This window comes from Alkalihalobacillus sp. MEB130 (assembly GCF_032335535.1).
GTDB lineage: Bacteria > Bacillota > Bacilli > Bacillales > Bacillaceae_D > Halalkalibacter.
This window is the reverse complement of sequence record NZ_JAOANA010000010.1, coordinates 115,343-164,034: the sequence shown is the minus strand read 5'-3', so window position 1 is coordinate 164,034 and position 48,692 is coordinate 115,343. Positions and strand designations below refer to the sequence as shown.

The 48,692-nt window shown below is 39.3% G+C and carries 55 protein-coding genes (1 of these 55 cut by a window edge); 25 read left to right on the top strand and 30 right to left on the bottom strand.

What is annotated here, in order from left to right; translation table 11 throughout:
* Nucleotides 1-177: 177 nt before the first annotated feature.
* Entirely contained in the window at nucleotides 178-354 is a 177-nt protein-coding gene (locus N0O92_RS12150) for a gamma-type small acid-soluble spore protein (RefSeq protein WP_315614926.1), read from the bottom strand.
* 356 nt (nucleotides 355-710) lie between these two features.
* A complete protein-coding gene (gene fabL, locus N0O92_RS12145) occupies nucleotides 711-1,460 on the bottom strand; it encodes an enoyl-[acyl-carrier-protein] reductase FabL (RefSeq protein WP_315614925.1) in 750 nt (249 codons plus the stop codon).
* A 104-nt stretch (nucleotides 1,461-1,564) separates the two neighbouring features.
* On the opposite strand from fabL, the gene N0O92_RS12140 reads away from it, so the two are divergent.
* From N0O92_RS12140 to N0O92_RS12130, 3 genes are all read left to right on the top strand, one after another.
* Nucleotides 1,565-1,786: a hypothetical protein gene (locus tag N0O92_RS12140; RefSeq protein WP_034626141.1), complete on the top strand. Its 222-nt coding sequence runs from the start codon at nucleotides 1,565-1,567 to the stop codon at nucleotides 1,784-1,786.
* 120 nt (nucleotides 1,787-1,906) lie between these two features.
* Nucleotides 1,907-2,875 (top strand): NADPH:quinone reductase, encoded by a 969-nt coding sequence (locus tag N0O92_RS12135; RefSeq protein ID WP_315614924.1) that lies wholly within the window; start codon nucleotides 1,907-1,909, stop codon nucleotides 2,873-2,875.
* A 261-nt stretch (nucleotides 2,876-3,136) separates the two neighbouring features.
* Complete coding sequence (locus N0O92_RS12130) at nucleotides 3,137-3,472, top strand: hypothetical protein (protein ID WP_315614923.1); 336 nt, start codon at nucleotides 3,137-3,139, stop codon at nucleotides 3,470-3,472.
* Nucleotides 3,473-3,584: 112 nt separating this feature from the next.
* On the opposite strand, the gene N0O92_RS12125 is transcribed toward N0O92_RS12130, so the two are convergent.
* From N0O92_RS12125 to N0O92_RS12115, 3 genes are read right to left on the bottom strand one after another with little or no spacing between them, the layout of a single operon-like run.
* Nucleotides 3,585-4,346 (bottom strand): SDR family NAD(P)-dependent oxidoreductase, encoded by a 762-nt coding sequence (locus N0O92_RS12125; protein WP_315614922.1) that lies wholly within the window; start codon nucleotides 4,344-4,346, stop codon nucleotides 3,585-3,587.
* 15 nt (nucleotides 4,347-4,361) lie between these two features.
* A complete protein-coding gene (mutY, locus tag N0O92_RS12120) occupies nucleotides 4,362-5,438 on the bottom strand; it encodes an A/G-specific adenine glycosylase (RefSeq protein WP_315614931.1) in 1,077 nt (358 codons plus the stop codon).
* Nucleotides 5,439-5,445: 7 nt separating this feature from the next.
* A complete protein-coding gene (locus tag N0O92_RS12115) occupies nucleotides 5,446-5,757 on the bottom strand; it encodes a hypothetical protein (protein WP_315614921.1) in 312 nt (103 codons plus the stop codon).
* Between the two features lie 91 nt (nucleotides 5,758-5,848).
* Here N0O92_RS12115 and N0O92_RS12110 point away from each other — a divergent pair, with 91 nt between their 5' ends.
* Nucleotides 5,849-6,835: a metal-dependent hydrolase gene (locus tag N0O92_RS12110; protein WP_315614920.1), complete on the top strand. Its 987-nt coding sequence runs from the start codon at nucleotides 5,849-5,851 to the stop codon at nucleotides 6,833-6,835.
* Between the two features lie 83 nt (nucleotides 6,836-6,918).
* Here the strand turns inward: N0O92_RS12110 and N0O92_RS12105 are convergent, their stop codons facing one another.
* Complete coding sequence (locus N0O92_RS12105; protein WP_315614919.1) at nucleotides 6,919-7,185, bottom strand: YfhJ family protein; 267 nt, start codon at nucleotides 7,183-7,185, stop codon at nucleotides 6,919-6,921.
* Nucleotides 7,186-7,277: 92 nt separating this feature from the next.
* Here N0O92_RS12105 and sspK point away from each other — a divergent pair, with 92 nt between their 5' ends.
* Both sspK and N0O92_RS12095 read left to right on the top strand, forming a co-directional pair.
* Nucleotides 7,278-7,436 carry a small acid-soluble spore protein K gene (gene sspK / locus N0O92_RS12100; protein WP_315614918.1) on the top strand — a complete coding sequence of 53 codons (159 nt, stop codon included), beginning with the start codon at nucleotides 7,278-7,280 and terminating at the stop codon, nucleotides 7,434-7,436.
* Between the two features lie 64 nt (nucleotides 7,437-7,500).
* Complete coding sequence (locus N0O92_RS12095; protein WP_084138610.1) at nucleotides 7,501-7,665, top strand: YpzG family protein; 165 nt, start codon at nucleotides 7,501-7,503, stop codon at nucleotides 7,663-7,665.
* Nucleotides 7,666-7,694: 29 nt separating this feature from the next.
* Here the strand turns inward: N0O92_RS12095 and N0O92_RS12090 are convergent, their stop codons facing one another.
* The 3 genes from N0O92_RS12090 to recX all read right to left on the bottom strand — a co-directional run bounded on the left by N0O92_RS12090 (nucleotide 7,695) and on the right by recX (nucleotide 11,110).
* On the bottom strand, nucleotides 7,695-8,015 hold the full coding sequence (locus tag N0O92_RS12090; protein WP_315614915.1) for a YfhH family protein: 321 nt from the start codon (nucleotides 8,013-8,015) through the stop codon (nucleotides 7,695-7,697).
* A 69-nt stretch (nucleotides 8,016-8,084) separates the two neighbouring features.
* Complete coding sequence (locus tag N0O92_RS12085) at nucleotides 8,085-9,752, bottom strand: L-lactate permease (RefSeq protein WP_315614914.1); 1,668 nt, start codon at nucleotides 9,750-9,752, stop codon at nucleotides 8,085-8,087.
* Nucleotides 9,753-10,297: 545 nt separating this feature from the next.
* Complete coding sequence (recX, locus tag N0O92_RS12080) at nucleotides 10,298-11,110, bottom strand: recombination regulator RecX (RefSeq protein ID WP_315614913.1); 813 nt, start codon at nucleotides 11,108-11,110, stop codon at nucleotides 10,298-10,300.
* A 205-nt stretch (nucleotides 11,111-11,315) separates the two neighbouring features.
* Between recX and N0O92_RS12075 the strand changes: the two genes are divergently transcribed.
* From N0O92_RS12075 to N0O92_RS12045, 7 genes are all read left to right on the top strand, one after another.
* Entirely contained in the window at nucleotides 11,316-12,236 is a 921-nt protein-coding gene (locus tag N0O92_RS12075; RefSeq protein WP_315614912.1) for a TIGR01777 family oxidoreductase, read from the top strand.
* Nucleotides 12,237-12,551: 315 nt separating this feature from the next.
* The gene (locus tag N0O92_RS12070) at nucleotides 12,552-13,103 is read left to right on the top strand and encodes a GNAT family N-acetyltransferase (RefSeq protein WP_315614930.1); all 552 of its coding nucleotides are present in this window, start codon (nucleotides 12,552-12,554) and stop codon (nucleotides 13,101-13,103) included.
* 64 nt (nucleotides 13,104-13,167) lie between these two features.
* Complete coding sequence (locus N0O92_RS12065) at nucleotides 13,168-13,287, top strand: YfhE family protein (protein ID WP_084138611.1); 120 nt, start codon at nucleotides 13,168-13,170, stop codon at nucleotides 13,285-13,287.
* 332 nt (nucleotides 13,288-13,619) lie between these two features.
* Nucleotides 13,620-14,126, top strand: coding sequence for a diaminobutyrate acetyltransferase (gene ectA, locus N0O92_RS12060; RefSeq protein WP_315614911.1), 507 nt, complete (start codon nucleotides 13,620-13,622; stop codon nucleotides 14,124-14,126).
* A gap of 80 nt (nucleotides 14,127-14,206) precedes the next feature.
* Entirely contained in the window at nucleotides 14,207-15,490 is a 1,284-nt protein-coding gene (gene ectB / locus N0O92_RS12055) for a diaminobutyrate--2-oxoglutarate transaminase (RefSeq protein ID WP_315614910.1), read from the top strand.
* A gap of 263 nt (nucleotides 15,491-15,753) precedes the next feature.
* The gene (locus tag N0O92_RS12050; protein ID WP_034626156.1) at nucleotides 15,754-16,146 is read left to right on the top strand and encodes an ectoine synthase; all 393 of its coding nucleotides are present in this window, start codon (nucleotides 15,754-15,756) and stop codon (nucleotides 16,144-16,146) included.
* A 174-nt stretch (nucleotides 16,147-16,320) separates the two neighbouring features.
* A complete protein-coding gene (locus N0O92_RS12045; RefSeq protein WP_315614909.1) occupies nucleotides 16,321-17,619 on the top strand; it encodes an ATP-binding protein in 1,299 nt (432 codons plus the stop codon).
* Between the two features lie 31 nt (nucleotides 17,620-17,650).
* On the opposite strand, the gene N0O92_RS12040 is transcribed toward N0O92_RS12045, so the two are convergent.
* Entirely contained in the window at nucleotides 17,651-18,607 is a 957-nt protein-coding gene (locus N0O92_RS12040; protein WP_315614908.1) for a 2-hydroxyacid dehydrogenase, read from the bottom strand.
* Nucleotides 18,608-18,826: 219 nt separating this feature from the next.
* Entirely contained in the window at nucleotides 18,827-19,123 is a 297-nt protein-coding gene (locus N0O92_RS12035; protein WP_315614907.1) for a hypothetical protein, read from the bottom strand.
* A 108-nt stretch (nucleotides 19,124-19,231) separates the two neighbouring features.
* Between N0O92_RS12035 and N0O92_RS12030 the strand changes: the two genes are divergently transcribed.
* Complete coding sequence (locus N0O92_RS12030) at nucleotides 19,232-19,990, top strand: (S)-benzoin forming benzil reductase (RefSeq protein ID WP_315614906.1); 759 nt, start codon at nucleotides 19,232-19,234, stop codon at nucleotides 19,988-19,990.
* A gap of 376 nt (nucleotides 19,991-20,366) precedes the next feature.
* Nucleotides 20,367-20,618: a hypothetical protein gene (locus N0O92_RS12025; RefSeq protein ID WP_315614905.1), complete on the top strand. Its 252-nt coding sequence runs from the start codon at nucleotides 20,367-20,369 to the stop codon at nucleotides 20,616-20,618.
* A 26-nt stretch (nucleotides 20,619-20,644) separates the two neighbouring features.
* Here N0O92_RS12025 and N0O92_RS12020 read toward each other — a convergent pair whose 3' ends face one another.
* Together N0O92_RS12020 and rlmD are read right to left on the bottom strand one after the other, a co-directional pair.
* Nucleotides 20,645-21,562 carry an alpha/beta hydrolase gene (locus N0O92_RS12020; protein WP_315614904.1) on the bottom strand — a complete coding sequence of 306 codons (918 nt, stop codon included), beginning with the start codon at nucleotides 21,560-21,562 and terminating at the stop codon, nucleotides 20,645-20,647.
* Nucleotides 21,559-22,953 carry a 23S rRNA (uracil(1939)-C(5))-methyltransferase RlmD gene (gene rlmD / locus N0O92_RS12015; protein ID WP_315614903.1) on the bottom strand — a complete coding sequence of 465 codons (1,395 nt, stop codon included), beginning with the start codon at nucleotides 22,951-22,953 and terminating at the stop codon, nucleotides 21,559-21,561. The genes N0O92_RS12020 and rlmD overlap by 4 nt, the downstream gene beginning before the upstream one ends.
* Before the next feature lie 132 nt (nucleotides 22,954-23,085).
* On the opposite strand from rlmD, the gene N0O92_RS12010 reads away from it, so the two are divergent.
* Complete coding sequence (locus N0O92_RS12010; RefSeq protein ID WP_315614902.1) at nucleotides 23,086-23,448, top strand: GAF domain-containing protein; 363 nt, start codon at nucleotides 23,086-23,088, stop codon at nucleotides 23,446-23,448.
* A 69-nt stretch (nucleotides 23,449-23,517) separates the two neighbouring features.
* Here N0O92_RS12010 and pdaA read toward each other — a convergent pair whose 3' ends face one another.
* The 4 genes from pdaA to N0O92_RS11990 form a co-directional block, all read right to left on the bottom strand.
* A complete protein-coding gene (pdaA, locus tag N0O92_RS12005) occupies nucleotides 23,518-24,321 on the bottom strand; it encodes a delta-lactam-biosynthetic de-N-acetylase (RefSeq protein ID WP_315614901.1) in 804 nt (267 codons plus the stop codon).
* 379 nt (nucleotides 24,322-24,700) lie between these two features.
* Nucleotides 24,701-26,245 carry a fumarate hydratase gene (locus N0O92_RS12000; protein WP_315614900.1) on the bottom strand — a complete coding sequence of 515 codons (1,545 nt, stop codon included), beginning with the start codon at nucleotides 26,243-26,245 and terminating at the stop codon, nucleotides 24,701-24,703.
* 165 nt (nucleotides 26,246-26,410) lie between these two features.
* Nucleotides 26,411-27,052, bottom strand: coding sequence for a histidine phosphatase family protein (locus tag N0O92_RS11995; RefSeq protein WP_315614899.1), 642 nt, complete (start codon nucleotides 27,050-27,052; stop codon nucleotides 26,411-26,413).
* A 12-nt stretch (nucleotides 27,053-27,064) separates the two neighbouring features.
* Nucleotides 27,065-27,253: an SE1561 family protein gene (locus N0O92_RS11990; protein ID WP_315614898.1), complete on the bottom strand. Its 189-nt coding sequence runs from the start codon at nucleotides 27,251-27,253 to the stop codon at nucleotides 27,065-27,067.
* 168 nt (nucleotides 27,254-27,421) lie between these two features.
* Here N0O92_RS11990 and yfkAB point away from each other — a divergent pair, with 168 nt between their 5' ends.
* Nucleotides 27,422-28,534, top strand: coding sequence for a radical SAM/CxCxxxxC motif protein YfkAB (gene yfkAB / locus N0O92_RS11985; protein ID WP_315614897.1), 1,113 nt, complete (start codon nucleotides 27,422-27,424; stop codon nucleotides 28,532-28,534).
* 53 nt (nucleotides 28,535-28,587) lie between these two features.
* On the opposite strand, the gene N0O92_RS11980 is transcribed toward yfkAB, so the two are convergent.
* Nucleotides 28,588-29,394, bottom strand: a complete 807-nt coding sequence (locus tag N0O92_RS11980) for a YfkD famly protein (protein ID WP_315614896.1) — start codon at nucleotides 29,392-29,394, stop codon at nucleotides 28,588-28,590.
* A 174-nt stretch (nucleotides 29,395-29,568) separates the two neighbouring features.
* Here N0O92_RS11980 and proC point away from each other — a divergent pair, with 174 nt between their 5' ends.
* A complete protein-coding gene (proC, locus tag N0O92_RS11975) occupies nucleotides 29,569-30,375 on the top strand; it encodes a pyrroline-5-carboxylate reductase (RefSeq protein WP_315614895.1) in 807 nt (268 codons plus the stop codon).
* A 248-nt stretch (nucleotides 30,376-30,623) separates the two neighbouring features.
* Here proC and N0O92_RS11970 read toward each other — a convergent pair whose 3' ends face one another.
* The 3 genes from N0O92_RS11970 to N0O92_RS11960 form a co-directional block, all read right to left on the bottom strand.
* Nucleotides 30,624-31,238: a YczE/YyaS/YitT family protein gene (locus N0O92_RS11970; RefSeq protein WP_315614894.1), complete on the bottom strand. Its 615-nt coding sequence runs from the start codon at nucleotides 31,236-31,238 to the stop codon at nucleotides 30,624-30,626.
* Nucleotides 31,239-31,265: 27 nt separating this feature from the next.
* Complete coding sequence (locus N0O92_RS11965) at nucleotides 31,266-32,645, bottom strand: MATE family efflux transporter (protein ID WP_315614893.1); 1,380 nt, start codon at nucleotides 32,643-32,645, stop codon at nucleotides 31,266-31,268.
* A gap of 406 nt (nucleotides 32,646-33,051) precedes the next feature.
* Nucleotides 33,052-33,447 (bottom strand): OsmC family protein, encoded by a 396-nt coding sequence (locus N0O92_RS11960; protein WP_315614892.1) that lies wholly within the window; start codon nucleotides 33,445-33,447, stop codon nucleotides 33,052-33,054.
* Nucleotides 33,448-33,619: 172 nt separating this feature from the next.
* On the opposite strand from N0O92_RS11960, the gene N0O92_RS11955 reads away from it, so the two are divergent.
* The gene (locus N0O92_RS11955) at nucleotides 33,620-34,771 is read left to right on the top strand and encodes an MFS transporter (protein WP_315614891.1); all 1,152 of its coding nucleotides are present in this window, start codon (nucleotides 33,620-33,622) and stop codon (nucleotides 34,769-34,771) included.
* A 102-nt stretch (nucleotides 34,772-34,873) separates the two neighbouring features.
* Here the strand turns inward: N0O92_RS11955 and N0O92_RS11950 are convergent, their stop codons facing one another.
* The 3 genes from N0O92_RS11950 to N0O92_RS11940 all read right to left on the bottom strand — a co-directional run bounded on the left by N0O92_RS11950 (nucleotide 34,874) and on the right by N0O92_RS11940 (nucleotide 36,505).
* Nucleotides 34,874-35,212 (bottom strand): hypothetical protein, encoded by a 339-nt coding sequence (locus N0O92_RS11950; protein ID WP_315614890.1) that lies wholly within the window; start codon nucleotides 35,210-35,212, stop codon nucleotides 34,874-34,876.
* 99 nt (nucleotides 35,213-35,311) lie between these two features.
* Nucleotides 35,312-36,271: an MBL fold metallo-hydrolase gene (locus N0O92_RS11945; protein WP_315614889.1), complete on the bottom strand. Its 960-nt coding sequence runs from the start codon at nucleotides 36,269-36,271 to the stop codon at nucleotides 35,312-35,314.
* Nucleotides 36,272-36,358: 87 nt separating this feature from the next.
* The gene (locus tag N0O92_RS11940) at nucleotides 36,359-36,505 is read right to left on the bottom strand and encodes a hypothetical protein (protein WP_315614888.1); all 147 of its coding nucleotides are present in this window, start codon (nucleotides 36,503-36,505) and stop codon (nucleotides 36,359-36,361) included.
* A 383-nt stretch (nucleotides 36,506-36,888) separates the two neighbouring features.
* Between N0O92_RS11940 and N0O92_RS11935 the strand changes: the two genes are divergently transcribed.
* The 3 genes from N0O92_RS11935 (at nucleotide 36,889) to N0O92_RS11925 (ending at nucleotide 39,811) form a co-directional block, all read left to right on the top strand.
* On the top strand, nucleotides 36,889-37,035 hold the full coding sequence (locus N0O92_RS11935) for an FbpB family small basic protein (protein WP_315614887.1): 147 nt from the start codon (nucleotides 36,889-36,891) through the stop codon (nucleotides 37,033-37,035).
* A gap of 392 nt (nucleotides 37,036-37,427) precedes the next feature.
* On the top strand, nucleotides 37,428-38,762 hold the full coding sequence (locus N0O92_RS11930; RefSeq protein WP_315614886.1) for a cytochrome ubiquinol oxidase subunit I: 1,335 nt from the start codon (nucleotides 37,428-37,430) through the stop codon (nucleotides 38,760-38,762).
* 14 nt (nucleotides 38,763-38,776) lie between these two features.
* Nucleotides 38,777-39,811: a cytochrome d ubiquinol oxidase subunit II gene (locus tag N0O92_RS11925; protein WP_315614885.1), complete on the top strand. Its 1,035-nt coding sequence runs from the start codon at nucleotides 38,777-38,779 to the stop codon at nucleotides 39,809-39,811.
* 53 nt (nucleotides 39,812-39,864) lie between these two features.
* Here N0O92_RS11925 and N0O92_RS11920 read toward each other — a convergent pair whose 3' ends face one another.
* Nucleotides 39,865-41,637: a M3 family oligoendopeptidase gene (locus N0O92_RS11920; RefSeq protein WP_315614884.1), complete on the bottom strand. Its 1,773-nt coding sequence runs from the start codon at nucleotides 41,635-41,637 to the stop codon at nucleotides 39,865-39,867.
* A 151-nt stretch (nucleotides 41,638-41,788) separates the two neighbouring features.
* On the opposite strand from N0O92_RS11920, the gene N0O92_RS11915 reads away from it, so the two are divergent.
* Complete coding sequence (locus tag N0O92_RS11915) at nucleotides 41,789-42,238, top strand: Lrp/AsnC family transcriptional regulator (RefSeq protein WP_315614883.1); 450 nt, start codon at nucleotides 41,789-41,791, stop codon at nucleotides 42,236-42,238.
* Between the two features lie 63 nt (nucleotides 42,239-42,301).
* Here the strand turns inward: N0O92_RS11915 and ggt are convergent, their stop codons facing one another.
* From ggt to rnhA, 3 genes are all read right to left on the bottom strand, one after another.
* A complete protein-coding gene (gene ggt, locus N0O92_RS11910) occupies nucleotides 42,302-43,915 on the bottom strand; it encodes a gamma-glutamyltransferase (protein ID WP_315614882.1) in 1,614 nt (537 codons plus the stop codon).
* Between the two features lie 174 nt (nucleotides 43,916-44,089).
* Nucleotides 44,090-45,544 carry a catalase gene (locus N0O92_RS11905; RefSeq protein ID WP_315614881.1) on the bottom strand — a complete coding sequence of 485 codons (1,455 nt, stop codon included), beginning with the start codon at nucleotides 45,542-45,544 and terminating at the stop codon, nucleotides 44,090-44,092.
* Nucleotides 45,545-46,165: 621 nt separating this feature from the next.
* Nucleotides 46,166-46,783 (bottom strand): ribonuclease H, encoded by a 618-nt coding sequence (gene rnhA, locus N0O92_RS11900; protein ID WP_315614880.1) that lies wholly within the window; start codon nucleotides 46,781-46,783, stop codon nucleotides 46,166-46,168.
* A gap of 85 nt (nucleotides 46,784-46,868) precedes the next feature.
* Between rnhA and N0O92_RS11895 the strand changes: the two genes are divergently transcribed.
* Nucleotides 46,869-47,003, top strand: a complete 135-nt coding sequence (locus N0O92_RS11895; protein ID WP_268870561.1) for a hypothetical protein — start codon at nucleotides 46,869-46,871, stop codon at nucleotides 47,001-47,003.
* Between the two features lie 71 nt (nucleotides 47,004-47,074).
* A complete protein-coding gene (locus tag N0O92_RS11890; RefSeq protein ID WP_315614879.1) occupies nucleotides 47,075-47,326 on the top strand; it encodes a hypothetical protein in 252 nt (83 codons plus the stop codon).
* Between the two features lie 175 nt (nucleotides 47,327-47,501).
* Here the strand turns inward: N0O92_RS11890 and N0O92_RS11885 are convergent, their stop codons facing one another.
* Together N0O92_RS11885 and N0O92_RS11880 are read right to left on the bottom strand one after the other, a co-directional pair.
* A complete protein-coding gene (locus N0O92_RS11885; RefSeq protein WP_315614878.1) occupies nucleotides 47,502-48,401 on the bottom strand; it encodes a polysaccharide deacetylase family protein in 900 nt (299 codons plus the stop codon).
* A gap of 62 nt (nucleotides 48,402-48,463) precedes the next feature.
* On the bottom strand, nucleotides 48,464-48,692 hold the 3' portion of the coding sequence (locus N0O92_RS11880) for a hypothetical protein (protein WP_315614877.1). It continues 107 nt past the right edge of the window; the window shows 229 of its 336 coding nt (coding positions 108-336); its start codon lies off the right edge, out of view; its stop codon occupies nucleotides 48,464-48,466.

Below are 48,692 nucleotides of genomic sequence, written 5' to 3'. Positions count from 1 at the left end.
TGGTGAGATGAAGTGGTCGGGAAACCAACTTTATCCTATCATGAAGTGAGGTTTTTTTTTACTACCACGCTATAAGCTCTTTTGAACCCCCGGCATAGCCAGGGGTTTTCTAAACCATTAAAAAGAAGCACCCTTTGGACGATATGCCAAAGGGTGCTTGCCTTTTAAGTATTGCAATTATTGTTGGTTTGAAGAATTTTGTTGCTTACGAGCTTCTGATTGAGCGTTTTGCTGACGAACTTCTTGAGCATTTGTTTCGCTAGCAAATTCAGTGTCTTGACCTTGAGCAGAAGCTTGGTTTTGACGACGTACTTCTTGAGCATTTGTTTTAGATGCTTGTTGTTGTCTATCCATGAGTATCACCTCCACGACTATTAAGATGTCCGGGGGTGAAATGCTTTATGCAATTAAAATTTTTTATTTTTTATGTTTATCTGTTTTCGTATACTCTGAGGCCTCTGAAAAAGGTACGTTTTTCACCTTTTTTAGTGGCCATTAAGCAATGAGCGGAGCCGTTGCCTTCTTTTAAGCCTGCTATGAGTGGGTTTCTCATAGCAGGCGCGCAACGTGTGAAGCCATTGCACTTCCCCGAATCTGCTAAAAAGATCTTTTTCAGCGACCTCCTTTTCATCCCGCAGGTTCAAGTGACTTCCGCTCCATTTCACTATGAGAAAAACGTTTCTTCACAGCAACCATCTTCCGAAACATCCTTATGTTAAAAGAGAGATTCCTCCATCAACGATTAACGTCTGACCGCGAATCATCTGAGCTTCTTTTGATAATAAAAATAATACCGTATTTGCTAAGTCTTCCGCTTCTACAATTCGACCAGCCGGTGTTCTTGCCGCAGCATCAGCCAATAATTCCTCCCGATTTGGAAAGTGAGTTAACGCATCTGTATCAACCGCTCCTCCTGAAACAGCATTAACGACAATGCCCTTTTCAGCGAGTTCGACTGCTAAATAACGAGTTAAGGCTTCTACCGCTGCTTTTGATACCCCAACGGTCGTATAATTTTTCAAATAACGAATAGAGCCTAATGAGCTTAAACTAACGATGTGCCCTCCTCCATTTTTCTCCATCCGTTTTGCCGCTTCTTGCGCACAAAATAGTAGCGCTTTGCTATTAATATCCATTGTCCAGTCCCAGTGGCTTTCCTCTAGTTCCATTAGTGGCCTTAGCACACCAGAAGCTGCATTGTTTACTAAAATATCTAATCTTCCAAATTCCTCATCAATTGTTTTAAACAGTTCTTTAATTTTTTCCGGCTTCCCTACATTGGCTTTTACAACAATTGCTCTTTGTCCTAAGCTTTCAATTTCCTTTGCAACCTCTAACGCAGCTTGTTTACTTCTTGCGTAATTGACAACAATGTCATAGCCACGTTCGGCTAACTTTAACGCAATCAACCTTCCAATTCCGCGACTACTCCCTGTTACGAGTGCTACTTTTTGCTCCATATTCTATTCAATCCTCCAATAGTTTCATCTGTTCCTCATTATATCGTATAGCTCCTTCCTCGAACAGGAACACTATGAGAAACAAAAGAAGGAGGAACACATCTATGTATGTCGGACGAGATATGACCGAACTTTCCATGATGTCTATCGACCAGTGGACAGACAAAGAATTAGCTTATTTTCACCACGGATTACAGCAAATGACTCCGTACTTAAATGCAGAAGGTGCTAGTATTCATAGAGAAATCATTCGAGAAATCGAGGCTCGTGGTGGGCTTCATCAAGAAGCAACATGGACCCAAGGCACAAAACCACATTATGATTAATTTTTGTTGAGGCTGAGGCTTGGACCCAGCCTTCTTCTTTTGTTTTAATGGATTAAGATAGGCATTTTTCCTTTTTTGTTTTACACTATAATGGACAAAAGCAAAAAAGGAGAGGTTAATATGAAAGCGGTTGTATACGAAGCCTATGGAGATCCAAACGTCCTTACAGTATCCGAGGTGGATAAACCTTCTATCCAATCAAATGAAGTTCTTATTAATGTCAAAGCAAGTGGCGTAAATCCCGTTGATACATATTTCAGAAAAGGAATTCGACAAGTAGATTCCTTTCCTCATATTCCCCACTTTGATTTAGCAGGTGAAGTTGTAGCTGTTGGAGAAGATGTGAAAGAAGTTCAAGTAGGAGACCGTGTTTGGGCTACGAATGCCAAAGGAGCTTCGGCTGAATTCGTAGCTTTAGACGCTAATTTTGTTTTCCCTCTTCCTACAGATACATCGTTTGAAGAAGGGGCAGCGATTGCGATGCCATTTATGACTGCCTACCTTTCACTATTTAACCGCGGACAATTAAAAGCAGGCGAAACTGTTCTTATATACGGAGGAGCTGGTGCTGTCGGTCATGCTGCTATTCAATTAGCCAAACAAGCAGGCGCTTCTGTCATTGCCACAGCTTCTAATAGTGAAAAAGCAACTATTGCAACAAACGCAGGTGCAGATGACGTTATCATTTACACGAAAGAAGAAGTACCCTCTCGCGTAAAAGATCTGACACAAGGAGTTGGGGTCTCTCTCATTTTAGACATGTCCTTTAGCGAGAATATGGAAACCGATTTAGAGGTGATTAAGTTAGGTGGACGAATTATTACGATTGGATCGCCTGTTAATAACACGCCTCCACTTCTTTGGCGTCAATTGAACATGAAGCACGCTTCTATTATTGGAGTTCTCCTCTTTACTGCTCCAAAAGAAGAACTCATTCATGCCGGTCAATTTATCTCTAAAGGTTTAGAAAATGGGGAATTACGATCACATATTGGAAGAGTGTTTTCTTATCAAGAAGCAGCCAGCGCTCATACTTCACTAGAGAAAAAAGAATACGATGGGCGTATTATTTTAAATCATCAACTTTAATTAAAAGAGGAATCTGAGAAGGTGAAAATTATCCTTTTCAGATTCCTCTTTTTTATTAAGGTTGTTTTCGCAAAGTTTGTTGCTATTTATATTTGATTACAACTAAGTGGAGCGCAATGGAACGAACTTAAGAAGAACACATCCCCAATTAAGAAAACAAAGGATGCAAATACAGCCTTAGTAAAGAAGTTTCTATTTATGGATGTAGAATGTTCATTATTGGGGAAAATAAGATGAGTTTAATTAGAAAGGAGCTTTTAAATGGAGAAGCAATTGTTCTATGTTAACCTCAACCCTATAAGTATGGACACGATTAGTCCAACAAAAGTCGACGATGGCCAACTAATCGAATACGAAATCGAAGCAACCCCAGCTGAGAAAAAGGATTTAGAGGATTTACTTCACGAAGTACAATCCCATGACCTTGAACTAGGTAACTTAGTTACCTTCCGTCATTTCGACGACGAGGTCGTTGATGAAGATCGAAATGAATATCAACGAGGTTTAAATGATGTGTACGAAGAACTCTACCGACTCGGAACAGCTGAAACAAAACAAAAAATCAAAGAAATCCACATGATCAATGATGATCAATAAACAAGCGGGGTCAGACCCCGCTTTATTACTGCAAAGACCTACACAGGGGTCAGACCCCGCTTTATCACTGCAAAGACCTACAGAAGGGTCTGACCCCTAAAAAACGGTCGCTCTAAAAATTAGACCTTGATTGGCCGCCGTCTACGTTTAGGGTGGCACCTACGACCCAACTTGCTTTGTCTGAAGCAAGAAACGTCACTACATTGGCTACCTCTTCTGCCGTTCCAAATCGACCTGCTGGAATCTCATCTTTCACAAATTGATTTATTTTCTCTGGGTTTTCATTTAATCTTCGTTGCCAATTACCTGATGGGTGCAAAATGGAACCTGGTGCGACACCATTAACACGGACACCATCCTTAATAGCCTCATCCGCTAATGATTTTGTAAAACTGATCATCGCTGCTTTTGCGCTATTATATGTCACTTTCCCGCCTGATTCGCGGCCAAAAATCGATGAGATATTAATAATGCTACCGGACCTTTTTTCTTGTAAGTAAGGCAAAACAAGTTTACTAAAGTGAACAGCCGAAAAGTAATTAAGTTCAAAGGCTTCATAAAATAAATCAAGATCCGTTTCAGCAGTCGTTGAACCATTGCTTCCGCCTACGTTATTTACAAGGATGTCAATCGTTCCAAACGTTTCAATTACGCGTTCAACCACTTGTTCCCTTTCTTTTTCGTTCGTTAGATCTGCTTGTATCGCCATAACCTGCCCACCTAGGTTCTCAGTCGCCTCATCTAACGCTTCTTTTCCTCTGGCTGCAATGGCTACTTTGGCTCCTTCTTGAAGAAAAGATGATGCAATCGCATAGCCAATCCCTTTTGAGCCGCCAGAAATAAGTACAACTTTATTCTTTAACTGTAAATCCATTTCATAACTCCTCCATTACAGCAATGATTGCTTAATAATCTTTTGATGCGAAACCGGAAAGGCATATTTTTCAATATCTTTTACACCAATCCACTTCTGATCAATCTCTTCACTCCCCGGTTGCCCTTTTACTTGTGCCTCATAAACGGTTATGTTCCAAATGAGATGAGAAAATACATGTTCCACCTTTTGGACCTGATCGCCTATTTCTAAGTCAAAATGATAAGTAGATAAAAACTTATCTTTTAGAGACGCTTGATTATTATTGTTAAGGTCTATTTCCATATTAGGAAATTGCCAAAGCCTCGCTAACAACCCTGTTTCAGGTCGCTTCTCGATTAGCACCTCACCACGTTCATTTCGAATGATGAAGGCTGCCATTTGCTTGGACGTTTGTTTTTTCTTTTTCGACTTAACAGGCAGCTCTGCTTGTCTACCTTTATCATACGCACGGCAATGTTCTCTTACCGGACAAAGCAAGCAGCCAGGTGATGTTGGTGTACAAATGAGTGCCCCAAGCTCCATCAATCCTTGATTAAATGACGATGGATCTTCTTTTGAGACAAGTTCATATAAAATGTTTTCAAATAATTTCCTCGTAGACACCTTCGCAATATCATCTTCTACAAGCAGAACACGCGAAAGTACGCGCATAACATTTCCATCAACAGCTGGCTCTGGTTTCCCATAAGCAATACTTAATACCGCACCTGCTGTATAAGGGCCTACCCCTTTTAACGAGGAAATTTCCTCACGCGTCTGTGGTACAATCCCTCCATAATGTTCAACGACTTCTCTAACAGCTGTTTGTAAATTACGGACTCTAGAATAATACCCAAGTCCTTCCCAGGCTTTTAAAATACGGTCTTCTTCAGCCTCTGCCAATGCTTCTAACGTTGGAAATTCACGCATAAAGGCGTTGTAATACGGTATCACGGTCTCCACTCTTGTTTGTTGTAACATGATTTCAGACACCCACACACGATAAGGGTCTTTTGACATTCTCCACGGCAGATCACGTTGATTCTCTTTAAACCAATTCACTAAATCATTCTGAAAGTCGTTGATGTGAAATTCTTCTAGTTGCTTCATTTCCAATTTACGAGTCCTTTCTTTGGAAAGCCCAACAATGTATTTTCTCTACCCCACCTTCAATGAAAGGGACCATTTTGCTAAATGTCGCATGTTCAGTTGATTGACGAAGTTGTTTTAACACTTGATAATGTGAAGGTGTTGGGACTTCAAACATTTCTACATAAAGGTGAGGTTGATCGTCAGCTACATACCACTGAATGTTCGTTGCTTCATAATCCGGCAACACATTCATAATCTCTTTCATAACCTCTTCATATTCCTTTACGAGTTCTTTCTTTATTTTATATTCCATAAAAATTTGTAATCGTTTTGTCATTTCTTCCATTCTCCTCTTTTTAAACCGTCTCATTTCGGGTATAAATAAACTATATCATGTTTTTATGAGCAATAAGGAGGTATCTCACACGATGGACACAGGTACTCATGTCGTAATGGGCGTTGCACTCGGCGGGTTGGCGACATTAGATCCAACGATTGCCAATGATCCATTACTTCCCACATCGGTTATGATTGCGACAATCATCGGCTCTCAAGCACCTGACTTTGATACAGTCTTAAAATTGCGCAACAATGCTGTATACATACGTAACCATCGTGGAATTACACATTCTCTACCGGCAATATTCATTTGGCCACTTTTGATTACAAGTGGTATTATTATGCTCACTCCAGAAACCAATTGGTCTACCGTATTGTTATGGTCCTTTATTGCTGTGTTTTTACATGTGTTTGTCGACATTTTTAATGCTTACGGAACACAAGCATTAAGACCAATCTCAAACAAATGGATCGCACTGGGAATCATTAACATATTTGATCCATTTATTTTCTTTAGTCATCTAGTTGCCTTTGGAATTTGGGGTCTAGGGCTAGCCGCTCCGGGACCAACCATCTTACTTTTGTATATCCTTTTAATCGGTTATTACTTGTGGCGAGCATGGGAGAAAAAACGTGTTGTTGATCATGCGAAGAAGCTTCATCCTGATGCGAGTCATGTCTTCGTCTCACCAACCATTAGATGGAATCAGTGGCATGTGGTTATTCGTACACCTGACGTGATGTTTGTAACAGAATCACGCAATCATGAAATTGAATACTTTGAGCAATATGCATTTGATCCAATCCCAGATATCCCGGTGATCAATGCGGCAAGAAAAGACTCTAATTTATCAGCTTTCCTATCCTTTTCCCCTTCTTATCGGTGGGAAATTGAGGATAAGGAAAACGATGTAATTGAAGTCCGCTTTGTTGATTTGCGTTACCGCAGTAAAGGTCATTATCCTTTTGTTGCGATCGTTCAACTTGATAAAGATCTTTCTATATTAAGTTCCTATACAGGCTGGGTCTTTAGTGAAGAAACGCTTCAGAAAAAATTAAATATCGTTACCGAATAAACAAGTTGGAGGTTGTCTCAAAAACTGTCCCCTTGAAGAACATGAATGTTCCTATAGGGGACTAATCAATGGAGACAACCTCCTTAATGTTTCATTTCATCATCTTTGTTAAGATGGGAAAATTTCTCTTTGCTTGGCGTGTATTTGTGCAAGGAAGGTCCATATTGCACAATCCATTTAGCAACGATGCTTTCTGTTTGATCTTGCCCTTTATACGACCAACCTCCTTTGGCACGCGTTGTTTCAAAATCCTCCCATAAACTTTCAACCCAGGTTCTTGCTTGCGATGCTGTTATTTCTGAATTGACTGCTAACAATTGATCCGTTAGTCGTTGAAACCTATCTTCCATACCGTTTTCCTCCTTTGACAATGTTTACGTCTCATAACTTAGATCTGTATGTTCATAATAGTACTGAACACGTTGGAAAGGGGGGTCCACCAATGCGAAACAAAGCAAAAGGCTTTCCAAACCATATTAAGTTCGAGGGGAATTCACCACAAAACATCAGAAATAAAAATGAATCCAAACGTGCTGATTTAAGCACGAATACGCGACCAAGAGAGCGTATGAGAAATTCTGATGGTGATACGAGCAACTAATATTTGTAATTATGAAATAGCAAAAAGTAATAATTACACCAACGTCTTCTGGAGGTGCCACACTATGGGTAAGAGGAGTATGAATTTCCAAGCTGGACAAGAATACAAAAGTCCATTTGATTCACCTCGTGCTAATCCAAAGCACGCTTCCAAACAAATTGGCGGAGAAACACAGATGAGTCAAACCGATATTAAGGTGAGACTGCACAGAAAAGCTGAGCAAAGATAAGACTTTTTAGAAGGAGAAGAGATTACTCATTACTCTTCTCCTTCCTTTTCTAATAAAGAGATTGGCACACCTTCAAGTGTCGTTTGATTATCACGATATCCCCAAGCAAAGTAGCCATTTAAATAAGATACTTGGAATGAAGAGCCATCTGTTATTTTATATGTTTGACCTGGTTTGTAATCTTCAGGACTAAGCAAATATGCTTTTGCTAACAGAACACGTCTTTCGTACACAGCAAATTCACTCGACATCCCTAATTGTTCTGCTTTTTTAGCCTTTTCATTTAAACGTGCTATCTCGTTACGTAGTTCATATTCTGTCATTTGACTAAATCTTTTTTGTTGTTCCATCCAAAAAACCTCCCGTTTCATCCTGTTCTAATTATAGAGGAAACGAGCAGGACAAACAAAGGAATTACACTACAGTAAAAATGCCAAAATCAGACCGATGATTCCAGAAAATCCGGCATAGTAAAGCATAGGAAGTAATGTCATACGAATGATGGCCCCTTCTTTTCCTACAAGTCCCACTACAGAAGCAGCTGCTACAACATTTACAACACAAATCATGTTACCCGCATTCGCCCCAAGAACTTGTAATCCTAATACAAGCATAGGATCGAGACCTGATTGATCGGCAACATTAAATTGAAAGAGCGAAAACATCATATTGCTAAATGTAGCACTTCCAGAAATAAACGACCCCAATGCCCCTATAAAAGGTGCGACAAATGGCCATCCATCTCCTAAATACGTAGAGGCTTGAAAAGCGAGTTCAACCGGCATGCTCTCAAGTCCGGCAAAGTTCACCCCTGAGTTGATAAAAATTCGTACCATCGGAACAGCTGTAAATAACGTAATAGACGTTCCAATTAATGCTTTTCCTGAAACTGAAAACGCCATTTTAAATGCTTGAAACTTCATGCGGTGCAAGAAGTATGTTATTGCCACTACCACTAAGAAGACAGATCCTGGTAAATACAATGGTTGAAAGTTCGCACTTATTTCTGTCCCTAATATATTTTCCCAACCAACCACAAAGCTTAACAACCAGCTCTTTAGTGGCAACACATCAAGACGTGTTAACACTAAAATCACCCCAAGTAAAACATAAGGGATCCAAGCAAGAGCAAGATGCATTTTTAGTGGTTTTTCACTTTTTTCTACTGTAATTGCACCGAACCATTCTTTACTCCATGTTGATTCAGCTCCAAAATCCCACGTATCTTCAGGCAAAAACCAACGTCTTTTTAATGCAAATAACACCAGTACTAATCCTGATAACCCTCCAATAATCGCTGGAAATTCAGGGCCGATAAAAGTTGCCACTAGTAAAGCCGGCACGGTAAAGCTAAGTCCTGCAAATATGGCAAATTTCCACATTACTAATCCTTCTTTCCACGAGCGGTTCTCACCAAAAAAGCGCGTTAATAGAAGAATAAGAATAAGTGGCATTAACGTTCCAACGATAACATCAATTTGCATCACTTGAGCTGATAACAGTCTGAGAAAATCGGTAATAGCAATGTCTTGTAAATAAAGTGCTGCAACAGGAGCCAAATCTGCTCCTTCTTGTAACCCTTGTTGAACACCAACAATGACTGGAGTCCCTACTGCTCCAAACGATACAGGGCTACTATCTGCAACAAGAGCTAAAACAACTGCTGCAAGTGGCGGAAACCCTAACGCCACAAGTAATGGAGCCGCAATCGCAGCCGGCGTACCAAAACCAGCCGCCCCTTCAATAAAAGCACCAAATAACCAAGCGATAAGAATAACTTGGATACGACGATCATTACTAATTCCTAAAAAGCTATTGCGGATCGTATCAATAGCTCCACTCGCCTGTAGGGTATTTAACAAAAGAATGGCACCAAAAACGATATACAAAATGGATAATCCAATTAATACCCCTTCTATTGAGGCAGCCGCAAGTTGGACAATCGGCACTTGCCAAAAGAAATACGCGATCACCCCAGTTACTAGTAAACTAATGGGCATAGCTTTCATAGCCGGCATCCGTAAAACAACAAGAAAAACAACCACCGAAATAATGGGCGTTAACGCAATTAATGTAACCATATTCATTCCCCATTTCCTACCTCTTATAAATTAGTATAAGTCTTCCTCACATGATTATTATACACAAAGTTTGCTCAATATTTCACAAACTTTGTGTATAAAAAATGAAGAGTGAAAGGAAAAAGGTGGGTTTCCTTTTTCCTTTCACTCTAAGCAATGAGCGGAGCCGGTGCTTTCTTTTAAGCCCGCTATGAGTGGGGTTCTCTTAGCGGGCGCGCAACGTGTGGAGCCATTGCAAACCCTAACGGACGGAAAAAGACGGGTTTCCTTTTTCCTTTCACTCGAAGCAATGAGCGGAGCCGGTGCTTTCTTTTAAGCCCGCTATGAGTGGGGTTCTCTTAGCGGGCGCGCAACGTGTGGAGCCATTGCAAACCTAAGGAAAGGAAAAAGACGGGTTTCCTTTTTCCTTTCACTCGAAGCAATGAGCGAAACCGGTGCCTTCTTTTAAACCCCGCTATGAGTGGGGTTCTCTTAGCGGGCGCGCAACGTGTGGAGCCATTGCAAACCTAAGGGATGGAAAAAAGGTGGGGTTTCCTTTTTCCTTTCACTCGCTAGCTCTCCCCTTCTTCTATGTATTGATCAATTAACTCCAACGGAAATCCTTTTCGGTATAATTGCTGTTTCAACCGTTGTTCATATTCCCATCCTGTATATTTGCCTTCAAGCTTCTTTCTTACCTTGTCCCCTTGAAAGCAGATGGCATCCCATTCTTCTGTATCTTCTTCTTCAAAATCAAGCTTTGAAAAAGCCTCTATAATGACTCTTTGCGAATAACCTTTTGATAAAAGTTGGTTTGAGAGCTTATCTTTAAATGCTTTGCTACTGATTTTGCTGCTTCGTCTAGATTGTTGTTTTTCTAACCACGTGAGGACTTTCTTCTTTTGTTCTTCTTCTGAAAATAAAGCGATTGCTGCTTCAATTGTCTCGTCGGCTATTCCCTTTTGCTTTAATTCTTGCTTTAACTTAAGTGGTCCCTTCATTAAAGTTAATTGTTTCGATCTAATAAAGGCTTTTGCAAATTCCTCATCATTCAATAACCCTTGCTTTAGTAATTCATCCAACACTTCACGAATATGTCTAGGTTCTTTTTCTTTTTTCTCTAGATACTGTTTCATTTCTTGAACGGAGCGTATTCGATACGACAAATAATTAATAGCAAGATGGTACGCTTTCTTTTTTTCATCTTCATCAATAAGTTGAATGAGTGTCTCTTCATTTATTTCTAGTCCTTTTGTTAAACGATGCTTGATTAACAAATCTTCATCAACACTAAGGGCATATTCAACGGATTGACCAGTACTTAAGAAAATGTTATATCGACTTTTGTTTCTTTTTTGAACTTCAATTTTGGCGATCACTGCCATGTAACGCCCTCCTTTCTTAAGCTACAAATTTTTGCAAAAACTCTATCAATGAACGTACACTATTTAGGAAAGGCTACTTTCGCATACTAAGTTGTTTTTTGGGGTACGTGTTCTTCACTGAGAAAATGTTTATTACAGCAACCATCCTCGAAAACAACCTTAAGACAACAATAGCTGTTCAACTAAAAAGCAGGAGGAAATAAAAATGAAAATTGCGATTGCAGGTGGCACAGGTTTTCTCGGCAGCAAGCTAACAAATTTATTACTAGACCATGGACATGTTGTTATCATTTTAACAAGAGATGCTACCAATAAACCAGAAAAACCAAATGTACAGTATATAGAATGGCTCCACCCTGACTCTCGTCCAGAGGAAAAGATGCAAGACGTCGATGCCATTATTAATCTGGCAGGAGAGTCCATTGGGGCAAGCAGATGGACACCCAAACGCAAACAGCAAATCCTCCAAAGTCGAATTAACTCAACTAAGTCAATTGTTCAACTTATTGAAAAGCTGCCTAGCAAACCTAACGTGCTTGTTAACGCTTCTGCTATTGGCTTTTACGGAAATTCAGAAACAGATACCTTCACCGAACAATCCACACCTACAGATGATAGCTTTCTTTCACATGTCGTACAAGAGTGGGAGAAAGAAGCAGAAAAGGCCACTGCTTTTGGGGTGAGAGTGGTGTATTGCCGCCTCGGCGTTGTATTAGACCCGAAGGAAGGCGCCCTGAAACAGATGCTGCTCCCCTATCGACTTTTTATTGGTGGGCCACTTGGTACCGGCAAACAGTGGTTAAGTTGGATTCATATAGATGATGCCATTCACATGTTCAAATTTGTAATTGAAAAGGATACGATTCATGGAGCTTTTAACGTGACCGCTCCTCATCCTTGCCAAATGAATGAATTCGGAACTGAATTAGCGAAGGTGTTGCATCGACCTCATTACTTGCCTACACCTGGATTTGCTTTGAAAATACTCTTAGGAGAAATGAGTACGCTTGTATTAGACGGGCAAAAAGTCATACCTGAAAAAGCTATTTCACAAAACTATCCATACTTATTTCCTACCTTGCCCCTGTCCCTAGAAAACTTATTTGAAAAAGGAAGAAAACATTAAGAAATTGGGAGATTTTTTCACGAAAAATTTATAAAAAATAGGTATCTTTTTTCGTGAAAAACATTTAATATATAAAAGGATTCAAGAGTAAAACGATGTATTTCAATCATAACGTTATGTTCATTTAACATAAACACGCTAGAATCCCCTATATCGCTTAATAAACGAATATATAAGCATTGGGAAGGCAATTGGTGCGCCACCAGCTCGGCTGGTTCTAGTGGGTTCGATTCCCACCCCGAATTTGATACGCAACATTATTAAATTCGAGGGTGGACCTTTTTCTGCCCTCATCAAAAAGGAGGGCTTTTTGTGATTTTAAAAAAACGAGACGTCGCTGATTGTCATGCTTTGTTCGAATTGTTAGTGGACCCGGCCGTGTTTCCATTTGTTCGTCAAAAGGCAAATTCATATGATGAGTTTGTATTCTTAACAAAACAGACAATTGAAGCAGAAGAACGCGGCGAACTCATCTCCCGTACCATTCTCGATGAGTGGGGCGCACCAATAGGCACCATTAATTTATTTGACATCACAAACCAAAGTGGATTTTTAGGAACGTGGATTGGCAAACCGTACTTTGGCAAAGGGTATAACAAAGTAGCTAAAGATGCATTTTTTGATGAACTCTTTTTCTCATGTGACATCCAGACCGTTTTTATGAGAATTCGTAAAGAGAATATTAGATCTTATAAAGCTGCAGATAAACTACCTTACTGTACGCTTGCGAATGAGTTTAGACGTGATATTTATGATCAGATCAACGCGAAGGAAGACGTATATAATCTTTTTCAAATCGAAAAAGACCAGTATCACCTTCATTTGATGAGAACACAACAAGACGAACTAGAAATAAAAGAAGCATAATATCGATTAACATTTATGAAACTGTCCATACTGTTACTAACCTTACAAGAAAGTGGTGGTCAGTATGGAAAGTAGAAAACGCAGAGCTCAAGAAGAACGCAGTACGTTACGAAAAGCGCAAGAAGTTCGTTATGGATCCGAGTTTAGAGCAGCTGATCGCGCTGCAAACAGAAGCAAATCGTAGGTAACCTAAGCTAAAAAAAGAGGAAAAACCGCCTGTAAATGAGGCTGTTTTTCCTCTTTTTTATTTTCTGCCAAATCTATACAGCGCCAAAACCCTTATAAAACAAGGGTTTTGGAGTTATCCATTCAGTCTGTCTATTTCAATTAGTTAGAAAACTTAACCATTTAGAAGCATTTAAAGCAATGAATGCTCTTAGTTATCTTAATCCCATCTTATCGTTGCTCACGCTAATTAATCCTTAATAAGCTAAGTTGCGTCCTTTCCAGACTCCCCGTATGATTAAACAGTAAACAAAATTTGGATGTAAGGGGGATACCAACATTAAAAGTCAAATGGCTCCTGCTCCCATACAAACAGGATCGGTTCAATTTTTAAGACCAACTGTTGAGGACGGGGCAGCGATGTGGGAATTAGTTAATGAATCAACGCTCGACCAAAATTCAGCTTATAAATACATTATGATGTGTGAGTTTTTTGCTGAAACTTGTGTTGTCGCAAAAGAAGACGATCAAGTCGTTGGATTCGTCACTGCTTTTATTCCTCCAGAACGACAAGATGTTGTATTTGTTTGGCAGATTGGTGTTCATTCTTCTCAAAGAGGAAAAGGATTGGCTTCAAAATTACTACATGCCTTAATACAACGTGAAGGTTGTAGTGAAGTAAATTATGTTGAAGCAACTGTTACACCGTCAAATGAAGCATCACAGGCGTTATTTCGCCGCTTAGCTCGTAGTTTTGAAACTACATGTGAAGTAAGTGAATGTTTTGCAGAAGATTTATTCCCTGAAGAGGGGCATGAAGAAGAACTTACTTTTCGTGTAGGTCCACTAAAAAACTAAGTAACACCTTATTAGCTAGGTTTAATGAAAAAACAAAAATACATTACCCAGTATAGGTATTATTAGGAGGAAAAAAGACGATGAGTCAAACAGATATGACGATTTTTGAAAAGCTTGAATCAGAGGTACGTAGTTATTGCCGTAGTTTCCCAACTGTCTTTACGAAGGCAAAAGGGTATAAAATGTGGGATGAAAAAGGAACAGAATACATCGATTTCTTTTCAGGTGCAGGTGCATTAAATTACGGTCACAATGATCCAACGATGAAGGCAAAGTTAGTCGATTATATCTTAAGTGATGGCATCACACATTCGCTTGATATGGCGACAGCTCCAAAAGCTGAATTTTTAACCACTTTTAATAACGTGATTTTAAAACCAAGAAATCTCGATTATAAAGTGATGTTCCCTGGACCAACAGGAACAAATACAGTAGAAAGTGCATTAAAATTAGCACGTAAAGTAACAGGACGTACGGATATTATTAGTTTCACTAATGGCTTCCATGGTATGACAATTGGTGCCCTATCCGTTACAGGTAATGCGTTCAAACGTAAAGGTGCTGGAATTCCATTACAAAATGTCGTAACAATGCCTTATGATAGCTTTGTTAATGACAACCTCGACACTCTGGAGTATCTCGAGCGTTTCCTAGAGGATGGAGGTAGCGGAGTTGAAATCCCTGCTGCAATGATCCTCGAGACAGTCCAAGGTGAAGGCGGTATTAATGCTGCAAGCTTCGAGTGGTTACAACGCGTAGAACAAATTTGTAAGCGTTGGGGCATTCTGCTAATCGTTGATGACGTTCAAGCAGGTGTTGGTCGTACTGGAACATTCTTTAGTTTCGAAAAAGCTGGTATTAAACCAGATATCGTTTGTATGTCTAAATCCATCGGTGGCTACGGATTGCCACTTGCCATTACTCTTATTCGCCCAGAGTTAGACATTTGGGAACCAGGTGAGCACAATGGTACATTCCGTGGAAACAACCATGCCTTTGTGACAGCAACTGCTGCTCTCTCTTATTGGGAAGATGCCAACTTCGAAAAAGGCATCCAAGAAAAATCAGAACGCATTTTTACCTTCTTAGAAAGAATCGTTGCTGATTATCCGGAATTAAAAGGAGAAGCCAAAGGACGCGGTTATATGGTTGGTATCTCTTCAGAAATTGACGGTCTATCTGGTCAAATTGCAGCTGAGGCTTTCCAACGCGGGTTAATTATGGAAACGTCTGGTCCTAAAGATGAAGTATTTAAACTCTTCCCTCCTCTCATTATCGATGACGAAGGATTGGAAAAAGGCTTTAAAATCATCGAAGACAGCGTAAAAGCTGTTCTAGGCTCAAAAGAATTAGTTACATCATAATTTCAGAGGAGTCATCTACTCCTCTACATAAAACGTAAAAAGTCTTTTCGCAAGGATTGTTATTATTGAATTACCAGGATAGTGGAATGGAGCGGAAGTCACTCGACTCCTGCGGGAAATAGAGGTAAGGCCGAGACGCCACAGGCATAGCCGTGGAGGCTCGGCACCTCCCCGCGGAAAGCGAGTGACTGAAGCGCAATGGAGCGATTCCGTTTAAACATATAAAAACAGTTATTTGAAAAGAAATTCGGAGGTAATAGATTATGAAAGTTGTAAAATTAAAAGATATCATTGGAACAGATCAAGAAGTAGACGGAGGAAATTGGGTTAGCCGCCGTCTAGTATTAAAAGATTCTGGAATGGGTTATTCCGTTCACGATACAATCATCAAAGCAGGCACAGAAACTCATATTTGGTATCAAAACCACCTAGAGTCTGTTTATTGTATTGAAGGTGAAGGCGAAGTTGAAACACTAGCAGACGGCAAAGTATGGCCTATTAAGAAAGATGAAATCTATGTACTAGATAAGCATGACGAACATCTTCTTCGCGCTAGTGAAAAGGGAGATATGCGAATGGTTTGCGTATTTAACCCTCCTATTACAGGTAGAGAAGTTCATGATGAAAATGGCGTTTATCCTGTTGATGAGGATTAATACGTTCAACACAACCAACTAAAGCTTATTAGTTGGTTGTGTTTTTTTATACCTCTACTCTATCGTAATCAGTAAAATTCGACAAAAATACCAATTTTATTGAAATCAAGAAGGAGTTTTACACGATGAAAAAGAATACGGTTAAGATAAAATTGTAGAAAAAGAGGGAAAATTGTGAGCACTATTATTTTTGACCTACAGATTTTTTTATTAAACCTCTCTTTTGTCTTTCTTCTCTTCTTTATTTATCATAAATATATGGAAGGAAAATTCAATAAAGTCTCTAATGAAATTCTAATAGGATTAATATCGGCAATTGCTATTCTTTTATGTATGACCTTTCCCCTGTCTATTAGTCCTGGATTTTCTTTTGACTTTCGACAAGTTCCTTTCATTATAGGCATTCTCTATGGCGGTAGAAAAGTTGGTGTTTTTCTACTTATTGTTTTGCTCACTTATCGGTTTATGATAGGATTTGATGCTGGCTTTTATACATCGCTTACGATTTATGTGCTAATTTTCTTCATCGTTTGTTACATAACTGAAAAATTTCAATCTACCACTGATTTTAAACAAAAACTAACGTTAGCACTTACAGTGAATGCGATCGGTATTCTGTTATTATTGGTTGTTAGCTATTTGTTTAAAGTGAATCTTTCAACAGGTGGTTGGATTTCATTAACTCTTTTTTATGGTTCTCAAATTATTACCATGTACTTATTTATCTTATTCATTGAACGTGCAAAAAGAGAAAGTTATGTTTTAAGTGAATTAAAAGAATTAGAGAAGTTAAAAGTTGTTAGTGAAATGGCCGCTAGTATTTCTCATGAAGTTAGAAACCCTCTAACCGTAACGAAAGGATTTTTACAACTTTTGCAAGATAAGACGATTCCAGAAGAGAAGAAAGATTTCTATTTACGTCTCTCTTTAAATGAATTAGAGCGAGCAGAAGTCATTATTTCTGATTACTTAACATTCGCCAAGCCTTCTCTTGAAAATATCGAGCTTCTTGATATTAATAAAGAATTAGAATATGTAGTAAAAGTGGTTACTCCTTATGCAACGATGCGAAATCAATTCATTACTTTAAATCAAACGAACCCAACCTATATTGTTGGTGACCGCCAGAAGATTCACCAATGCCTGATTAATATGGCTAAAAATGGGATTGAGGCGATGGCTGATAATGGAGAATTAACAATTACGCTAACTCAAACGGATAGAGATGCGGTTATTATGATAAGGGATACGGGTACGGGGATGAGTGATGAGCAGGCTCAAAAGCTTGGAACTCCTTATTATTCAACGAAAACAACCGGTACCGGTCTTGGGACTATGGTCGTTTATAGTATTATAAAAGCGATGCGTGGAACGATTGTAGTAGATACCAAACAAGGAATTGGGACATGTTTTACTATTACATTGCCAAAAGCAAAAAATGACAACAAAAAAGAGGTATCAATAGAGGTCTAATTTGACCACTTCGGTACCTCTTTTTTCTCTTTTACTTCACTTCATGAACCAAAGGTCGTCCCTCTAGCCCATTAAGTAAATTCTGACAAGCTAGTCTTGCCATCTCTTCTCTCGTTTCAATGGCCGCACTTCCTATATGAGGCAGCACCGTCACATTTCTTAAAGAAAGAAGTGGGTGTGTAGATGAGATCGGTTCAGAGTCAAATACATCCAACCCTGCTGCAAAAATCTCCTCTTCTTTTAACGCATGATACAATGCTTCTTCATCTACATTCGTTCCTCTAGACGTATTAATGAAAACGGCTGTGTTCTTCATTTTGGCAAACTGTTCTTTGCCGATCATCTTGTATGTATTTTCCGTTGATGGTGCTAATAAAACGACATAGTCGGATTTCGTTAATAGCTCATCTAAATCGCAATAAGTCGCTTGAAGCTCTTGTTCCGCCTCTTGATTCCTCGACCGATTGTGATAAAGAATGTCCATCGAAAAGCCTTTAGCTCTTTTCGCAACACCTAATCCAATTCTCCCCATGCCAATAATTCCAATTGTTTTTGCATAGATTTCTTGTCCTGTTAAGAAAAACGGAGCCCAGCTTTTCCACTGGTTTTGTCGAATCACATCCATTCCTTCGACAATTCGGCGCCCTGTTGCCATCAATAGAGCAAACGTTAAATCAGCTGTTGCTTCCGTTAAGACACCTGGAGTATGGCCAACGACAATGTTCTTCCTTTTTGCAGCTGCTACGTCAATATTGTCATAACCTACAGCCATCGTGCTAATCACTTTTAACTTCTTTGCTCTTTCCAAAAGCTCTTCATTTATTTGATCAGCGACATTAGTAAATAAACCATCTGCATCTTCAATTTCTTTTAAAAGCCTCTCTCTTGGCATTGGTTCACTGCTTTTTTCCCACATAACGACATCATAACGTTCTTCTAATGGTTGGATAATGTCATTAGGCAAATGACAAGTGATCACTATTTTCATCTTGTCCTCCTTTTTGTTTACGGTTGTTAGTTTTACACTAGTCCGTTCCGTTGCGCTTCAGGCACTTGCTTTCCGCGGGGAGGTGCCGAGCCTCCACGGCTGCGCCTGTGGGGTCTCGCCCCTACCTCTTCATCCCGCAGAGTCGAGTGACTTCCGCTCCATTCCACTACGAGATAAAATGTTTCTTCTCTGCAACTACTCTTAGAAACCAGCCTTGTTTTAATGAAGATACAATTGTTGAAACGATATATCTGCTTTTTTTATTCCTAATGTTTCAAGAAACTCATACACTTCTTGAAATGTATTTACTGGATACTGAGTTTGACATATGTTAGAAGTGAGGCTCATATTTTTCAGGAATTTCTTATTCGAGGCCATTCCTTCTGTTAATTCTAGCAAAATTTGTAGAACTTCATTGTCTTTTTCAAACGTAACATGCCCATTGCTTTCATTAAAATAAACAATTAACGGTATTTGCGTATGTGGATGGACAAAATGAGCTTTATAAAGATTCATGTTTCTCCTCCTTTTTTCTGCGGTAAACTATTATATATATGTATCATTCGACAGATTTCAACGATAACCTGCTCACTTATTTTAACATGACTTTTTTGGAGGGATAAAATGAATTACGTTATTGTAACAGGCAGCTCTAAAGGACTTGGTGAAGCCATAGCCAGTCTTCTACTCGATCAAGAAAATACGACAATAATATGCATTGCGAGATCTACTAACAAGAATCTGGAGGAAAAAGCTATACTAGCGAAGACACCTTACTTTTTTTATCCATTTGATTTAGCTAATCTTACTGAAATCCAACCGCTCGTTGAACAGCTTTTTACTAACATTATGCTAGATCATGCAAATCATGTCCATCTTATAAATAATGCCGGTATTTTAGACCCAATCAAACCGATTGACCGGTCCGGCCCAGAAGAGATTATAAAAAATATCGACATTAATCTAGTAGCACCTATGATCTTAACTTCTGAGTTTCTAAAACGAACGAAAGATTTCAACGGAGAAAAGCGGATTATTAATATCTCATCTGGTGCAGGCAAACGACCGATTTTTGGTTGGAGCTGTTACGGCACATCCAAAGCGGGCTTGGACCTTTTTAGCCAAACAACCGCAATCGAGCAAGAGGAAGTTGAGTATCCTGTAAAAGTCTGTTCCTTTGGTCCAGGAATTATGGACACAAATATGCAAGAACAAATAAGAACAACCTCCAAACAAGATTTCATCCAAGTAGATACCTTCCAAAGGTATAAAAAAGAAGATCAATTACTGCCACCATCAAAAGTGGCAAACATGGTTGTCGATTTATTATATCGTGAGGACTTTCCAAACGGCGAGACAGTGAGTGTTTCCCAGTATCTTTGAGTAAAAAGTGATAAGAGGTTGCCTTATTTTGGGGAGAAAAAGTATATTTGCAAACGAATTAGAAATGCCTTGGTCCTTCATCCGCCTTATGAAGGACATTTCTTTGCTAATTCTACCCGGCTTTGGCCTTCATCGACCTTATGAAGGACATTTCTTTGCTAATTCAGCCTGGCTTGGTCCTTCATCCGCCTTTTGAAGGACATTTCTTTGCTAATTCAGCCTGGCTTTGGCCTTCCCCAGCCTTATGAAGGACATTCCTTTACTAATCCTCCCAGGGTTTCCTCCATTTTATAAGGTTGTCCCTTCGAAAAGACTGTCATGATTTTCTTTGACCATTAATACGTTTAATAACAGCTATGAAAAGGAGGTAGATATCATGTCTAATGGTCCCCTTAAAAGTCCTGGTTTAGCTGCTGTTTTGAGTGCTCTTTGGTGCGGACTTGGTCAAATTTATAATGGTCAAATCGGGAAAGGGATTGCGTTTATGATCATTCAATTTATTAACGCACTTTTAATGTTTATTATTATTGGTTTTATCACTTATCCACTTATGTGGATCTGGGGTATGGTTGATGCGTATCGGCAGGCCGAACAAATGAATATTCGCTCTACGGCAGTAGATGACTAACCTCTTGGGAGAAGGTGACTGCCATGTCACCTTCTTTGATCTTTTAAATATTTAAGCATCACATAAAATGTTTGATTTCTTACGACACTTTCTTCATTAAAAAGCTGGTGACTTCCTTCGTCCATCCTCACAATTTGGCTATTTGGGTACATAGACATGACTTTTTTCTCCCCGAAAGCAACATCAATTGTTTTATCCCTACTTCCTTGAATCATTAAAAACGAAATGTCTTCCTGTTTCTCTTCCAATTCCGCTTTTAACCAATCACCTAAGGCATAAAGCCAACTTAAGGGTAATACCTTTTCTTGCAACGGATCCAGTTTCGTAAAAGCAAGATACTCCTCGTCACTTGAATTTCTAGAATACACTCGTTTGATATTTTTAATAAAAGGCTTCGTTAAAAAAAGTCCTAAGGTAGATGTTTTCCAAAGATAAGGACGAAACAAAGGAGCAACTAAGACCATTTTTGAAAAGCGTGCTTGCTTATTTCTAACCAAATGTAGGGCAATTGCTCCACCTGTGCTATGTGCAACGAGGTAAGGTGTTTCACCGCCATGTGAAAAAAAGAAATCATATAGCCCCTTCGCCGTTTCAAAATAGTCATCAAAACTGTTCACTGACATACGCTCTCCACTAGAAAGCCCATGTCCTGGTAAATCATATACAATGACCTCATAGTGATTGTCGACAAGCTTTCGAATGGCTTTGCTTAAAGAGGCGGCATGATCTAAATATCCGTGAATCAAGAATACGGTTTTAGTATAGATGCTCGGTTTGAATTGTTGAACAAATAGGTTGTACCCGGCAACCTGTATGTAGCCATAATGATGCTCACAGTCTTTCATTTGCAAATCATAATACTCTTTATATCGCTCTATTTGATTAGACTCCACTCCAAATGGCAAGCACTCCGATCGAATCATTTCAAGTGATCGTCTAATCATTTTTCTCTCACTAACTCAGTTACACTTTCTACTTGCGCTGTCCATGGAAACATGTCAACAGGTTGAATCGACTTTACTTTGTATCCTTTTTTACATAGTCGATCTACATCTTTAGCTAATGTCGATGGGTTACAGGATACATACACCATTCGTTTTGGTTTTACTTCAATAATCGTCTGAAGTAACTTTTCGTCACACCCTGTTCTCGGTGGGTCAACAACGACAACATCAGGTTTCCACCCCTCTTTTTGCCAACGAGGAAGCAAGGTTTCTGCCTTCCCTACTTCATAACTGACATGGTGATAATCGTGGTTTTTGGCATTGTTTCTAGCGTCTACAATTGACGCTTCAATAACATCCATTCCTCGCACCTCTGCAGTATCTTTGGCCAACCATAAACCAATGGTTCCTACCCCACAATAAGCATCGACTACTTTTTCCTTACCCGTTAACTTAGCAGCCTGTTTCACTACATTGTAGAGTTTCACCGTTTGTTCTGGATTAAGTTGAAAAAAGGCACGTGCCGATAACGTAAACGATAAATCACCGAGCTTTTCTTCTATTACTTCCTCACCAGCTAAATGAACGGTCTTCTCCCCAAAAATAATGGAGGTTTTTTGGTTATTGATATTTTGGATAATCGATGTCACTTCTGGCAGGCGCTTTTTAATTTCAGCTACAATTGACTCTTTTCGTGGCAACTCTTCTTCTTTTGTCACAAGGACCACTTGTACTTGCCCCGTTTCAAACCCTACTCGAGTAACAATCGTCCGAATCGCCCCTTTATGCTTGCGCTCATTGTAGATGGAAACGTTCAAGTCTGCTAAAATTTGTTTCACAATATGAGTTACTTTATTGGTTGCTTTATGTTGAACCTTACATTGAGTGAGGTCTATTAATGTATGAGAATTCATAGCGTAAAGTCCTGCAATGACTTCGTCCCCGCGTTTGCCAACTTGAAGTTGACTCTTATTTCGATAATCCCACGGATCGTCCATTCCTATTGTATCGTGAATCATTAATTTCTCTAGATTAAGCTTTGTATGACGCTCAAACGCTTGTTTGACAATGTCTCTTTTTTCACGAAGTGTTGCAGCATAATTCATATGTTGCAATTGACAACCACCGCATTGATCAAATATAGGGCAAGGTGGCTCAATTCGTTCTTTGGACGGCTTGCGAATTTTGACTACTTTCGCTTCCGAAAACCTAGGATTTATTTTTGTCACTTCAGCCACAATTTCTTCATTAGGCAAAGCACCTGGAACAAACACAACTTGTTTTTTAAAATAGCCCACACCTTCACCATTGATTCCAAGTCGCTTAATTGTTAATGGAAACTTCTGGCCTATCTTCATATTAATTGACTTTTGGGCAGGTTTTTGGTTCATTTCATTCACTCCGTTCCTTCTTGCGTCCCCTATTATAGCATGATCCCACATTTCTTCCTAAACTTACTAGACCGAAAAAGCTACTAGATCTGCTAAAATAGACACAGAGATTTAAATAGAGGAGAGATAAATTTGTCTATACCTACAGATGTAGCTTCATTACAAATTATGGCCCATGTCTATAAGCGCGAAAGCTTACAGTCGATTTTTAACAAAACGGTTGAGAGTCTTGTTGAGCAAGTTCTTTACATTGATTGGGTTGGAATTTATATGTACGAAAATTTAGATCACAGATTAGTTGCCGCTTCTTCTTTTGAAGATGATATTAAATGGGAATGTAACGGAGAATTAAAGTTTCCTATTAAAAATTCAATGGAAGAAGAAATCGGAATGATGGTTGTTCGTAGCCGTCAACCTATTGCTTTTGATGTGACAGATGTAAGTACATTAGAAACGATTGCAGCCGCAATTGGACAGCAAAGTTTTGCTAACTAAAAAACCATGATTGGATCAGTCACCTTTTTATATGACTGATCCTTTTAATGTTTTATTAATTAGTTCTTTCTATGGCAATTGCCAGTCTGACATTTGTTTTTCAAACATGAGGTCATCTAAACTTTTGAATTCATACCCCAGTTCTCTCGCATCATCAATCACGCGAGGTAATGCTTCGGCATTGTCACTCGAAACGGAGTGAATTAACATAATAGCGCCCGGATGGATTCGTTTCATAATCTGATTATAGGCGTAGTCTCCACCCTTTTGTTTATCAACTTCCCAATCTTTATAGGCCATTGACCAAAATACATTCGTATAGCCTAGTTTCTCAGAAAGCACTAACGACCGTTCACTAAACTGCCCTCTAGGAGGACGTAAATAATTCATTTCCTTAACACCTGTAATTTCTGTAAAACGCTCTTTTACTTTGTTTAGCTCATTGGTCAGGCGACCATCTCCTACTTCCGGAAGACTTGGATGATGCCAGGAATGATTTCCGACAATATGCCCTTCATCCACCATTCGTTTGATTAAGTCCTCTGCGTCATTTAAATAATGCCCAGTTACAAAGAAAGCTGCTGGAACTTCTTTCTCTTTCAGTACATCCAGAACTGTTTCGGTATATCCATTCTCATATCCGTTATCAAAGGTCAGATACAGTTCCTTTTTCGATGTGTTTCCAATAAAAAATCCATTCGTTTTTTCTAACATCTCAAGATAATGAGGCTCTGTTGTTACTGGTTTGTTGTCCTTCTCAGGCTTATAGTTCCAATTATGAACGGTATTGCTGTAAGCAGAAGCAAAGGTGTTTCCGCATCCAAATAGTATGGCAAAAATGAGTGTTGCTAGAACTGTTGTTTTCTTAAGCATCAAGTATCATTCTCCCTCATTTTTTTGTTAGTTTATCACTGAAGAAGTCCTTTATGTATGATTACCTATTGACGATAAAAAATGTATAATTATTGTTAAATTGCTGTTTATCGTTTTTTGGGGATAAGTAGAAGTAGCTTGTTCGTTCCATTGCGCTCCAGCCACTCGCACCCGCAAGGAGGTGGCGAGCCTCCTCGGCTGCGCCTGTGGGGTCTCGCCCCTACCTCTATTTCCCGCAGGAGTCGAGTGCCTTCCGCTCCATTTCACTTTGAGGAAAAACGATATATTTTATAGCAACAATTCTTACGAAACGAACCTTCAAAAAAAAGAAGCCTTAGAAAATGGAGTATTCCCTTCTAAGGCTTCTTTATGTTAAAGATTATTTAAATACAGGCTCTTTAAATTGTGCTAATTTTTCAAGTGATGATTGATCTACATCTGCATGTAGGCTATTTCCGTGAGAATCCATTGTGACGATTGCGGCAAATCCTTCTACTTCAAGGTGCCACATTGCCTCTGGAATTCCGAATTCCATTAAGTCTACTCCTTTTACTTTCTTAATACAGTCAGCATAATATTGCGCTGCTCCTCCGATGGCGTTCAAGTAGACACCACCATGCTCTCCTAGAGCTTTTAGCGTTTTTGGACCCATTCCACCTTTACCGATGACAGCGCGAATTCCGAACTTTTTCATAATATCCCCTTGGTACGGTTCTTCACGAATGCTTGTCGTTGGACCTGCGGCTTTTACATGCCATTCTCCTTGATCGTCCTTCATCATAACAGGACCACAGTGATAAATCACTTGACCATTTAAATCAATTGGCGCATCATGATCCATTAAATGATGGTGAATTGCGTCACGACCTGTATGCATCATTCCATTAAGGATGACGACATCTCCGACCTTAAGCTCACGAATTTGCTCTTCCGTAATAGGAGCTTCTAACACGACTTCACGTACATCACTCGTGCTTTCTTCTGTTGCGGCTACTTCTTGTTCGATTTTCGTAAGGTCTACTTTTTCCCCGTCTTTATAAAGCCACTCTTGGATGTCACCCGTTTCTTGATCTAAAATGACACCTAAACGGCGATAAGCCCAGCAGTTATAAGCAACAGAAACAAAGAAACTAGCTGGCAAACGATTCATTGCTCCGACTTTACAGCCAAGTAATGTCGCTTCTCCACCAAATCCCATCGTTCCGATTCCTAATTTATTGGCATTTTCCAAAACATAATCTTCAAGTTTTTTCAGATCTTCATTTTCATTCACATCATCAACTGTACGGAAAAGTTGCTCTTTAGCTAAAGAGTAACTTGTTGTACGGTCTCCACCGATTCCTACTCCGATAAAACCGGCGCTACAGCCTTGTCCTTGAGCTTGATAGACAGAGTGCATAATACATTTGCGAATTCCATCTAAATCACGCCCAGCACGGCCTAGACCTTCTAGTTCTGTTGGCAAACTGTACTGTATATTCTTATTCTCACAGCCACCACCTTTTAATATTAAGCGTACATCGATTACATCTTTTTCCCATTGTTCAAAATGAATAACCGGTGTTCCTTCACCAAGGTTATTTCCTGAGTTCTTCCCTGTTAATGAATCAACAGAGTTTGGTCGTAGTTTTGTATCTTTCGTTGCTCTTTCTACTGCAGCATAAATAGCTTTCTTCATTTTAATTTGGTTGACACCAACCGGAACTTTCACTTCGAAAGTAGGCATTCCTGTATCTTGGCAAATAGGAGAAACTTTTTCGTCTGCCATTCCGATATTTTCTGTGATTGTCGATAGTGATAATGCTGCACGCGTTCCCGCATTTTCTCGAGCTTTAGCCGTAGCAATAGCTCGGCGTACATCATTTGGTAGATTTGTAGATGTTTCAACGATTAGTTGATACATGCTTTCTTCAAATTTCTTCATATCATCCATCTCCCTTTTTATACAAAACTCTATCCCATTACTATTATAATGCTAGTCCAAAAATTCCGAAAGTCTTAAGTGAAAGCGCGTCCAAATATAGAGGGAATTTAGGAACGATCGCACAAGAAAAAGGTTACTGAAATCTTTTTTTCAGCAACCTCTTTTCTATAGCAATCCCTTCTGTGTAAAGCCGTTCACTACTGATTCTAAATGTGTTGTCTTGTTCGTATAATGAATAATTGGTTTATTTGTTTTAGGAGACCACTCAATATGAGTAATGCTCGTATTGTTAATTTGGAATGGGCGATGAAACGTATGCCACTTCTCTCCTATCATGATATACATGAGAAAAATACTAATAAACCCACCATGAGAGACAATTCCAACATGATCATCTTTGTGAGCAAGCAGCATTTGATCAATCACGTGCTTACAACGTGCGGACAGCTGTTCCACCGTTTCAGTCCCCTCCACACCTGATGTTAAAATTGATGCTTCTTTTGTGACCGGATATCTCTCATAAATCTGTGGACGCGTTAATCCTTGAAGAGGTCCTAAATGTACTTCACGGACTTTCTCCCACTTATGAACTGTACGTTTTGTTACAGAACCAATAGCTTTAGCTGTTTCGTACGCTCTCATTAAATCACTGCTATAAAGATAATCGAGTCGAATATCTTTAAAATAATTGGCAACCAGACTCATTTGTTCTTGTCCTAATTCAGATAGTGGATAATCTTCCCACCCTTGAATTTTCCCACTTACATTTCCTTCTGATTCACCATGTCGGATCAGATATAAATTCATCGTCGAAGCTCCTTACTCTGACCAATCATGCCTAAATTGTTTACATTTTGTTTCAATATCATCTAGCATCGCAAGCAAGCGATCGATATCCTCAACTCCAGCTTCTTCTGGATCGATCGTATCTAGCACCGTCATGACCATATCAAGTCTGTTTTGCAAATAATTCATTTGTTCTTTCTTATCATGTATAGCTCCGCCCAATTATGTTCGCTCCTTTTTCTTTTAACAACTCATATTTTTGATGTGTAAAGTGTAACAGATTCTTCTCTCCATCACAATGTAGCAACAATATCTCCAAGTTGTTCTTTTGAATCCTTCGTTTTTACGTTATGATAAATGAAGTAATGATGATAAAGGAGTACGATCTCTGTGATTGACATTTTCCCAAAAATAACTCCTTCTCATGATCCATGGGAAGCTTATGAAGATATAAAAGAATTCGGAAAACTAACACTAACAAATATTGAATTTACGACAACCACTTTATGTAACATGCGTTGTGAGCACTGCGCTGTCGGATATACACTTAATTCAAAAGACCCTGACCCACTACCGATTGATTTGCTAATCAAACGATTAGATGAGATTCCCACTTTGCGTGCTTTCAGTATTACCGGTGGAGAACCAATGCTCTCAAAGAAATCAGTTGATCAATACGTTGTTCCGCTTTTGAAATATGCACATGAAAGAGGAATCCGAACTCAAATCAATTCGAACTTAACTCTTGACTTAAAACGGTACGAAAAAATCATTCCATATATAGATGTTATCCATATTTCTCATAATTATGGTAGCGTTGATGATTTTGCAGAAATTGGCTTTGCTGTGATGGACCGCAAACCAAGTCTTGAACAAAGAGAAAAACTATTTTATCAAATGGTAGAAAACGCAAAAGCTTTAACGAGCCAAGGAGTGATCGTTTCTGCAGAAACGATGCTGAATAAGCGTACTCTTCCCCATCTTGAAAGCATTCATAAACAAATTGTTGAGATGGGCTGTCAACGGCACGAGATTCACCCAATGTACCCAAGCGATTTCGCGAGCCAACTAGAAGTGGCCTCGCTTGCTGAAATTCGTGAAGGCATTCATCGCCTTTTAGATTGCAGGAATGAAGAGACGTGGATGCTTTTTGGTACGTTGCCTTTTTACCCATGTAGTCAAAATGAGGCCGACTTAGCATTACAAAAGCGCCTCTATTCCGCTAAAAACGTTACCGTTCGCAATGACCCAGATGGTCGATCTCGATTAAATGTGAACATCTTTGACGGGAATATCATTGTAACTGACTTTGGTGATACGCCACCATTAGGCAATATTCAAACGACCACATTGCAAAAAGCTTATTCTACATGGATGGAAAGTGACTTAGCTAAATCGCTAAACTGTCATTGCCCATCTGTAAAATGCCTCGGTCCAAATGTTCTTGTAAAAGAGGCTTATTATCAAGATGTTGATTTCACGAAACGGAAATCCAACCTGTAATAACGAAATAGAGGTTGTCTCCTACCCATTGTGCTTGGAGACAACCTCTGATTTTATTTAGGCTGATTTGCCGCTACAAATGTAAAAGAAAGATGGTCTTGAATTGGAATCCACGCTCCAATTCCTTGTTGTGTTACATTTTTCACTTCTAACTTACGTTTGCCACCCTTGAATGTTAAATACACTTCACCATATGTTACTTTCCCTTTTTCATTCGCAGCAGGGACATAACTGTGTAAGTAGCCTACTTGCTTTGGAGCAACATTATACGTGTTATTTTTTCTCGTACCTTGTCCGATTACCGTTTCAAAAGATAAAGGCAAACTCGTATGCTCTGTCGCTTTGATCATCATCATCTTTTTAACTGCTTCACTATTTGGAATCTTTGCCGTTAAACCACCATTTACCTTCTTTTGTTGTTCCTGATTATACGTTAATTTCTGAGGTGAACGTCCTCCACGATTATCCGCATAATTCGTATTCACTTTTTGATACTCCCAATTCACCTCTGTACCATCCGATTCATAGGCAAGTGGCCATTCACCTAAATAAATAGAAGCACGGAAGCCTAATGCTAATTTTGAATCATTAATCGTAGACTCATTTAAGATACGGATTAAGTCTGGATTTTCAATTGGAACATCTGCTGAATCTAATAATTCCTTCGCTAACGTACTTGGCTGTAAATAAGGTAAGTCTTGTGTTGGATTCGTATACGTATTTTCCTTTGAAATTTTCACAACAGAATCAGGTATTTTAAACCCTTTTTCTTCTTCTTTTTTTCCCTCGCCCTCTGCAAACACATTCCCAGATGCAGCTAACAATAAGATCGCAAAAAGCGCGACTACTACTCGTTTCATCTTTATACCTCCTCATTCAATTAGAGACATTGTTTTTTTATAGTGTGATCTTAAAGACAAATATTATCCATCACTACCGTTACCTTTCTTTTTTTGGTAACGTTAAAGACAAAGGGAAAAGTTGCTGAGTTCACCCAATCTTTACCCTATAAAATATAAACTTCGGAGGCAACCATGAACCATGTACATATTTTATTTATAGGAGCAGGTCGGATGGCAGAAGCCATTTTTGCCGGTTTGCTACAAGCAAATCCAGAAATGAAGATTACAATCTCGAATCAAAAAGACAAAAGTAGATTAAACAAATTACAGAAATCTTATTCAATTCATACAACGAAAAATTGGAGAAATACCGTTAAAGAAGTAGATGTCATCTTACTAGCATGCCCTCCATCTGAGCATCCTAGCGTCTTAGAGGAATTATCTCCACTTTTACATGAAGGTCAGTTTGTCATGACTGTAGCTGCCGGGATCGGTCCATCCACTTTAGAGGCAGCTTTACCAGATGGAACTCCGACAGCATGGTTAATGCCAAACACATCCGCCGATGTTGGAAAGTCTATGTCCATTTATTGCTTTGGCCAACATGTGAATGAACAACACAAAGCGCTATTTACAACCATTGTCTCAGCCATCGGTCCCTCAGAAGAGCTTTCTGAAGAGCAAGTTCATCATCTAACGGCAATAACAGGAAGTGCTCCCGCCTTCTTATATTCCTTTGCTGAAGCACTTGAACAAACAGCCACTTCTTACGGTATTAGTGCAGAGCAAGCACGAAAGTTGGTTCTCGAGATGATTATCGGAAGTGCAGCCATGTTAGACAAACATAGAGATCCACAAAAATTGCGCGAACAAGTTACCTCACCTGGAGGCGCCACTGCTGCAGGACTAACCTCTTTGGAGAAAGATGATTTTTCGAACTCCATTAAAAGAGCAATCCAAGCAACAAACCAACGCGCAAAAGAACTCGGTTCTAACTAAAGATGCTTCGCAAGAGGGGCTTTTATTGATATTCAATACCGGCCTTAGTGGAATGAAGCGGAAGGTACTTGACTCCTGTAGGAAATAGAGGAAAAGCCAAGACACCACCGACGAACGTCGTGGGGGCTTGGCTTCCTCCCCACGGAAAGCAAGTACCCAAAGCGCATGAAACGGACCCGATAAGGAAGATAACAAAAAAGTCTGGCTTAGATATACCTAAAGGCTACCTAAGTCAGACTTTTTGATCCTTAATGAGCACCTTTCCAATTGAGCTTTCTTTCAACTCGTGGAAAAAACCATTGAATAAGAGGACCAATTGAAAAAGTAACAATTAACGTTCCAACCCCAATAGGACCTCCTACCAAGAAAGCAGCTACAAGAGCTGTCACCTCTGTTATCGTTTTTGCTACCATTAGCTTTACTTTAAACAAGTCCCTTACCGCAAACATAAACCCGTCAATAGGGATAATAGCAAACTCTGCTTGTAAATAAACGGATGCTCCACAAGCAATAATTACGACACCCCCTAATAAAATTAGGAGTTGAATCCAAAACCCATTGAACACTATATTAGGGAAAACAATTAGAAGCCAAAAATCAATAAAATATCCTATTAGGAAGATGGTTAGTAGCGAAACGATAACCGGACGTGATTTCGTTAATATGGCATTAATGATAATAAGGATAATTCCAACAAAGATTACCCAATTACCAACTGTAAAAGGAGTTTGATGAGCCAAGCCCACATTTAAGGCATCCCAAGGACCTGCCCCCAGCCCTGCTAAGATTGTTAAAGTTACGCCAAAAGAAACAATCATCAATCCCACAATATAACTAAAAGCTCTAATAAGAAACGTTCTCATATTTTTCTCCACTCTTCTTTCTTACCTTTAAGATTCTTGTTTATCTGATTTTTTCCCAGTACTTTCCCCAATTTCCTCACTTATATTTCGCCAATTTCCGAGGAAATAGTATCCGCCTGCAATAACGCTACTTATTATAAAACTGATACCCATCCCTAGAGCTATTCCACTTTCTCCAAGCCAAGCTGAGAAAATAGCGGTTAATGGATACCGTAATATCCAAAACGAGATAATGTTCAAAATTAAAACAGGAAACATGGCTCCAGCTGCTCTCGCTATTCCATTCAAAACAAAGTTCACACCTAAAAATGGGTAAAAGAAGGCAATCGTTCTAATATACATTGTTCCAAACTCAACGGTTTCCTCATCTTGAACAAACATTCGTATAAAGAACTCTGCCCCAACAAAGACAATCGTGCTTATGACCAAGGAAACCATCACGATGAGAAATAACCCTTGCTTTGCTATTTCATTTACTCGTCCCCATAGCTTAGCCCCGATATTTTGCCCGGCCATACTATTCACTGCCGACCCTAATGTAAGTGCCGGAAGCATTATTAAGCTATCTAATCTTTGTGCCGCACCAAATCCAGCAACGGCCCCTTCACCAAAACTAGTCACAACTGTCATAATGGCTAATATCCCTCCTGAAATAGCCATCATGGACAATCCAGCTGGGAGACCCATTTTGAGCAAAACAAGAAAGTACCTCTTCTCAGGGAGTTTTGGAATTTGAAAAGGAACTCCAGCTTTATTTATGGAGAACCATAGTCCATATACAAATGCTGTTCCTTGTGAAATGATCGTGGCATACGCCGCTCCTTCAATCCCCCATTTAAATACGTAGATAAATAGTGGGTCAAGTAACGTATTTAACAAGACTGCTATGACGATAAAGCGGATAGGCGATACGCTGTCACCTAACGCTCTCAAAACGGTTCCGATAAAGTTATAACCAAATAAAAATAAAATCCCAATGAAATTAATTTGTAAATAAGATTGCGCCAAAGGAAGGATATCATCAGGAGTTCCCATAAATCGTAAAACGGTCCCAGAAAATATAAATCCAAGTAAACCTAGCAAGAGGGCTAACGTTCCTAATACAAAAACAAATGCATTTAATGAGTCTTTCAACCCCTCTTCGTCATTCGCTCCTTTTCTTTGACTAATGACCGTTAATGTTGCACTATTGATCCCTATAATAAAAGAAAGAGTCGTAAAAACAACTGTTGCAGAAATTGTAATTGCTCCTAATGCACTAGGGCCTAATAAGTTCCCTACCCACAAAGAATCAATAAATTGATACGACGCTTGTAATAAATTTGTTAAAAAGATAGGCCAAGAAAATAAGATCATTTTCTTCATAATAGGCCCATTTGTAAAATCCATTTGCTTGGACTGTGACATAAAAATCCCCTTCTTCTTTATAAGAAAGAAACACCACCTATGTCGATATGGCAGGATCGGCCTCTATTTTTGTCATGCTTCTTAATTATAGTAAACAAAGCTACTTTAGCAAGAATTATTGTAAGTGAATTTTTCTGGATAATAGTGAAATAGAATGGCAAATACTTGACTCCTTCGGGCAAAAGAGGAAAAAGCAAGCCACCACAGATGAAACGTCGTGGTGGCTTGCCATCCTCCCCGCGGAAAGCAAGTGCCTAAAATGGCAATGGAACGGTCCCGATCAGGGCGAAGAAAAGAAAAAACCACACAGGATAGGAAACCAGCCCTTTCTATGAGCCGAATTCTCATGCAGGCGCCTTCGCTTCTCGGAGTATGGTTCCTATTGCTATTTCATAACGACCTGACTCTAGTTCGCACTTTGATTCATACATTCATATGTCTCAGTGATTCGTATTGAATCTTTAACCGACTGATAGATCGGACAATTTTTTCGCGTTAACTCAAATATTTTTCCTAACTTTTCATCTGATGCATCTACGTCAAAAAGAGTAAAATGCAAATGAATATCTGTTACCTCATTCGCTCCAGCTTCATTTCTTTTTACGTCCGCTTTAATACGTATGTCTTTATAAGAAAGACGTTTCTTTTCTAGTATTTTTCTAAGTACTCCTCCACTACAAACAGCTACAGAAGATACAAGTAGTTGATACGGACGGAATCCGTAGTCAGCATTTCCTGACACCTCTAACTGTCCAAATTCAAGGTCTGTTACAAAGCTATTCTCCATCATTTTATATTCCATTAAAAAACGCCTCCTTCATCTTAAGATAGTGAGTGTCATTATCTTATCATGCTTCTTATTGTATCAGTCTCTCTTTCTAACGTCATGTTCTATGCCAAAATTACATATGGTCATCTAGAAGAGAAGAAGCTAAAATAGATAAGGCTCTCGAAAAATAAAGTGAGGTTTTTAGATGAATCGTTTTCGTTTTTGGGTATTAGTTAGCATTGTTGCAATTAGTGGCTTCAGCCAAGGAATGCTACTCCCCCTCATCTCTGTTATTTTCGAGCAAGACGGGTTATCAGCGACATTGAATGGACTAAACGCTACTGCTCTTTATATTGGGATTCTTCTTGTCTCTCCGTTCATGGAGCCACCCCTAAGAAAATTTGGGTACAAACCTATTATTATCATTGGTGGGTTAATTGTCATTCTTGCTCTTGCTCTCTTTCCTTTATGGAAATCCTTCTGGTTCTGGTTTTTCTTGCGACTATGCATCGGAATTGGTGACAATGCTCTGCATTTTGGAACTCAAACATGGATTACCTCCACCTCTCCTAAAGAAAAGCGCGGTAGAAATATAAGCATTTATGGTGTCTTTTTTGGAATTGGCTTTGCCATGGGTCCTTTAATGACTCCACTTATTTTTATTCATGAAGCATTGCCCTTTATTATTTCAGCTAGTCTTTGTTTAGTAGCGTGGTTATTTTTATTTGCTTTGCAAAATGACTTTCCGGAAAAAGCAATTGAACTGACCTCTTTTCGAGACACTGCTAGTCGTTTTAAAAAAGCCTTTTCCTACTCCTGGGTTGCTTTATTGCCAGCAGTAGGGTACGGCTTTTTAGAGGCATCATTAAATGGCAGCTTCCCAGTGTATGGTTTGCGAATTGGCATGGACGTTACCTCTGTCTCTATTTTATTAGTTTCATTTGCGATAGGGGGAATTGTGTTTCAACTTCCTCTCGGGATGTTAAGTGATCGTTTGGGGAGAAAGAAAATATTAACGTTCATTTTAGCATTTGGCAGTGTAACCTTTTTCCTTGCGAGCTTTCTGGAGCAAAATGTAGTTGGTCTTGGTATTTGTTTGTTTATCGCAGGTATGTTAGTTGGTTCTACTTTTTCTCTTGGTATTAGTTATATGACTGACTTAACACCGAAGTCTCTTTTACCGACTGGCAACATTTTATGTGGCATTGCGTTTAGTGTAGGAAGTCTCTTAGGCCCTTACATGGGTGGTCTCTTTATTCAATTCATAAGTGGCATCAGTTTCTTTCTTGTGATTAGCCTCATGCTATTGATCATATTTTTCTGTATCGCATTCCACAAACAGAAAGTCATTGCTTAATGCTTTGTTCTAGTCATGTCAAAGGGATGTCCCAAAAGGTCCGTTGACCTTTTGAGACATCCCCGAGACAGCCTCTTATTCTGCTACTAAACTCTATGTATGTTATTTCTTTAGGGCTTTAAAATCTTCAGCTGCTTCTCTTGTTGCTTTCACTATCTCTTCGGAGCTTTCTTTTAAATGTGAAGCTGTTTCTCCAATTAATTTGACATCTTTTGAAATGTCTCTTACAACAGAAGAAACTTCATTAGCAGTCGTTCTAACTTGATCGACAATCTGTTCACGATTATCTCTAAGAAACTGAACCGCATTTTCAGTTCCTTCCCTAATCTGACGTAATTCTGCTAACATTTTTGTTCTCCATTCTTTTTTAGCTAGAACGATCGAAATCAAAATAACAGCAAAGATCCAGATCAACTTAAAAGAATTTGTTTTCTTCTCCATTTCGCTCCTCCTCTTTTCTGTCTTACCATTATTTTAGCAAGAAATGGCGAGAAAAGAAAAGAAAGAAAATAAATAACGCCTTCAAAAACGAATGATTACTCATTCATTTTTGAAGTAAAAAAAACTTCCTTCTTTTAGTACTTCAATTTGTCCCGATTCAAGTAATAAGTCTAAGTGACCAAATGTTTCGGAAAACGTTAAATCAGGTTGTTTCCTATGCTTCTCCTTAAACAAACGATAGCTAATTTCATGGGCAGTCATTTTTTCACTTGAAATCAATTCTTTTATTGCTTTTGCTCTTTCTAGATGCCCTCGTAATCTCTGGTCAACTAATTGATCAACGTTGTGAACCATATCCCCATGCCCCGTCATAAGTAATTTCACTTTTAAAGATTTGACTAATCGTAAAGAGTCTCTATACTGAAGCAACGTTCTCGGTCTTTCCTCTCCAGTCATAGGAGCTTCAAGTAATGCATTAGAAGAAATTGTGGCTAGTAAAACATCCGCCCCAATGGCTATTTGATCCTGTTCACGAATAATCATAATATGATTTTGCGAATGACCTGGTACTTCTATTACTTTCCAGCCTGGAAGCCCTGGTACTTCGTCGCCATGTTTTACAACAATATCTAACTCTGTTGCTTCAATGTAATTAATATAGGCAGCGCTAGATTTTTCAATTTTACTTAGAAGTTCAATAGGAAGTCCGTTTTCGATATACAACTGACGAAGATACTGTTCATACTTCCTGAAAAATTGTTGATCCTTTTCAATCCATGGTTTTAAGTACCGATGACCAATCATTGTGGCGTGTTTGAATAAACTAGCCAAACCGATATGATCAGGGTGGTGATGGGATAGAATAACTTGATCAATATCTTCAACTTCATATCCAAGCTGATTCAGCTGTTTTATTAGCTCTTTTCTACCTTCACCAGTAAGAGGTCCTGTATCAAACAGCGTGAGTGACTTCCCACAAATTAAATAAACATGAACAGGACCTACAAGAAATGGTGTTGGAATGGTTAATTGATGAATCGTTTCAGCGCAAACAGTCAATAGACAGCCTCCTTTTATAAAGTATGGAGAACTTCTTTACATCTTACATCTTTAGACGGCAACATTTCCACGCCATTCTATTGATTATTAATTATATGCTTGAGTTAAAAAATCATCCGTTTCTACTTTTTCAAATCCCTCGTGGCTTGATTTTTTTAACTCATTTAACTCACTTGCTAAACGGTCCAACTTTTTTTGCATTTCCTCAATCATCTTTTTCTCTGAAACTGTCATGGTTTCCCTCTCCCTTTTATGAATTGATTGAGCAGTCGCTCACTTTTTATTTAGCTTTAAAGAACACCTTTTATAATGTTAAAAATATTCTAACAATAAACTATGCGATTTGTAAACTATTTTTTTAAATGTTTCAAACTTTGTTACAATTATCTAGTTATGCACAGACTTATCAACAGAATTGTGTATAACTTTATAGGCTATGTTGATAACACTGAAATAAATGTGAATAACATGTTCTTCATGTATATAGATTTAGTTTGTTCGACAAGTTCTAACAAATTTCCTTTTTGTCTAAAAATTGTAACAATTCCATCTTTATTTCGCTTACATCCATGATATACTAGTCATTGTAAGATATCAAAAGAACAGGTGGGGTTATCATGAGAAGACAATCCACATCATTTGAAGAACTTGTTTTAGAAAACAAAAAACAGTTACTAAATGATCCAGAAGCTTTAGCTAAAATTGAAGAACGTATCGATGAAAGAACATCTGTCTCTTCAAAGGAAGAACAAGATAAAAAATAAAAAGTTGTTTTTAAGGGGGCGTTCACCACGTGTTCGTTCCATTGCGCTCCAGCCACTCGCACCCACAAGGAGGTGGCGAGCCTCCACGGCTGCGCCTGTGGGGTCTCGCCCCTACCTCTTCTTCCCGCAGGAGTCGAGTGACTTCCGCTCCATTTCACTAAGAGGAAAACGTTTTTTCACAGCAACTATCTTTAAAAACAGCCAAATAAAAAGAGCGATTTTACCATTGTTAGGTAACTCGCTCTTTTTTTGTTGACTTTTCTATCTTAAGACTGAAGGAAAACAATTGGAAAAATAAACGAATAGATCCAAAATATTAACGCAAAGTAATAGCAGGTTAATGAACATTTGTTACACATCCATCATTTTTTTGTGTGAAAGGAAGTAAGAAAATGGATAATGTTATGCTTGCTCGAATGATCTTTGGCACTTCTATTGCTTTTCATATTATTTTTGCGACTTTAGGTGTGGGAATCACCTTAATGATTTTAGCAGCAGAGATCATGCGGATCATTCGCAAAGATGAGGATTATGGCACACTTGCTAAACGTTGGACAAAAGGTGTAGCCATTTTACTCGGGGTCGCGATACCGTCTGGAACGATTGTCGCAGTTATGTTAAGTCTACTTTGGCCAGGGTTTATGGAAATTGTGGGAGAAGTTATTGCGCTTCCTTTTCAAGTTGAGATTTTCGCTTTCTTTTTAGAAGCTCTTTTCCTCTCTATTTATATTTATGCTGCTGATCGCCTCTCCCCAACGATGAGAATTGTGAGTGTTTTCTTCGTTGCTCTTGGTGCTACAGCTTCAGCCGTGTTAATTACCAATGCCCATGCATGGATGAACACCCCTCGAGGATTTGACTTGGTAAATGGTCAAGTAACAAATGTGAACCCATTAGCTGCAGTCAATAACCCTAGTTTCTATGTTACGTCTCTCCATGTAGTGGGCAGTGCTTATATGACCGGGGCATTTGTTCTTGCTTCCGTTGCTGCCTATAAACTATTTAGAGGCGGCCTTTCAGAAAGAGAATATTCTTATCACCGAAAAGGGCTTACTCTTTCGCTTGCTATTGGGTTACTTATGACTTTTTATACTATGAATAACGGACATGATACGGCAATCATGCTTCATGAACATATTCCTGTAAAACTCGCGGCAGCAGAAGGATTATTTGAAACACAAGCGAATGCCCCTTTAGCTATTATGGGCACGCCTGACCCTGAAGCTGGAAGAGTTGTTGGTGGCATTGAAATCCCTGGGATGCTTAGTTGGTTAGCGACTGGATCAACGGACGGGGTTGTACGAGGATTATATGATTATCCACGTGATGAGTGGCCACCTCTATTTGTACATACATTGTTTAACGTCATGGTAGGAATAGGCTCCGCTCTCTTTGGCTTAGCTGTATTGTTTTGGATTTTCTGGTTTATAAGAAGAAAATCTCAGAAGCCATATCCGAAATGGTTACTTGCTGGGCTCGTTGCATCAGGTCCTCTTGCCATGATTGGAATTGAGACAGGTTGGATCTTTAGTTGTACTGGTAGACAACCTTGGACGATTTATGGAATTCAGCGAACAGGAGAAGCTGCAACGACTTCTGGAAATCTCGGAATGTTATTTGTGCTCTTCGTATCTCTGTATCTCGTTCTTCTTGTCATAACAGCCCTTGTTATGCACTTTTACTTTAATCGAAATCCAGTTTCCAACGATTTAGAATCAGCAACTTAAGGCGGTGAATGGGTATGGAAGATGTTTATATAGCAATTATCATTCTGTGGGCTTTTCTTTATATGTACGCGATTGCTGGCTCCATTGATTTCGGAGCTGGATTTTGGGCGATGTACTATAGAAAAAGGACAGACACAAAAGCAGCATCCGTTGCAAATCGTTATTTATCTCCTTCTTGGGAAGTAACAAACGTGTTTCTTGTTTTACTCGTAGTTGCATTGGTGAGCTTTTTCCCAGGAGCTGCAGCGACTCTAGGAACGTTAATGATTGTTCCTATTTGCTTAGTACTCTTTCTTTTGACGATACGAAGTGCTTTCATGGTTTACTCTTATTCAGTCCAAAAATATACGAATATGCTAGTCATCATTTCTGGAGTAACTGGACTGCTAATTCCTGCATTGCTTATTAGTATTTTACCGGCTGCCATTGGAGGGTTTGTAGAAGTTGTTGGCGACAGACAATATATTTTGATTGATCAGTTATTTACTAGTCCAACATTCTACACTCATCTTGGCTTCGGTCTAAGTACAGAGTTGTTTTTATCGTCTTTGTTGTTAAGTGATTATGCGAAAGAAGCAGGCTCTGAGGAGACCTATCACGTATATAGACGGAACGCAATCATTCTCGGACCGATTACATTGTCTTTTGCCGTGGGGGCGATTATGACTCTTATTCCAGAAGCCTTTTGGATGTTTGAAAATATGGCTAATGAGTGGCTATTGTTTACGTTATCACTATTAGCCTTTTCAATCGGCTATAGCGCCCTTTGGTGGCCTTCTAAAAAGTTTTCCATCGGCAGACCAAGAGTAGCCGTTCTTCTTATTGCTTTGCAATTTGGACTAGCTAGCTTTGCTTACGGCTCCGCTCATATGCCTTATTTCCTTTATCCTGACGTTACCATTTATGATGCCTTTACAAATGAAGTGATGTTTCATCTCCTTTTAATCGGATATGGAGTTGGGATGGCCATTTTAATCCCTGTCTTCATCTGGTTTTGGCGTCTCTTTATGAAAGACAAGAGATACTTACGGCAAGATGCACCTCATTAGAAGAGAAAAGGGAGCCAACAGGTTAAATCTAGACCTGTCGGCTCCCTTCTTCATTATGAATTCGTAAGTTCCATAAATTCATCAACATCAACAAGAATCAAATCAATTGCTTCTTGCCAAAAGTCTTTCTTTGTTAAATCAACGTTCAGATGTTTGCTTGCAAGATCCTCGACCGTCATGCTAGCTGTATCTTGTAAAAGCGCAATATAATCATCTTCAAATGACCTTCCCGCTTCAAGTGCCTTTTTATAAATTCCTAAGCTAAACAAAAAGCCAAATGTATATGGGAAGTTGTAAAATGGGACTCCTGTAATATGGAAATGAAGCTTGGATGCCCAGAATGTTGGAGAATACGTTGCTAACTGATTGCCATACGCTTCTTTTTGTGCGTCTTCCATTAGAGAGTTAAGTTCTTCTACTGATAATAATTTTTCTTTACGCGCTTCATAAAACCTAGTCTCGAATAAAAATCTAGCATGAATATTCATGAAAAAGGCAAGCGATCGAGAGATTTTGTTTTCAAGTAAAGATAACTTCACCTCTTCTGTTGGTGCCTCTTTTACTAATGCGTCTGCGATGATCGTTTCCGCAAATGTAGAAGCTGTTTCAGCAACATTCATCGCATATCTTTGAGCAAGTGGGTCCATATCTTTTAGGCAATGCCCGTGATACGCATGCCCGAGTTCATGAGCTAATGTGGCTACATTCGCCATTGTTCCGTCATATGTCATGAAAATTCGTGATTGCTTTGAAAGTGGGAAAGATGTGCAAAAACCTCCTGGACGCTTACCGGCGCGATCCTCCGCTTCAACCCATCCATCACGAAGCGCTCCCTCAGTGAACGAAGCTAATTTCGGACTAAATGGTTGAAAGTGCTTAATAATCAGGTCACAAGCATCTTCATAAGAAATAGACGTATCTCCTTCAACTGGCAAAGGTGCGTGAACATCGTGCATCGCTAATTTTTCAACACCTAACAATTGAGCTTTTCTAGTCATAAACTCATAAAACTTCGGTTTATTTTCCGTAATTGTTGACCACATCGCATCGAGCGTTTCCTTTTTCATTCGGTTTATAGCAAGAGGCTCTTTTAAGACGTCGCCCCACCCCCTTGCATGATATAAATTCAAGCGGAACCCAGCCAAATGGTTCAACGTGGAAGCAAAGAGATCGGCTTCTTTTTCCCAAGCTTTTTCTGATACTATCTCAGCTCGTTCTCTTACCGAACGATCCGAGCTATTAAGTCGATTTTGTAATTGTCCTGCAGAAAGCAATTTCTCCTGTCCATTCTCTTCGAATGGAATTTGCATTCTACCAACCGCTGAATTGTACACATTTCCCCATGCATGATATCCATCTATAGCAAGCTCCGCTGCTAGCTTTTCTTCGTTAGGTGATAGCTTCTCTTTTGCTTGTAGACGACGTTCTTCTAGATTAAAAGTGACACCTGATAAAGAAGGACGTGAAACAAGATTCTCCCATTGATTCGCATCTAGTTCTCCTAAAAAGTCTTCAATCGTCCCCCAGATATTTTGGATCTTTGTAGCTTGCTCCGTCATTTTCCCTTGCCAAAGTGTTGCCTCTTTATCTTTCACGTTTTGAGCCGTTAAACAACTAACAAATGCACTCGCTTGTCTTGTTCTTTGCATTAGTTGTTGGACGCTATGTATATGCTGCTCTAGCTGATCAAGCGTTACTTCTTCCCCTATTGAATCTGCCAACTCACCTAACAACCTATCCGTCTCTTTCACAAAATGAGCAAACTCCTCAGAGTGACTTCCGCCTTTAAAAATGGAGTCTAAGTCCCATACTTCAGGATATTTCATCTATATATTCCTCCTTATTATTTCGATTTCCGTAATAACATTCTATCAGAAAATTAATAAAATTGCATGTTTAATAAATTCACTCATTTGTTTTTCAAAGCGTGGTTTTGAACTATAATGAAAATATAACAAAGGTGAAGGTGTGGTTTAAATGAAGTTAGACACAACCGACAAACGCATTCTAGAACTTCTTACAGGTAATGGACGAATGTCTTATGTAGACATTGCCAAAGAGCTAGGTTTATCACGAGTAGCCATCAGGGAACGGATTAACCAGTTAATGGAAGAGGAAGTGATTGAAAAATTTAGCGTCGTCATTAATTCAGATAAAGTCGGCAAAAAAGTTTCAGCATTTTTTGAAGTTGACTGTGAACCTACTTCTCTCGTTGCAGTAGCAGAAACATTGGCCGAAAACCCCAGAGTGGCAAGTTGCTATCAAATGACAGGTCCAAGTACTTTACATATGCATGTACTCGTTGAGGACTTTGATCAGCTCGAGCAATTTACGAACGAAGAATTATACGCTTTAAAGGGAATCACTCGAGTAGAAAGCCACATATTATTAAGGCGATTTAAAAGTCGCACTGGGTTGAAACTATAAGCTAAAAAATAGGGATGCGCCACCCGGTCTGAACTTGACCTTTTACGCATCCCTAAATGGGTATTACCATACAGCTATATGCCCGTCCGTTCTTGATTCTGTCCCTCCGACTAAAACGCCACTTTCAGGATCTCGCCAAATAATTTGACCTCTTCCAAATGGACCTCCTTCAAGCTCCACCTTTACGTCATGCCCTTTTCTAGCTAGTTCTTCTGCTATATGTGGAGCTAAATGACGTTCAACATGAATTTTTTTCCCTTCTGACCACATCCAGCGAGGTGCGTCCAAGGCTGCTTGAGGGTTTAATCCGAAATCAACTGTATTCACAACAACTTGAACATGACCTTGTGGTTGCATAAACCCACCCATCACACCAAAGGGACCAACTGCTTGATCTCCTTTCGTTAAAAAGCCTGGAATGATCGTATGATACGTTTTTTTACCTGGCTTTAATGCATTATCATGAGATGGATCTAATGAGAAATTATGACCACGGTTTTGCATAGCAATCCCTGTTTCTGGCACAACAATCCCCGAACCAAATCCCATATAGTTACTTTGAATGAAGGAAACCATGTTTCCATCACCATCTGCCGTAGCTAAATAGACCGTCCCGCCTTTTTGTGGTGTTCCAGGCTCTGGCGTTAATGCGTCTTCGCCAATTTCGTTGCGACGTGATTGTGCATATTCATCTGAAAGGAGTTGCTCTACTGTTACACTCATAGACGATGGATCGGCAATATACTTCATGCCATCTACAAAAGCCAGTTTGATCGCTTCCATCTGTTTATGATAAGTATCAACAGATTCTTTTTCGGCAAACTCAAATCCTTTTAGTATATTTAACGCTTCAAGAGCGATGAGTCCTTGTCCATTTGGCGGAATCTCCCAAACATCATATCCACGATAATTTACACTAATCGGTGTCACCCATTCAGGCTTGTATGCTTCTAAGTCCTCTTTCCGTAAAAATCCACCATGCTTCTGGAAAAACTGATCAATCTTATCTGCCAACTCTCCTTCATAAAAGGCTTTCGCATTGGTCTCACCTATCAGTCGTAATGAATAAGCATGCCCCGGAGAAGTCCACAACTCTCCCGCTTTAGGAACCTTTCCACCTGGAGCAAACGTCTCAAACCACGATGTAAATTCGTCCCCTTCTAATAAGCGAGAGTACGCTTTATAAGCACGTTCCCAATACTTTGCCAACGTTGGCGTTAACGGAAACCCTTCTTCTGCATACTTAATGGCAGGTTCTAGCACTTCACTTAGCGGCAACTTCCCAAATTTCTGCGATAGCTCAGCCCACGCACCTGGTGTACCGGGGACCGTAACTGGAATCATCCCAAACTTCGGTAATTCCTTTTCATAGCCTGCTTCTTTCACTGCTTCCATCGTGAGTTTACTAGGAGCTTGTCCGCTTCCATTTAGTCCGTGAAGCTTTCCATCGACCCAAACTAATGCAAAGCAATCAGATCCGATTCCATTCGACGTTGGTTCAACGACTGTTAAGCAAGCTGCAGTGGCAATTGCCGCATCAATGGCATTTCCACCTTTCTTTAATATATCAAGACCCGCTTCAGCCGCAAGCGGTTGAGAGGTTGCAACCATCCCCTTCTTTCCATAGATAACATTACGACTTGATGGATACGGATATGTATGTGGATTTTGATTCATTTTCTTCCCCCCTATTATATTTCGAGTAACTAAACAATAGATAAATAAATTATAAAGGATTAAGCTAAGCTTCGTCTATGAACAACTTGCTTTTCCTTTAAAACAAATATTACTAGCAGAGACAATTAAAAGCCTTCTACGATTTGTTATCATAGAAGGCTTTGTAAGCTACAATTATTTTACATGTTGTAAATATGGTGTTAAATCAATATTTAAGTTTTCTGCTAAACGCTTCCCTAGTTCTTCATCCGCACGATAGAAGTTGCAAATCGCTAATAGTTTAGTTTGATATGCAACAGATGAGATATCAGCAGTAATGTTTCTCACTAACGCATCTTGCTCTTCTTTCGAGTAACGGCGATACACTTGACCTGCTTGACCAAAGTTATTGGTCTTATCAATTTCTTGTCTCCCAGCTGTACCTTGAACAGGAGTGTGATGATCGGTATAAGCACCGTCTTCTTTCGGTGTATGCTCATAACGGTTCGGCTCATAGTTAATTCGGTCTGTTTGCTGTTTGAATGCCATCGCCCCATCACGCTGGTTATTGTTCACTTGTGCAAACGGACAGTTAATAGGCAGTTGTAAATAATTCGGACCTACACGGTAACGTTGCGTATCAGAGTACGAGAACAAACGACCTTGAAGAAGCTTATCTTCTGATGGTTCAATACCCGTTACAACCACTCCTGGGTTAAAGCCCACTTGCTCTGTTTCAGCAAACACATTCTCTGGATTTTTGTTTAACGTCATCGTTCCAACAAGTTGATAAGGAATGTCTTCTTCAAACCAATCTTTCGTAGCATCTAACGGATCAAAATCAAACTTATCCATGTCGGCCGGATCTAAAATTTGAACGTAGAAATCCCACTCCGGATACTCCCCATTTTCAATTGCCTCATATAAATCTTGAGAAGCATGGTTGAAGTTCTCCGCTTGTATCTTTGCCGCTTCTTCTGGAGATAAATTCTTAATACCTTGCTTTGGCACAAAGCGGAATTTCGCATATACCGTGTTACCAAACTCATTTACTAGTTTAAGAGCATGAACACTCGAGCCACGCATATGACGGTAGTCTGCTGGAATTCCTTCATCTGATAAAAGGTGCATTAGCATATTCGTTGTTTCTGGTCTTAATGACCAGAAATCCCAATAACGATCAGGATCTTGGCGACCAGTCCGCGGATCTGGCTTTAATGAATGAACTAAATCAGGGAATTTCATCGCATCTCGGATGAAGAATACCGGCAAGTTATTTCCCACTAAATCCCAGTTCCCTTCTTCTGTATAAAATTTCACCGCAAATCCACGAGGATCACGAAGAGTTTCAGGCGAATGTAAGCCGTGAATTACGGTTGAGAAACGTACAAAAACAGGTGTTTCTTTTCCTTCCTCTTGGAATAAAGCAGCTTTTGTGTAACGTTTAAGACTATTTTTCACTTTAAATACACCATGAGCACCCGCACCACGTGCATGAACCACCCGCTCTGGGATGCGCTCACGATCAAAGTGAGCTAACTTTTCAATTAATTGATAGTCTTCTAATAAAGTAGGACCACGTTGCCCTGCTGTTCGTGAGTTTTGATTATCAAAAATAGGTGCACCTTGATTTGTTGATAACTTTTTCATGTATGTTCCTCCTAATTAATTTCGCGTTTGTTGATAGTTAACTGCCATTTATTTATATTTCTATATAACCAAATCTAGTAGTATAAGAACCTTCATTTTTAATTTTGTTATCCGATCCGTTACATTACGCTTTAGGCACTTGCTTTCCGCGGGGAGGAGCCAAGCCCCCACGACGTTCCGTCAGTGGTGTCTTGCCCTTTCCTCTTTTTCCCGCAGGAGTCAAGTGCCTTCCGCTCCATTCCACTATAATTTAATCGAGAATCAATAGTGAAGATCTATACGAAAAAGGACCTTATATAAAGAAGTGTATATAAATTATTTAAAACAACTCCTTGTTTATAATAATTATTAATTGATTACGTTTATCATTGTAACCAACCGACCTTCCTCTGTCAACAACAAACGATAATAATTTTAAAGAGAGAATTATAATCAACCAACACAAACACAAAGAAAACCCTATAGAACAAGTTGTTCCATAGGGTTTTGATCATTTTTTTAATAAACGCTTATCATTTTTATTATACAAATGATAAAGAGGCTCGAGCCCTCTCCGCAAAAAGTGAGTGACTGGAGCGCAGTGGAACCCACAAGGAGAACATAAAATACAGCATTCCCTTCCTATTTCCGTCCATAATCCGCTTTAATTTCTCCCCATTTTTCCGTATGCCACTTTTTAATTTCGTTGTTGTACGTATTCGTTTGAAGCCATTTTTCCGCTCGGTCCATTAATGACCAGATATAGGCCGTCTTCTCATTTCGCTCTAAAGTCGATTTAGCCTTCTTTTGCTTCACCCATTTGATCGCGGTCATCGAATCCGAATAAATGGTCTTTGAACTTCCTTGTTCTTTTAAATAAGCTAATCCGTGAACAATCGCTAAAAACTCTCCCATGTTATTCGTACCAATATGTATTTCATCATGAGCAAACAATATTTCTCCCGTTTTCGTGTCTACTCCTTTGTATTCCACAATTCCAGGGTTTCCTCTGCAGCCCACATCAACAGATATACTGTCCCAATCCACTTCTTCATTAACATCGACTTTCGTCGCTTTTGAGGATTTGGTACTCGCTGGGCTCTTTCCTCCCGCTAACGCTGCTTCTGCCTCAGCCTTTGTTGGAAACGACTTGAATCTAGCCCCAGTAAACCCTTTCACTTGGGCTTCACATTCAGCCCACGTTGTAAAAATACCTGTCTTCCTCCCTTTCCAAACAACATAAAACTTCTTTTTCGCCACTATTCCACCTACTCTTTGAATAGAATTTTGATCTAAAGAAATAGTAACAGTGAAACCAATTTAAGACAATGAGGAGGCTATCGAAATGGATAAGCGCAACAGACAAAAAGGAAAAGCACTAACAAATAATCAAACTCCAAAGGAAAACTTACTGAACGAAGATGTTGCAAGTGAAATGATCGACAACGGTTCAAACCGAGCAAACGATAAGAAAAAATAAATAATCATATTTTATGTATAAAGTTGGACCCTTTTGCCAATAATGGTGCTAAAAAAGAGGTGCAATCCAGCGTGAATGTGACGATAAACCGCAAACGTTCAGTGAACGAGCCTGGTGACCTTATTAGCACGAAGAAAAACAAACTTTACGCCATTATCGAGGATCGTGGTGAGAAGTACCCATTCCACCTTCTATGCCTTGAAACGTTCACCATTGTTGAGAGTTATGACTCTTTACCAACCAATAAAGAACTAGAAGAAGACATCGGAGAAAAACTAGATGGCATTTACCAACATCGTGATTCTCATATAACGGTTAATTAAAACAAGCAGCATAAAAAGATCTTTCTAGCAGATTTGGGAAAGTGCAATGGCTTCACACGTTGCGCTCCTGCTATGAGAGACCCACTCATAGCAGGCTTAAAAGAAGGCAACGGCTCCGCTTATTGCTTAAAGGCCACTGAAAAAGGTGAAAAACACACCTTTTTCAGTGGCCTGTTTATTTTAGACTTGCATAGTCCAATGTAACAAATTCGTATCCTTTTTCTCGTAAGTCTTGAACCGCCATTTTTACCCCTTCTGCCGTTCCACTTTGAGGCTGATTCATATGAAGCAACACAATCGACCCGCTTGTTGCCTTTGAAATAGCCTGGTGCACTTCTGTCGCAGAAAACGTAGCACCTGCATCTCCTAATACATCAAAATTAACCACTTCTAACCCTAATTCTTGTACAATTTCAACGGCAACCTCATCATAAAAAGCCGTTCCTGAACGAAACAAGGTAGGAGCTTGTCCAGTTAAATTTTGGATCGTATGTTGATTGCCTAACACCTCTTCCTTTACCTCTTCTGGCGTTAAAGTACCATCTATTCCCCATGCCGATTTCCCTGTAACCGAAAGTGGTACATGAGCCGTTCCATGATTTTCAATTTGAAACAAAGGGTCATTCGCTAAGTTTAAAAACAATTCCTCATGTTCTATAATCCAGCGTTCATTGATGAACAAAGTTGCGGGCACTTGCTCTTGTCGTAAAAACGCAATCAGTTCTTCATCATAGCCATTTCCATAAGGACCACCACAAGCATCAAAGGTTAGAGCTATCACCTTTTCATCCGTGACCATATGTGTTTTGACACCATCCACCTTTTCCCCCCATTGCTTCGGTTTTCGATCTTCAAACTGACTTAGATCGAATTCAATTAGATCGATTTCCTCATCAGATAGCTCTATATCCGATGGTGTCACAGAATCCCCATTTTCATCTTCTGCCAAAAAATCCTGCTCATGATCCGATTGTTCTTCTCTTTCATTCTCAAATGAAATATCTGAAGAAGTCTCTACTCCACACGCTTTTAAGCTAATAACTGCCAATAGTAGTAAAATTTGAAACCACTTCATCTAGATGAACTCCCTTTCAATCATAATAATCCCCCTAAGATATCTTCCTAGGGGGATGGTCTTTACTCATTTTTCGAAGATTCTTTTTCATGCTTTTCCGATTCTTCAAACCAATCATCTAGCACTTTAGCATCTAGTACTCTACCTTCAATAAAAGAAGATTGCTTATCTAAAAACAGACTCTTCCATTCTACATCTAAGTCTTCAGCGATTTTAATAACTGTTAATAATTCCTGCCAAGCAACATAGCGCTTATACCAGAAAAACTGTGGTTGCTCCGTCATGTATGGG

What these genes read in the sequence shown, in the direction of transcription:
- N0O92_RS12150 (WP_315614926.1), bottom strand. Translation starts at nt 354, where the DNA reads ATGGATAGACAACAACAAGCATCTAAAACAAATGCTCAAGAAGTACGT.
- fabL (WP_315614925.1), bottom strand. Translation starts at nt 1,460, where the DNA reads ATGGAGCAAAAAGTAGCACTCGTAACAGGGAGTAGTCGCGGAATTGGA.
- N0O92_RS12140 (WP_034626141.1), top strand. Translation starts at nt 1,565, where the DNA reads ATGTATGTCGGACGAGATATGACCGAACTTTCCATGATGTCTATCGAC.
- N0O92_RS12135 (WP_315614924.1), top strand. Translation starts at nt 1,907, where the DNA reads ATGAAAGCGGTTGTATACGAAGCCTATGGAGATCCAAACGTCCTTACA.
- N0O92_RS12130 (WP_315614923.1), top strand. Translation starts at nt 3,137, where the DNA reads ATGGAGAAGCAATTGTTCTATGTTAACCTCAACCCTATAAGTATGGAC.
- N0O92_RS12125 (WP_315614922.1), bottom strand. Translation starts at nt 4,346, where the DNA reads ATGGATTTACAGTTAAAGAATAAAGTTGTACTTATTTCTGGCGGCTCA.
- mutY (WP_315614931.1), bottom strand. Translation starts at nt 5,438, where the DNA reads ATGAAGCAACTAGAAGAATTTCACATCAACGACTTTCAGAATGATTTA.
- N0O92_RS12115 (WP_315614921.1), bottom strand. Translation starts at nt 5,757, where the DNA reads ATGACAAAACGATTACAAATTTTTATGGAATATAAAATAAAGAAAGAA.
- N0O92_RS12110 (WP_315614920.1), top strand. Translation starts at nt 5,849, where the DNA reads ATGGACACAGGTACTCATGTCGTAATGGGCGTTGCACTCGGCGGGTTG.
- N0O92_RS12105 (WP_315614919.1), bottom strand. Translation starts at nt 7,185, where the DNA reads ATGGAAGATAGGTTTCAACGACTAACGGATCAATTGTTAGCAGTCAAT.
- sspK (WP_315614918.1), top strand. Translation starts at nt 7,278, where the DNA reads ATGCGAAACAAAGCAAAAGGCTTTCCAAACCATATTAAGTTCGAGGGG.
- N0O92_RS12095 (WP_084138610.1), top strand. Translation starts at nt 7,501, where the DNA reads ATGGGTAAGAGGAGTATGAATTTCCAAGCTGGACAAGAATACAAAAGT.
- N0O92_RS12090 (WP_315614915.1), bottom strand. Translation starts at nt 8,015, where the DNA reads ATGGAACAACAAAAAAGATTTAGTCAAATGACAGAATATGAACTACGT.
- N0O92_RS12085 (WP_315614914.1), bottom strand. Translation starts at nt 9,752, where the DNA reads ATGAATATGGTTACATTAATTGCGTTAACGCCCATTATTTCGGTGGTT.
- recX (WP_315614913.1), bottom strand. Translation starts at nt 11,110, where the DNA reads ATGGCAGTGATCGCCAAAATTGAAGTTCAAAAAAGAAACAAAAGTCGA.
- N0O92_RS12075 (WP_315614912.1), top strand. Translation starts at nt 11,316, where the DNA reads ATGAAAATTGCGATTGCAGGTGGCACAGGTTTTCTCGGCAGCAAGCTA.
- N0O92_RS12065 (WP_084138611.1), top strand. Translation starts at nt 13,168, where the DNA reads ATGGAAAGTAGAAAACGCAGAGCTCAAGAAGAACGCAGTACGTTACGA.
- ectA (WP_315614911.1), top strand. Translation starts at nt 13,620, where the DNA reads ATGGCTCCTGCTCCCATACAAACAGGATCGGTTCAATTTTTAAGACCA.
- ectB (WP_315614910.1), top strand. Translation starts at nt 14,207, where the DNA reads ATGAGTCAAACAGATATGACGATTTTTGAAAAGCTTGAATCAGAGGTA.
- N0O92_RS12050 (WP_034626156.1), top strand. Translation starts at nt 15,754, where the DNA reads ATGAAAGTTGTAAAATTAAAAGATATCATTGGAACAGATCAAGAAGTA.
- N0O92_RS12040 (WP_315614908.1), bottom strand. Translation starts at nt 18,607, where the DNA reads ATGAAAATAGTGATCACTTGTCATTTGCCTAATGACATTATCCAACCA.
- N0O92_RS12035 (WP_315614907.1), bottom strand. Translation starts at nt 19,123, where the DNA reads ATGAATCTTTATAAAGCTCATTTTGTCCATCCACATACGCAAATACCG.
- N0O92_RS12030 (WP_315614906.1), top strand. Translation starts at nt 19,232, where the DNA reads ATGAATTACGTTATTGTAACAGGCAGCTCTAAAGGACTTGGTGAAGCC.
- N0O92_RS12025 (WP_315614905.1), top strand. Translation starts at nt 20,367, where the DNA reads ATGTCTAATGGTCCCCTTAAAAGTCCTGGTTTAGCTGCTGTTTTGAGT.
- N0O92_RS12020 (WP_315614904.1), bottom strand. Translation starts at nt 21,562, where the DNA reads ATGATTAGACGATCACTTGAAATGATTCGATCGGAGTGCTTGCCATTT.
- rlmD (WP_315614903.1), bottom strand. Translation starts at nt 22,953, where the DNA reads ATGAACCAAAAACCTGCCCAAAAGTCAATTAATATGAAGATAGGCCAG.
- pdaA (WP_315614901.1), bottom strand. Translation starts at nt 24,321, where the DNA reads ATGCTTAAGAAAACAACAGTTCTAGCAACACTCATTTTTGCCATACTA.
- N0O92_RS12000 (WP_315614900.1), bottom strand. Translation starts at nt 26,245, where the DNA reads ATGAAGAAATTTGAAGAAAGCATGTATCAACTAATCGTTGAAACATCT.
- N0O92_RS11995 (WP_315614899.1), bottom strand. Translation starts at nt 27,052, where the DNA reads ATGAATTTATATCTGATCCGACATGGTGAATCAGAAGGAAATGTAAGT.
- N0O92_RS11980 (WP_315614896.1), bottom strand. Translation starts at nt 29,394, where the DNA reads ATGAAACGAGTAGTAGTCGCGCTTTTTGCGATCTTATTGTTAGCTGCA.
- proC (WP_315614895.1), top strand. Translation starts at nt 29,569, where the DNA reads ATGAACCATGTACATATTTTATTTATAGGAGCAGGTCGGATGGCAGAA.
- N0O92_RS11970 (WP_315614894.1), bottom strand. Translation starts at nt 31,238, where the DNA reads ATGAGAACGTTTCTTATTAGAGCTTTTAGTTATATTGTGGGATTGATG.
- N0O92_RS11965 (WP_315614893.1), bottom strand. Translation starts at nt 32,645, where the DNA reads ATGTCACAGTCCAAGCAAATGGATTTTACAAATGGGCCTATTATGAAG.
- N0O92_RS11960 (WP_315614892.1), bottom strand. Translation starts at nt 33,447, where the DNA reads ATGGAATATAAAATGATGGAGAATAGCTTTGTAACAGACCTTGAATTT.
- N0O92_RS11955 (WP_315614891.1), top strand. Translation starts at nt 33,620, where the DNA reads ATGAATCGTTTTCGTTTTTGGGTATTAGTTAGCATTGTTGCAATTAGT.
- N0O92_RS11950 (WP_315614890.1), bottom strand. Translation starts at nt 35,212, where the DNA reads ATGGAGAAGAAAACAAATTCTTTTAAGTTGATCTGGATCTTTGCTGTT.
- N0O92_RS11940 (WP_315614888.1), bottom strand. Translation starts at nt 36,505, where the DNA reads ATGACAGTTTCAGAGAAAAAGATGATTGAGGAAATGCAAAAAAAGTTG.
- N0O92_RS11935 (WP_315614887.1), top strand. Translation starts at nt 36,889, where the DNA reads ATGAGAAGACAATCCACATCATTTGAAGAACTTGTTTTAGAAAACAAA.
- N0O92_RS11930 (WP_315614886.1), top strand. Translation starts at nt 37,428, where the DNA reads ATGGATAATGTTATGCTTGCTCGAATGATCTTTGGCACTTCTATTGCT.
- N0O92_RS11925 (WP_315614885.1), top strand. Translation starts at nt 38,777, where the DNA reads ATGGAAGATGTTTATATAGCAATTATCATTCTGTGGGCTTTTCTTTAT.
- N0O92_RS11920 (WP_315614884.1), bottom strand. Translation starts at nt 41,637, where the DNA reads ATGAAATATCCTGAAGTATGGGACTTAGACTCCATTTTTAAAGGCGGA.
- N0O92_RS11915 (WP_315614883.1), top strand. Translation starts at nt 41,789, where the DNA reads ATGAAGTTAGACACAACCGACAAACGCATTCTAGAACTTCTTACAGGT.
- ggt (WP_315614882.1), bottom strand. Translation starts at nt 43,915, where the DNA reads ATGAATCAAAATCCACATACATATCCGTATCCATCAAGTCGTAATGTT.
- N0O92_RS11905 (WP_315614881.1), bottom strand. Translation starts at nt 45,544, where the DNA reads ATGAAAAAGTTATCAACAAATCAAGGTGCACCTATTTTTGATAATCAA.
- N0O92_RS11895 (WP_268870561.1), top strand. Translation starts at nt 46,869, where the DNA reads ATGGATAAGCGCAACAGACAAAAAGGAAAAGCACTAACAAATAATCAA.
- N0O92_RS11885 (WP_315614878.1), bottom strand. Translation starts at nt 48,401, where the DNA reads ATGAAGTGGTTTCAAATTTTACTACTATTGGCAGTTATTAGCTTAAAA.